This is a genomic window from Chryseobacterium sp. FR048, from assembly GCF_056844665.1.
In genome coordinates this window covers 865,070-922,740 of sequence record NZ_JBXDSE010000002.1, presented here as the reverse complement: position 1 = coordinate 922,740, position 57,671 = coordinate 865,070, and the positions used below count along the sequence as shown (strand labels likewise).

Sequence of the window (57,671 nt, the reverse complement as noted above, 5' to 3'; positions counted from 1 at the left end):
TTTCATAAGTTTTTTTAAATTTTCAGCATGAAAAGAGAGGGAATAATACACCCATGAAACAAAATAAAACAATTCCTCTTCTTTTAAAGACTCATTTTATAAATTGGCATGAAATTTTAATAATAATTAATTTAAAAATAAGAAAACAGATTCTTAAATTATCATAAAATTGGATCGATAAATAAAAAAACATATGAAAAACGTAAAAAAATTGATTACAGCAATGGCTGTTGTTGTGTTTGCTTCAGGAGTATCAGCACAACTTGTTCCCAAAGGAGGAGCAGATAAAGATAAACATGGATGCAAAGGATCTGCAGGCTATACCTTTTCTGTACTAAAAAATGACTGTGTAAGGGTTTTTGAGCAGAAAATACAGCTGAAAGAAGTAGACAACAAGAAAACCTATACTTCTAATGCAGCCGTGATAATGAGTGAAGACGGGGCAAAAGCAGAATTGTTCATGCCTTCATCCGATGGAAGTCTTGTCCTTGATAAAGTGGCTTCTAAAAAAGCTATTGTTTATAAAAAAGGGAAATACACTTTAACAAAAGTAAAAAATGCCTATACTTTGAAGCTTGCCAATAAATTAGTGTTCAAAAGCTAAAAGGTACTGCATAAACTTATTATACATGAAATCCGGCTCAAAATGAGCCGGATTTTGTATTGTGAATGATCAATACTGTTAGATGATCATACAGTCTTTTATATGTCAAAAATCCATGTATCTGTAGTGAAGATAAAAACCACATAGATGCAAAACTATAAATTTTTAAAGGCAATTAACGGCTTGAATATTTCAATAATAAAGACTATCCAATCTTAAAAAATTCGTGCATTCGTGGCAAAAAAACCGTTTATCTGGCCTGCCCAATATCAAGCCTGTCAAATTTCCCTTCCGCATTTTTATGGAACTTAAAAAATACAGGAAACGTTCCCCATTGTCCTGCCTTAAAGTTACCATAGATGTTTTGACCGTTATTCTCAACACGGTCTATACTGAGAAAAGATTCTTTTCCCAATGCATTCGAGAAAAAAGACTTAAAGTCTACGGGATTGCCGTCATCAGTCATTGCAGGGTTTTCGGTAAAATAGCTGTACCATTTTTTGTCGCCAGCTTGAAGTGCTTCTATGGCCTGTTTTACAGAAGAATCTGTAATGGTTGATAAATCCATATTTTGATGTTTTGAATGTTGCGTTTGAGTATTGTGTTTTTCCTGATCTGTTTTTTGTCCGTAGGCCATGCAGGAAAGTAATATTGCCAGTATCAGAATCGTCTGATATTTTTTCCTCATGATTTTAATTTTTAAGCGGGTGCTGAAGGTAGATAATAAGCAGATTCAGGCATAGAAACGGGAGTTCTATAACGACTCCTTTTAAATCCCTCTGCATAAGATGGAAACAGATGATCAGTAATATACCGGCAGCCATCAAAAAATTTCCCCAGACAAATGTTTTGGGAAATAAGATCATGACAGATGCGATGACAGTAACAGCCCCGTTGATCATGAGCTCTGTTTTGTCAAATCCCCATTTTCCAAACATTGCCATCATTTCAGGCTTTCCCGAGATCATTGCTGTTCCCTGTTTGAAGCCCATAAAGACAGCGGTAAGAATGAGTATGGAATTAATAACTTTTAAAATCATTTCAAGTGCTTTTTATTTGGTAAGAATAGAACTCTGATACAAATATGCATGAAATGAATGATTTACATATGGTGAATTTTTCGGAAAATTACTTTTCCTCATGATGACTATCATAAAAGAAAACCACAGTAATGATCAACTGTGGTTTCCGATAATTAAGAACTATTAAACTATGATTCTGCTTTCAGGTAGCCTCTATGTAAGGCTGCTTCTTTTCCGAATAAACAGGAGAAAATATTCTGAAATTCGTGAATATATTTACACTTTATAGCGTTACCATATATCTTGAGTCCTTCCAGTATTTTTTTTGAACTCAGGTCTATATCGTATTTAATGAATGTTTCCGGTCTTTCGTACCGGATCCGCTGATCTGATGCATACGTTCTTGAAAACCCAAATTTCTGAAGCCATTCTTCCGTTATCTTAATAGGTTTTATAGAATCAGCAGGAACCGAAACACTGTGAATGTCATTTTCTATTTTAACAAAATACGCCTGCCCCGCACGCTGGAAAATTTCAGTGATCGTATAAATCTGATTTTTGTACTCGACTAAGTTTTTGATTTTTAGATCTGCTACGTTCATAATATTTTGAATTTTAGTGATGGAAATGTTCTGTATAAATTGCAAATATTATGCCCTGCATTGTATTGCTGCGCCTTGTTTCTGTGAATCTTAGGTTAAATTTTTAGTATAAATAATTAATAAAGTGTTAAAATGACTATTGGGTGGGCGATAAAGAGAATTTCATCCGAAATAAATATGGTATCTATGTGGTACCTGTACTTTTTCTTTCTCTGGATACATTGGCTGTTGACAGTAGCAATGCGATGATAACAGCAATCATCAGAATGGCAATGAAGACATTCCAGGAGTAGGCGTGAAGAAGGTAGCCGGTACCACTTCCCAGAATACTTGAACCAAAATAATAAAACAACCAGTAAATAGAGGTGGCTGACGATTTTCCACGTCTGGCGTAAAGCGCTGCCATCTGGCTGGCCATGGTATGTGCTGCGAAGAATGAAAGGGTAAAAAGTCCAAGCCCAAAAATAAGAATATAGATGTTTTCCGATAAAAGTAAAAGAGCTCCCAAAAGCATAGAAAGAATAGAAGCTTTCAGAATCGTATTCATCAGGAATCTTTTAGAAAGGCGTCCCACAATCATCGTTCCAAAAACCCCGAAAATATACATTAAAAAGATAAAGGCAATAATAAAATGGTTCAGAAAGAATGGTTTTCCTTCGAGTCTGAAGCTTAAATAATTGTAAACACTCACGAAAACACCCATCAGCAATGCGGCAATGAAGTACAGCCGGAGCATATAAGGGCTGGTAAGGAAAAACTTCATCTGTTTTACCTTCAGGTGATAGTCCGTTTTCTGAGGGTTGAAAAACCGGGATTCCGGAAACAGTTTCCAGAATATTATCCCCAGAATCAGACTTTCTATACCGATGACCAGAATAGCATTGCGCCATCCCAATTCTCCGGCTATGAGAGTCGCCAGGATTCTTCCGCTCATCCCACCTATTGTATTACCGCTGAGGTACATACTGATGGCCATAGGAATAGCTAAGGTACTCACTTCCTCAGTAAGATAGGCCAAAGCCACTGCCGAAACTCCTGAAACAACAAAACCTTTCAACATTCCGATGACAATCAGAAGGCTGAGACTGGGAATCCATGTTGAAATAAGGGTCAGTAAGGCTGACGAGATCAGAGAAAATACCATCAGCCCCTTTCTGGAGTAGCTGTCTGCCTTAAAAGCAAAAAACAGGAGTCCCAGAGCCATCCCGATTGTAGATGAGGAAACAAGCAGTGAGGTATCACCTGCTGATACTTTAAAGTGTTCCGCAGCCATCGGTAATATAGGCTGAAAAAGGTAAAGCTGTGCAAATACGGAAAGCCCGGAAAAGAAAATACAAAGCTTTATGTATCGGAAACGCTGGCTTCCCTGATCTGCTTTTTCAGATAAATTCATGCTTTTTTGCCATTAAAATCCACTGGTTCATAGAGAATATGATCCTGTAAATTTCCTGATTATTTTTTGAATCTAAAAATCATTATTTCAATCATGACAATAGGTGTCGGTTATAAATATCATACTTCTTAGTATTTCCTATCTTAAGATTAGAAATTAATGCATCATTTCATATACCTTGATCAGCTCAGCGATATTGGTGACATCAAGTTTCTGAAAAATCCTTTTCTTATAAGTACTTACCGTAGACATTTGGATATTGAGCTTGTTAGCGATTTCGAGATTACCGTTTCCATCTGCCAGAAGTTTGAAAATTTCATATTCCCGGGTTGACAGTTTTTCTGCCGGATTATCCCTTTTATTCTGAATAATGAGCCCTATAAGTTCTGCCGGATAAAAATAGCCCTTTTCAATCACGGTTCTTACGGCGTTTTTGATCTCTTCTTCGCTGCTTTGTTTATTCAGGTAGCCTTCAGCCCCTTCTCTGATGTACTGTATGGCTACGTCTTTATCATACCCTGAAAAAACAAGGATTTTTATATCTTTCTGTATGCTTTTCAGCTCAGAAATCATCTTTTTATATTGGGTCCCCGGCATATCAATATCTAAGATTAGAAGCCCATACTGCTGCGTACCCAGCATTTTTCTGACCTGTTCATAGTCTTCGGCAAAATCTATGGTAAGACCGGGATAAGCAGATTCAAGTACCAGAGCCGTTCCAGCCCTTACTACGTAATGATCATCAGCGATTAATATTCTTTCGTTCATATAAGTAAGTTAGTTTTTATTGAGAATAATATCCACAACAGTTCCTTTAGGGTGATGATGCCTGAAACTTATTTCGGCGTTAATTTTTTTGACCAGATGAATCACCATATGAAGGCCCAGTCCTTTTCCTTTAAAACTGGGAGTTTCCAGCTGGGGATTTCTGAATAGGCTGATATAAATGTTGATCTGCTCTTCAGACATTCCGGCTCCTGTGTCCGTGATGGTTATTATTGAATTTTGATTGTTTTCTGTAATATTCAGAATGATTTCTCCTTCAAATGTGTTTTTTACCGCATTATCAAGGATATTGTGAATGATAGCCGTTAAAATACTTTCATTTACCCTGGAGTATACGATGCTTTCCGTCATATTGGTAATAGACGTTCCTTTTTCCTTTGCAATTTCATGAAACAATCTCTTTTTGATTTCAAGGAGCCTGTTAATAGGGTATTCCAATTCTTCAAAAATATTTTCTGCTTTGTAAAGCTCTGTATATTCCTTTAAATTTAAAGTGAACTGATAAAGCTGCTCAGAAGACTTGTAAATACTGTCAAAATATTTTTTCTGAAGTTCCACATCATCTGATTCATGAAGCTTTTGAGAGAGCATGGCAATAAACCTGATGGGCGTGGTAATATCATGGCTGATGGTTTCTACCAGCTTTTTCTGATATTCCGTTTCCTTCCGTAAATCACTTTTTACCCCTTCAAGCGTAAGAGACGTTTCCTTGAGCTCAGAATTTTTATTATGAACAATCTGCTTGAGCGCTTTGTTTTTTATCCGTAAAAAATTTGTGGTCAGCTGAACAATGACAATAATAATGATCAGAATGACAATGGAGAGAGATACCCGGAACAGCAAGGTCTGGTAAAAGAACGGCTGAATTTTGAACTGGATGCTTTTCTCTTCAAACTTTCCATCAGGAGAAATCAGCATTCTTACACTGAGGGTATAGTCTCCCGGAGAAAGGTTGCTGATGGTATATTTCAATTCTTTTCCTGTAACGATCGGTTCCCAACCTGTACTTTCATTGCCTGAGATTTTAGCTTCTAAATAAAGATTTTCCAGATTAGAATAATAAGGAATATCGATAAAAACATCCGCTGTTTTATAATCGTTTTTCAGATCAAGAGCCTTATGAAAATATTGCGTTTCGGCGTTTCCGATCCTTATTCTTTCAAGATAAAATTTCGTTTTTTCAGGATAATAAGTCCTCACGCTGTCCGGATTGAAGAATACAAAACCATCCATTGACGGAAACACAAAATCTCCGTTCTCCAGGGCATAGGCATTAGGCTGTGAACTGCCGTTGAATTCATTGGTCAGAAAACCGTCCCGTTTGGTGAACCGATAATAATAAACCGGAGCTTTTCCATCTGCAGCATGCTGCAACAATTGTTTTTTAGGAACCTTAAACAGTCCGTTGTTGGAAGAGATCCAGTAATATCCTTTTCTGTCTTCAAGGAGGTAATGGGCAGACTGCAGATAATTGTTCCTGTCATTAGGCATTTTGATCAGCTTACTGTTTTTTAAGAGATAAAATCCGTTTTTATCAGTAGTGATCCAGATCAGATTATCCTTTGTTCTGATAATGTTTTTGACACTGATATTCCCGTGAATCTGGACTACCGTATTCTTTCCAAGAGTCACAGCATAAAGACCGTCATCATTACCTGTTAAAATTTCATTTTCAGCATATTGAAAAACAGTGTTGATGGAACTTTTAAAATGATAGATAAAATCGGGCCGGGCAAAAATGTCCTTTCTGGAAATCCGTAATTGATAACCTGAAGAATTTAAAAACGTAGAGGCATAAAGATTTCCGCTTTGAAAAAAGGCCTCAAATCCCTGTTTTATAAAAGTAGAATCTTTCTTTTGGTATCCGGAATTTTTATGAAACCTGATGATACTGCCTCTCTTTCGGATCAGAATATTTCCGGAGCGGTCATACATCATGAGGTAATTGTCATTATTTCCGAACGAATATTGATTGACAATGCCGTCTTTTCCAAACTCTGTTCCGTCCTCAGCAATGATTGTATTCTTACTGAAAGGGAGAGAGGCATAATAAATATTGCTGGAAAAAGCAGCTTTCTTTTTTGCTACATTAAAGTCAGAAAGTTTGAGAATATTAAGTCCGTTATTCAGAGTCCCCAGATAAAGTCTGTTAAAAGCTTTGCCATAATACATAGAACAGTAAGAATGGCTCCCTATTTCATCATATTTTACCAGAAATTTCAATGCCAGATCGGTCCCGTTGCACTCTGCAATATAGATGTTATTATGATTGATAACGAAGGTCTGGTTGGTAACCTGTTGCCAATAGATTCTGGTATCAGGATCATTAAAGAGAGTAGGTTTTTCAGAAACAGAAAGCTTGCCTTCATCTATAGAATACGTTTTTCGGGATTTCATATCATTGATGAAAAGAACCTTATTGAATACAAAAACATTGCTCAGGTCCCTGTTAGAAAAGGGAAGAACGATTTTAGTTTCTTTTCCTTTTTCATTCCTGTAAATGATTGCATTCTTTTCCTTAAAAAGATAGGCCGAGTTTTTTAGCTGGATGAAATACTGAATATCATTATAAAAACTGGATGTTATAATGTTGTTGGCAATCCGCTGCATAGAACCATTGTTCTTTGGGATAGCTGCTTTGTTATTGTTGTAGAGCTTGGTCAGTCTGGGAAACCTGTTTCTGATAATGATTTTATTTTTCTGGAAATTATTGAGAATCGTAATACTGTCCAGAAGAGGTTCCCCGGCAAATTCTCCAAAATGGATATTATTGACCTTAAAATTATTAAAGGTAATAAAAGAACTTCCGTCATACCGTACAATACCGTTTTCTGTAGAGATCCAGATAAAGCCATATTTATCCTTGACAATGGCCTTGGCGCTGCTTTGCGGAAGTCCGTTGTCAATATTGTACCATGTGGAAGTATGGCGCTGTCCGTAGAAATTTATATATAAGCAAGCAAAAGCTAATGCCCAAACTCTCATATGTGCAAAACTGATCTATGCTTTCTGCATCAAGGCAAAAAACGGTTAATAATAGTTTTTGTACAAGTCCAAGTTTTTTTAGTAGGTGGGAACGATTGAGAATAAATTTTTATCATTAAGTTTTCTTGGTCTTCTGTGTTTTATATTTTTTTAACGGTGTAAAAATAGTGAAATTATAGACATAAACAGATATGTTTTGAACTGTTTTCATATGAATTTTGTCTTTATTTATAAGGGAAGGAGAGTGTTTTGCGGGAGTTTTTGTAGAAATAATTCTACAGAATGTGAAAATTTATTCTACAATATAGAGTTTTTATCACCATGGCTATTTCATTTTTGAGACTCTTTGACGAACAGGTATATAGTAGTTCTATGTGTGGTGAATAAATGAGAATGTAGATATGGTGTTGGTTTTTAAATGTTTAATGTGTTTAAATGGATTTTTTTCAGCCGGTGAGAATAAATAGTTTTAACGGGAATGGATAGAGACGGCCTGCGAATTTTTTGTAGTAAAAGTTTTACAAGAGAATTGTGATAATTCTACATCTATTTTTTGAAGGGATTCTCCGGTATTCCTACTTTTGCAAAAAAGTTTCCATAGCTGATCAATACAGGCTTTTTTATGGAAATGATTCTAAAGACACAAACGGTTAGTCCTAAAATAAAGGGTCTCTTTTTTAGAGATCTTTTTTTATTATATACAAACAGACAGTCGTAAATCTAATCCTTGCAAAGATGAGCGAAAGGATATTCTGATGGGATGTTCAGGATATAAACGGATACTTGCATGAAGCTTAAAAGTGCCCAAGTAGGCTTGTAAAGGCAGTTTTTAATGGAGAATAAGTCTTAAATATCCGAAAAATTCACCATATTGTTTTATTTCTTATGATTAATTTTATAAATCTAAATTGACCGTAAATAACAAACAAGATGAAAAGAAGTGAAGAAATTACCAGCCAATATTTTGCCTTTTTAGAAAAGCATATTCAGGATGTCATTACAGGCACTGTTCCTGAATTTATGGAAGTGAATCAAATTGCCGGCGAACTTGCAGTCTCCCATAAACACCTTACAGATACCATTAAAAAAGAAACCGGGCAGCATCCCTGTTATTTTTATGACGAAAAAATTATTGCAGAAGCCAAAGAAATGCTGAATACTTCAGATAAGTCTGTGGCAGAAATTGCACGTATTTTTACCTATGATCCTTCCAATTTCTCAAAATTCTTTAAAAAAATGACCGGATTTACTCCCGGAGAATTCAGGCATTCCAAAACAATCTGATTTTTCTTTGATAAAATAGCTCCAGGTCCTCTCTAATAGAGCTTGTTTTTGAAGCGATTTTCTCTATTGGGGGACTTAATTAATCTTGATTTAGAATTTCTAATGAATTAAAATGAGAAAATAAATAAAAATAATCTTTTATAAATGAGTATGTTGTGAAAAATAATCGCATTTTTTTAATATTTGTTTATTTATATTACTTTATTGTATGCTTTTTTTGTTAAATTTAGGTGAGAAAAAACTAATTAATTCAACAAAGAAAGGCGTTTAAAGTTGCGGATATAAAATGAAGCAGTTTGGTTTACAGAGGAAAAGAATAAAATATTGTGTCTTTAATAATATTTAATTCATAATGCAAGCTAAAGCCCTTTAAATAGTCATATATTTGTTTCTTCGAACCACAACAAACAAGATTAAGGATGAGCATCAATTTCACAACAGCAACCATTAAAGACTTTGAGAATATAGCAGATAATGATATGGCTCAGAGGGCTGAAATATTTTATGAATATTTGGACTATGTAAAGTCTAATGGACATATGAATTACAGACTGAAGAACACTTCAGGAACCAATGCAATATTAAATGTAAATATTGCCAATCAGAACAGAGAATTTGTTAGCTTTGTGTCAAGTGACTATTTAGGATTTACACAGCACCCGAAAGTAAAACAGGCAGCGATTGAAGGGATAGAGAAATATGGCACAGGAACGGGAGCCACACCTCTTATAGGAGGATATTTTGATTATCATAATGCATTGGAGAAAAAAATTTCAGGTTTTTTCAGACGTAATGAAGACGAGGCGGTTGTATTTACAACAGGATATACAGCCAACAGTGCCACTTTACAATGTCTGATGCTGAAGGAAGATCTCGCCATTTTAGATATGGCTGTGCATGCCAGTGTGCATGAAGGATGTGCTTTTACCAATAAAAAAACATTTCCGCACAATAATTTGGAATCTTTGGAACACATTTTGAAGGTATCTGAAAATCTGTACCGTACGAAACTCGTTATTGTAGATGGAGTTTACTCCCAGGATGGTGATACGTCACGCATCAATGAGATCTATAATCTGGTGAAGAAGTACAATGCCTTTCTTATGGTAGACGACGTACATGGCGTCGGTATCCTTGGAGAAACGGGAAGAGGTACTCTGGAAGAAGCAGACCTGCTGGATAAAGTAGATATCATGACAGGAACATTCAGTAAAACGTTTGGAAACCTTGGCGGATATGTAATTACCAATAAAAAAATAGCAGCCTTTATCAAATTCCAGTCCCGTCAGCAGATCTTCTCTGCAACAGCTCCACCATCATCCGCAGGAATCGTTAAAGCTATTGATCTTATTGATGAAGAACCCATCTGGAGAGAAAAGCTCTGGGAGAATATTAATTATTTCAAAAAAGGGCTTGATGATTTGGGATTAGATACGGGAATTACCCGCTCAGCCATCGTTCCCGTAAAAATTGGAGATCCATTTGTGACAGGAGAAGCCGGAAAATTATTAATAGAAAAAGGGATTTATACGAATCCTATTCTTTATCCGGCAGTGCCGAGAAAAGATGCGCGTATCAGAATGAGTGTAACAGCGAGACATGAGAAGGAACATCTTGACAAAACACTGAATGCGTTTGAAGATATTAATAAAAAATTGCATATTGCGAAAAAATAATAAATTATGCCTAGAAAAGTAGTGCAGGGCCCCATTAGGGACAAAGAAAAAACTAAACAAAAACTGCTCGCTGCAGTTGGTAAAATTTTAAGAGTAAAAGGTTATTCAGGCCTAAAAGTAAGTAAAATTGCGGCAGTAGCCGGTTTTGATAAAAAATTGATCTATGAGTACTTTGGAAGTACTGATAAACTGATCGATGAATATATCAAATCTCAGGATTATTGGAGTCAGGTTAATCAGGATGTAGCCATGGATTTTTCTGATGGTGGACATGAGCTTACCAAAATGGTTGTACTGAACCAGTTTGAGAACCTGAAAAAAAATAAGGAGTTGCAGAAGATCATCCTTTGGGAACTTTCAGAAAGCAAACCTATCCTTAAAAAGCTGGTAGAGCAGCGTGAAGAGGTAGGAGAAGTTCTGTTTGGAAATATTTCCGATCCTTATTTTGGAGAAGGTATGGCTACAAGACACAGAGCCATTATGGCACTCATTGTTTCCGGAGCTTATTATCTTAACCTTTATACAGGATATAACGCCAATAAATTCTGTGGTATCGACCTGAAAACAGAAGAAGGTAGAAAAGAGATAGAACAGGCTGTTGTAGAGCTGATCGATTTTGCATACAGTAAAAAGAAATAATCATTAAAAGTTTTCCAATTTGAGCAGAAATAAGTTTTTGTTGATAATTTGAAAACTTTTAATTTTCAAATTAAAACTATATTTCTTATTTTTGACCAATGGAAAATTTTATAGTATCTGCAAGAAAATATCGTCCTCAGGAGTTTGATACAGTTGTAGGACAATCCCATATTACGGATACTTTAGAACATGCAATTGAAGAAAGCCAATTAGCTCAGGCATTACTTTTTTGCGGACCTCGTGGTGTGGGTAAAACTACTTGTGCCAGAATTCTGGCAAGAAAGATCAATGAGAAAGATGGCTCGGTTTCAGAAGATGGCTTTGCCTATAATATCTATGAGTTGGATGCCGCATCCAATAACTCTGTAGATGATATTAGGGAACTTATAGATCAGGTACGTTTTGCCCCTCAGGTTGGTAAATACAAAGTATATATCATAGACGAGGTGCACATGCTGTCTTCTGCAGCTTTCAATGCTTTCCTTAAAACACTTGAGGAACCGCCGGCTCATGCCATTTTCATTTTGGCAACTACGGAAAAACATAAGATCATTCCTACCATCTTATCCCGTTGTCAGATCTATGACTTCAAGAGAATTACCATTGAAGACATCCAGGCACACCTCAGAAATATTGCTCAGAAAGAAAATATTCAATACGAAGACGATGCACTGTATCTGATCGCTCAAAAAGCGGATGGAGCATTAAGAGATGCGCTTTCTATTTTCGACAGGCTTTCTACATTTTCCCAAAAGAATATCACCCTGGCAAAAGCTGCCGAAGTACTGAATATCCTGGACTACGATCAGTACCTGAATATTGTGGATCTTGCTAAGGAAAATAAAATTCCTGAAGTACTTTCTGCTTTCAATGATATTGTAAAGAAAGGTTTTGATCCTCATATTTTCATTGCCGGATTAGGAAATCATTTCCGGGATCTGATGATGGCCCAGAATGCTTCCACAATCGATCTTATTGAAGTGGGAGAGAAGACCAAGTCTAAATTTATAGAACAGGGACAGAAATGGGTCGCCCAGCAACTGATTGATGGTATTGAGATCTGTAATCATGCGGATATTAATTACAAAAACTCCAAAAACCCTAGACTTACGGTTGAAATTGCACTGATGCAGCTGGCTTCTCTGACGGCTAATTCAGGTGATACTAAAAAAAAAAGTTCCTGATACTGGCTCCGTTTCTCAGTGAGAAGCAGGAGGTGAAAATGCCTGAAAAAGTTCAGGAGAAAAAAGAAGTTAGAGTAGAACAACCTGTAGCTGCTGAAAATGCTCAGGAAGTAGCTGTAACGAAAACCAACAAGCCATTATCAAGATCGGGAATTTCTTCCGGATTCAGCATCAATTCATTTTTGACCAAAGAAGAGAAGGTAGAAACAACAGAAGATATTGTTGTAAGAACTGAAAACCTTCCTCAGAACCATTTTACAGATACCGATCTGCAGATGGAATGGAAAATTATGCTTAAACAGCTGCAGATAAAAAATAATTTTGTTTTTAATGCAGTCAAAACCTTTAAGCTGGTCAAAGCAGACGAACATAAAATCAAAGTTTTGTTTCCTTCTGATTCTGCCAAAGTGGAATTTGATAAAATAAGTGGTGAATTTTTCAATCATTTCAGAAGAAAAGTTCAGAACCATACCATTGAGGTAGAATACGAGCGGGACGTTGAAAATCTGAAGATTGAGGTAGTCACCAAAAGAAAGATTTTCGAAAAATTTATCGAAAAAAATCCAATTTTGAAAGATCTTGATGATTTAATGAAGTTTGATTTGACATAATTTTCATATATTTGTCACAGATTTTTGTAGAAAATACATTTTCAACAAGAACAAATTGCAACCAGAAACGCTAAAACAAAGACATTTCCAGAAGAAAAATGGAAACATTATCTAAAACATATCAGTCTTTTTTTGCACCCGCTAATTACTTTTTTAGTGGTTATTTTAGTTTTTCTGCTTCTTATTATAGAAATTTCAGAACGTATTACCGATTTTATTGGTATTGTTAACTGAATTTCTTTCCAAAAAATACAGGAGAAGTAGAGCCCTTTTATTACCCTGATTTCCTTTAAACAATTTTTTTAACGGCATTTTTTGAAAAGAATTATAAATTAAATTTTATAATCAAAGGGCTATTGCTGTGAACTTATTTAAAAATATAAAACAATAAAATTTAAAATAATGAATTTAAAAGATTTAAAAAACGAGTGGATCAATGAGCTTACACAGCCATTAATGATTGCAGGACCATGTAGCGCAGAAAGTGAAGCTCAGATGCTTGAAACCGCAAGAAGAATTAAAGAATCCAATGCACAGGTATCTGTATTCCGTGCAGGAATCTGGAAGCCCCGTACAAAACCTAACGGATTTGAGGGAGTAGGCGTAATCGGTCTTAACTGGCTGAAGAAAGTAAAAGAAGAATACGGTTTCAAAACGGCTACGGAAGTTGCTAATGCTCACCACGTTTTTGCTGCTCTGGAAGCTGATGTAGATGTTCTTTGGATCGGTGCCCGTTCTACAGTAAACCCTTTCACCGTACAGGAAATTGCAATGGCTTTAAGAGGTACTGATAAACCTGTATTCGTTAAAAACCCTGTCAATCCGGATCTTGCATTATGGATTGGAGCTTTGGAAAGGCTTTTGGGACAGGATATTAAAAACCTGGGGGTCATTCACAGAGGATTCTCAACATACCAGAAAACAAAATACAGAAACAACCCGAACTGGCAGATTGCCCTTGATTTCAAAAGTCAGTTCCCTAATATTCCAATGCTGATCGACCCTTCTCACATTTGCGGAAACAGAACCGGTCTTGCAGATATTACCCAGGAAGCGCTTAACGTAGGTTACCAAGGGGCAATCATCGAAACGCACTCTAATCCTGACGAAGCATGGAGTGATGCATCTCAGCAGATTACTCCGGAAGTTTTAGCAGAATTGATCGGAAATCTGAAAGTAAGAAATCCTAATTTAACAGGATTCGAAGGGGAGATGGGAAGACACAGAACTTTAATTTCAGATCTTGATTTCCAGTTGATCGAACTGCTTTCTCAAAGAATGAAAATTTCTGAGAAGATCGGTAAACTGAAGAAAGAAAATGATATTGCGATCTTCCAGCCTGAACGTTGGAAAGTGATTACAGAATATGCTAATCAGAAAGCAATAGAAACAGGAATGTCTCAGGAGTTTATAGAAAAAGTATTCAAGGCAATCCATGAGGAGTCTATTGAAGTTCAGAATAATATTATGATCAACAGATAATAATACATACCAGAAATCGGAACTTAAAGAAGAAGAAAATTCCTGATTCTTTGGGAGAAACTTTCCGAATTCAATAAAAATTGGGGCTTAGCTTCCGGATGTTAGGAGAACTCACACATTTGTTTTTAACCTAATTCCTGATTCTAAGCCCTAATTGCTTATATTTGCACCATATTATCTATGAAAGGAAAAATCATTAAATCTACGGGCAGCTGGTATCAGGTTTTGGAATTGGAAACTAATAAAATTTTCGAGGCCAGGATCAGGGGGAAATTTAAATTAATTAAAACCAGGCTTACCAATCCGCTTGCTGTAGGAGATTTTGTTGAGTTCCAATTGGAACAGGATGATATTGCATGGATCACTAAAATAGAACCACGTACCAATTATCTGATCAGAAAATCAGTTAACCTTTCAAAAGAGGCACATATTATTGCTTCCAATATCGATTTGGCTTGTTTTATTTTTACCTTAAAACATCCTGAAACCTCATTAGGATTCCTGGATCGTTTTCTGGCATGCTGCGAAGCCTACAATATCACCCCATTGATCCTGTTCAATAAAATTGACGTTTTACACGAAGAAGAAATTGAAATTGTAAAGGATGTAGAATTCCTTTATCAGGAAATAGGGTATGACACTTTAGAAATATCGTCTTATTCTAAGCTGAATCTCGATCAGCTTCAGGAAATACTGAAAGACAAAACTTCTGTATTCTTTGGTCATTCCGGTTGCGGGAAATCAACATTGGTGAATGCTTTGCAGCCAGGATTAAACTTAAAGACTTCTGAAATTTCTGATACCCATTTGAAAGGAAAGCACACTACGACCTTTGCACAGATGCATTTCTGGGATTTTGGTGGTAATGTCATCGATACTCCGGGGGTTCGTGAATTTGCCATGATTGATATTGAAAAAGAAGAAGTACAGCATTATTTTCCTGAAATCTTTAAAAAGAGAGAAGAGTGCAAGTTTCACAACTGCCTTCACGTCAACGAACCCAAATGTGCCGTTCTTGATGCTCTTGAAACAGGAGAAATTCAGCATTCCCGTTATGCGACTTACATCAAACTGATGGACGAGGCGGAAGAAGCTGCTCAAAAATAATCAAATGACTACATAGAGAATAGAGGTCTGCTGTAAGGTGGTCACCTCAATCCTGAAACCAATTTAGATTAAATTGGCATGTTTTTTATATATATTAGGTTAAGATAAGTATGAATCTATAAAACCTATAATGTAGTATTTTCTTTTATATAAAATAAATTCTGACATATTACCGGGTATAAATTTGAATTCTATTTCAATACTATTCTTCCGATTTATTCCCGATTCGTTATTGTGACTTTCTGTCACTAAGACAAAATGTGCATTATTGGCAGAGAAAAATGTGCCATTTGGATCCGTTTTCTTTTTAAATGACTCATATATTGATCAATCTTATCCCGAATGAAGCATTTCCTCCTTTCTTTTTCTCGGTTTTATATCTGATTCCGGCATGTTTCAAATGGAACGGCTGAAAATTTTATAAAAAATGATTTTTTTTATTTTTTTTGACGGAAAATATTTAGCCTTTTTAAATAAGTCCACTTTTCTGACCTATTTTTTCTGACAATAACTCTACTTTTTTAAGTTTTCTGTCTACTGCCAAAATAAGCCTGTCACAGAAACTAGGAAAGTGGTATTTGTTTCATTGTTTGAAATGGAAGCAATAATGTGATGATTAGGTTTTATAATGTTTTTTATGTTACGACATTGTTAAGAAACAATTTGATTTATTACAAATAAAAAACCCAGCCGAAGCTGGGTAAAAACTAATAACCATGAAAACTCAAATTAAACATGAGAATCGGAATAAAATAAACAATTACTGTGCCAAAGTTTGGTTCACGATTTCTTAATAAAAGTTATTTTTATGTTAAAAAAAAATTAAAATAAAAATCAAAGATATTTTTTGTAATTTTGCGGCATTAAAAAAATATACATTTATGTCTAACATTACATTCACTATGATTAAGCCTGATGCAGTAGCAGACGGACATATCGGTGCAATATTGGGTAAGATTGCTGAAGGAGGTTTTAAAATCAAAGCTTTAAAATTAACTCAGCTTACAGTTGCTGATGCAAAAAAATTCTATGAAGTACATGCTGAAAGACCATTTTATGGTGAGTTGGTAGAATTCATGAGCTCTGGTCCTATCGTAGCTGCTGTTTTAGAAAAAGACAACGCTGTAGAGGATTTCAGAACATTAATCGGTTCTACTAACCCTGCAGAAGCTGCAGAAGGTACTATCAGAAAAATGTTTGCAAGAAGCATCGGAGAAAATGCAGTACACGGTTCAGATTCTGACGAAAATGCATTGATCGAAGCTCAGTTCCATTTTTCAGGAAGAGAGATTTTCTAAGAAAATCATCTTACAAAATAAAAATCCGGAGAAATTTTCTCCGGATTTTGTTTTTATGAGGAGTTTAAAGATTATTTTCAATCGCTCCCATGTTTTCTCTGTATAATTCCAGAGGTTTATCAAGCAAAACAGCGATGACGGTCATTTGCTTATCAAGCTTTTCCTTGGGAATATCGATATAAATGATTCCCGGCCGATCACTCCAGTAAAGTTTATTGTAGATCGTATGTGAGAGCATGGTGCCTTCACCTACCACTCTTATTCTTGCAATTCCATTTTTTATTCCTTTTAAAGCAATAGGACCTGTAGGAGCTCCTTCCACAAAGAGATAAAGTGTCAGTTTATCTTTGGACAATGCACTCATTCCCGAGTAATGTCCATTCGGGAGTCCTTTTTCGGTCTCAAAAAGCGCTTCCGCATGTTTGCTTATCCATTGTAGCGTTTCCGGATTGGTTTTGGGCGTTTTCCTGATTTTCATATCAAGGCCATCACTGGTCAATCCTGAAGAAGTTAGCAGATTATTGCCATTATAAAGCATATTGGCGATATTATATACCGCTTCCTGAGTATTCTTGTTTTCTGATATTTCAGGAATAGAGTATTTTTGCGCTTTAAAATCTTTTAAAAACAGAGGTGGAGTATCAAAAGTAAGTTCCACAACAGTGACGTCTTTGTCGAATTTTACATTGGGGAAGTGAAGAGTCAGTGTTGTGTCAGCATTATGGTCAATTGTAACAACAGCTGAAGGATCTCCTACAATTTTTGCTGAAAGAGGTTTTGTTGCTAATCCATAGATTTTGGTAAAGTTTTTGGCTTCCTCCAGATAAAGGAAAAGAGATTTTTTAGAAGAAGACAAAGAAGATTTCCCTTTATAATTTTCAAAAGGAATTCCACGGGTGGTTTCATAGATGGCATGCTTATTTTTAGAGGTCCATCTGCCAAGATTTTTCAGAATCTCGATCTGCTCTTCCGGAATAGTTCCGTCTGATTTCGGACCAATATCCAACAAAAGATTTCCGCCCATACTGATTACATCCGCCAGGGTTCTGACAATCATATTGGGTGTTTTGTAGGCCTTATCATAGGGCTGGTATCCCCAGGAATCATTCATCGTATAACAAAGCTCCCAGTATGGATTTTGTGGAGCAATTACAGGGATTCCCTGCTCAGGAGTGTCATAATCTCCGTGATTGTTTAGCCTTGAATTGATGATAATATCGGAGTTGTATTTTTTGAGTAAATCTAGTGTTTGGGACGCTTTCCATTCTTCAGAGGTATGCTCCCAATCTCCATCAAACCAAAGGAGGTCCGGAGAGTATTGAGAAGACAGTTCATTAAGTTGGGTCTGATAGTAGTTGATGAAGTTTTGCCAGCGTTTCGGATCATTTTTGATTTCGTAACGTTTTTTTGTCCGGGTATTGTTGTCGTAATAGGGATGGCTCCAATCAGGCAGTGAGAAATAAAGCCCTGCTTTCAGTCCTGATTTTTTAAGGCTGGATACAAAGGGACTTAGAACATCTTTCTTAGCCAAAGTATTTTTGGGAACTGTAATGGCATTTTCTGCCCCTGAATTCCAAAGAGAAACACCGTCGTGATGCTTGGTCGTGATGACTGCATATTTTGCCCCCGATTCTTTGATCAGATTTACCCATTGATCAGGCTGATAGCCGGAAGCTGAAAACCCATTCAACTGCTTCATATAATTGTCATGGTTGATATAGTTGTTGTAGAAAGACCATGATTCGGAAATTCCGTTTACAGAATAGATTCCCCAATGTATAAAAATACCGAGTTTGGCATTTTTAAACCATTCCATTTTTTTGTTATCAACAGATTGAGCCTGCACACTGATGCTGTGTACGGATAATGCCAATCCAAGGAAAACCGCTTTTAACAGCCTGTTTCTCATGCTTAAATTTTGAGGTTAAATATAAATAAAAACGCTCATTTTGTTCTTATCAATTCAGGCTTTAGTCATAAGATATAAACTGTTGAAAAAAGATGATATCGTGAAAAATTGACGAAATCTGATAAAAAATACTGCTGTTAAGATCTTCAATAATAAATTGTTGTATTTTAGGTTCAGAATAAATGGAACGTTTATTGCAAATTTATATCAAAAAGCGATTATGAAAATTCCAGCATTATTAATGGCAAGTTTATTAGCAGTAGGAGTGTCTGCCCAGACAACAAAACCGGCTGCAAAGACTAAAAAGCCTGTAAAGAAAGTAAAAAAAGTAACAGCAACCTCTGATACGGCTGAAAAGCCAAAACCGGGAAAGCCTAAAGTTATAGTAAGAAAAGATACCATGGTACTGAACGGACATGGCTGTCCGGCTTGTGGAATGGGATAAAATATGGAAAAGCCACTCTTAGGATTATCAATGATGGCAGAAGCAGAATTTGTTTCTGCTATTTTGCCGTTATTGCAGAACAATTCTGTAGAAGTTTTGGAGTGGTCGTTCGATACTTTTTATAATGCGGAAGAACCGGATTGGATTAATGGGCTTCTGCAGTTTTATTCAGAAAATAGCCGTCTGATAGGACATGGAGTCTATTACTCATTATTTGATGCCAGATGGACGGAAAGACAGGAGATTTGGCTTAAAAAGTTAAAAGAAGAAGTCCGCAAAAGGAAATACAACCATATTACGGAGCATTTCGGATTTATGAATACGGAGAACTTCCATCAGGGAGTGCCGCTGCCCGTATCTTTGCATCCCAAAACATTACAGATCGGAAGAGACAGACTTTACAGATTGCAGGACGCTGTGGATGTTCCTGTGGGAATAGAAAATCTGGCTTTTTCGTTCTCCATAGATGATGTGAAAGAGCAGGGAATGTTTCTGGATCAGCTGGTTGAAGATACAAATGGTTTTCTTATTCTTGATCTTCATAATATCTATTGCCAGTCGTGCAACTTTGAAGTGGAGATACAGGATATTATCAGCCTGTACCCATTAGACAGGGTCAGAGAAATTCATCTTTCGGGAGGAAGCTGGCAGGAGAGTGTTTACGGGAAAAAGCTGATTCGTAGAGATACTCATGATGACCGTATCCCCGAAGAACTGTTGACGATATTACCCTCCGTGCTTTCTCAATGTCAAAATCTGGAATATGTGATCATTGAAAGGTTGGGGCATACTATCAAAACAGAAGAACAAAAGAAATATTTCTTTGATGATTTTAATAAGGTTAAATCCATTATAGAAGCTTCAGATACCAGAAGTAGGAAGGTGAATAAATGGACTGGAAAAGAAGCTGTACATCCTGATCATCCGGTGGAAGACCTTGCTTTGTATGAAGAACAGTCGAGACTCACCAGGCTGCTTTTTGATCAAGCCGGAGCAGAAGGAATTAAAGAGGAGAAGTTTCATTATTTTAATACGGAAAGCTGGTATCCGGAAATGATCCTTACAGCGCAAAATATCATTAAAAAATGGAATCCTTATTAACACCAGACTCGTCATCACAAATCAAATTATATGAAAATGACCATGTTCGTATTAATCATTACTGCCGTCCTTACCGCTTTGATAGGAGGGCTTTTTTATGCCTACTCATGTTCTGTGGTGCTGGGGCTTGGAAAGCTTCCGGATGCGGAATATCTGAAAGCGATGCAGAGTATCAATCGGGAAATTCTTAATCCCGTATTTTTTATGAGTTTTATGGGAACTCTGGTTCTTCTGCCGGTATCAACTTTTCTGTTTCGGGGGCAGGCACCGTTTATTTTTCTTTTGCTGGCATCACTGGCTTACATTATCGGGGTTTTTGGAGTGACTGTTGCAGGGAATGTTCCGATGAATGATGCTTTGGATAAGTTTGATATTTCCAGCGCTTCTGTAGAGGCGATCAGGCAGATGCGGGATAGTTTTGAAAACCGCTGGAATTTTCTGAACAATATCAGGACGGCTTTTTCCGTCATCAGTATCATTCTGGTGATCTGCGCCTGTATATGGAATAAAGATGTATGAAAATTGAAAAGAATACGTAGAAATACTTAAATAAAAAAATCAGTATTTCTACGGATGCGTCGTAGTATTTTTTATTCAGATCTTTGTGTAGAGAGCAAATGCAAATAGATACAATATACATTTTGAAAAAAAATTCATAACCAAAACGACTCAAATTCAAGCAAAGGAAAGGCAGCTGATCAGCTGTCTTTTTTTGATAGCTATTAAATTAAAGGGGAATGACCTTTCAGAAACCGTGTTTTTCCTCTGAAATAGCCATTGGTTTATCTTGATCTTTGTTTCATCAAAATTAAAATTAAAACCAATGAAACATTTAGAAGAACCTTTCGGTCTGAGATCCTTATCTCTAAAGAAACTGTATGCCATACTTGCTTTTGCTGCTATATTTTTCATAGCAAGCTGTAGTAATAGTAATGATGACGATCCCGTTGTTCAGCCTGTAACCTATCCGGTAGAAAACCCTTTGAGCAAATATCATGAAGTAGCAGGGTTTACAATGACTACCAATTTTATCAATTCAGGAGATTATGAGTTTGGTCTTGCTTTTTCACCTAATGTAAAAGGAAAGATCACCGGAATAACTATAAAGTTACCTGATATTAATTCAAATTTAAGAGTGACAGTATGGGATTATACAACAAAAGCAATATTGAGATCAGAAACACTCAATGTAGCATCAGCCAATACTTTGGTCACTAAGGAGATTGCTGAGCTGGCTTTGGAAAAAGATAAAAAATACCTGATTACCATGAATTCCAATGACTGGTATAAGAGAGCTAAGCCAGACAACAGCAACGCAACATATCCCATTACAGCAGGAAACATTAAGATGCTTGAATACAGATGGGGAAGCGGGACCACTCAGACATTTCCATCGAATGTCTCACTGGATTATAACGGTGGAGATTTAAGCTTTAATTTTCAACAAGTAGATTGATAACTTTATTTTTTAAGCATAAAAGGCAGCTCCGAAGGAGCTGCCTTTTGCTTTACTATCTAGATTTTTTTAAATCTTTAAAAGCTCAATTGTTCTTTCCGGGCTTTCTGTAGAAAATACAGCATTTCCAGCGACTAAAACGTCTGCTCCGGCTTCAAATAGTTTAGACGCATTGTCCAGGTTTACCCCTCCGTCTACTTCAATAAGAGCTGTAGAGTTATTGCTCAGGATCAGATCTTTGGTTTCAGCAATTTTCTTGTAGGTGTTTTCAATGAATTTCTGACCTCCAAATCCTGGATTTACACTCATTAACAATACAAGATCTACATCAGCAATAATGTCTTCAAGCATTAAAACCGGAGTAGAGGGATTCAGAACAACTCCTGCTTTAGCGCCTTTACTCTGAATGTGGTGAATCGTTCTGTGAAGGTGTGTACATGCTTCATAATGTACAGAAATAAGATCAGCACCATGATTGATGAATTCATCAACGTATTTTTCAGGTTCCACAATCATCAGGTGAACATCCACGAATTTTTTAGCATGCTGCTGAACCGTTTTCATCACAGGAAAACCAAATGAAATGTTTGGGACAAATCTTCCGTCCATGACGTCAATATGAAACCAGTCGGCCTGAGATCTGTTCAACATTTCAATATCTCTTTGCAGATTCCCAAAGTCTGCAGATAAAAGGGATGGAGCAATAAGCTTCGTTTTCATTTTTACTTTTTATACTTTTACTTAGATTTCTATCTTTTAAAATGGGTTATCAACCAAAATATGATACAGAAATATACTTCCGAATATCAGTGTTTCTATGATGGTTAATTTGATATGATTAATTTTAATAACCAATAATCGATCAATTATAAATAATACCAAAGGCACGAAACTGACAATCAGCAGCATTTCAAGAATCATATTGTATGCTGACCCCACTTTGGGCGGGTAAAACAGTTTGTATACCGTTAAAAATGCTATATAAATAAAAAAAAGAGCAGTTAAAACAGATATAAAAGTCGGCTTTCGGATTAAATGATAAAAGATATTTTTCATTTTAATGATACTTCAGCTTCATGTCCGGCTTGATCTTCAGAACCGTTTCGTAGATCAGTTTAATGACATTTCCTACATCTTCTTTAGATACCATCTCTACCGTTGTATGCATATAGCGCAAAGGTAAGGAAATTAATGCACTTGGTACGCCCCCGTTTGAATGGGCAAAAGCATCGGTGTCTGTTCCTGTAGCTCTGCTTGCTGCAGCCCTTTGGTAAGGGATTTTTTTCGTTTTTGCGGTGTCAATAATAAGTTCTCTGATCGTATGGTGAACACTAGGAGCGAAGAATACTACCGGCCCGGCACCACATTTCTGATCCCCTTCTTTTTTCTTCTCGATCATCGGGGTAGTGGTGTCATGAGTAACGTCTGTTACAATTGCAATATTCGGTTTGATGGTATCGGCAATCATGTCAGCACCGTATAAACCTACTTCTTCCTGTACGGAATTGGTAATATAAAGTCCGAAAGGAATTGATTTTTTATTTTCTTTTAAAAGCCTGGCTACTTCAGCGATCATAAAACCTCCGATTCTGTTATCCAAAGCTCTGCACACAAAATATCTGTCATTCATTTCGAAGAATTCATCAGGGTAAGTGATCATACATCCTACGAAGATTCCCATTTCTTCCACTTCTTTTTTGGTGGTGGCTCCACAATCGATGAAGATGTTTTCAATTTTGGGGGTAGGTTCATTCTGATTGGTTCTGGTATGAATAGCCGGCCATCCGAAGACTCCTTTTACGATGCCATTTTCTCCATGGATGTGTACTACTTTTGAAGGAGCGATCGTCTGGTCTGAACCTCCGTTTCTGATTACATAGATCAATCCGTCATCTGTGATATAATTAACGTACCACGAGATTTCATCCGCATGAGCTTCTATTACTACTTTGAATTCTGCCTCAGGGTTGATGATTCCGTAACATGTTCCATAATGGTCTACTTCAATTTTGTCTACATAGGGTCTGATGTAATCCATCCATACTTCCTGTCCCTTATGTTCATAACCTGTTGGCGAAGATGTGTTTAGATATTTTTCTAAAAATTTCAAAGATTTCTTTTCAAATTTCATAAAAAGGAATGATTTTTGCGTTTAATTTTTGTTCTTATAAGTGTAAAAATAATGAATTTTAGTAAGATTATCTGTCTTTTTATTTTCTTTTTTGGAGTCAGTGTTTTTGGTCAGAAAGATGGTATCGTGGCAAAACCACTCAATCAGTACCCACCTGAATCCTTGAAAGTAGATGAATTTGGTAATAAATATTATTACGACGAGCAACAGAAAATTAAGGTCTATGAGATCAACGGAGAGCCTGTAGTGGTGCTGGATGAATTGATTTTAGTCAATAAACCTCGATTCAACAATCAGCTGGATAAGAATTACTATTATTTTCTGAATAAAAAGCTGTACAGAGTCTATCCTTTATTTGTAACTGCTTTGCAGCAGTACAGAGATATTCAGAAGGATATGAATGATATGGACAATAAGGCTAAAAGAAAATTTGTCCGAGAAAGACAGAATATGCTGGCCGATCAGTATGAAAAACAACTGAGGGATCTTACCACTACAGAAGGACAGGTTTTTGCAAAGCTGATGAACAGAGCTACCGGTAAAAACGTTTATGAGATCATCAGAGAACTGAGAGGCGGCTGGAGTGCTTTCTGGTGGAATGTAAAAGGTAAAATGGCTGATATAGATCTGAAAGACCGATATGATCCCCATAAAAACAGAACAGATGAGTTTGTGGAGTCATTACTTCAGTCCAACTGGAACTCAGGTTACCTGCAACCTTATCCGGGAGCCAATGATTTTAAAGTAAAGAAATAAGAAATAAAAAATACCTGTAAGATTCTTACAGGTATTTTTCTTTTAATTTATCAAATACAATTTTGTCTACTGGAAGAGGGAAAGGGTTATCCGCTCTGTTTATATCAACCCATTCTGTTTTTTCGATGCATGGATCCAGGATCAGGAAATCTTCTTCATTGATGATGTTGACTATATAATATATGGTAAGAAGCTGTTCGTTTTCTCTGAAGCGGGAAACCAGAAAATTTTCCTGAGTATAAAAGTGCTCTACAACATCTACCTTCACATTAAGCTCTTCATCAAATTCACGATGCAGACATTCCAGTACTCCTTCACCAAATTCCAAACCGCCTCCCGGAAATTTCATTAAAGGTTCACCGGCATATTCTTCAAACAGAGTCAGTACTTTTTTATCTTTTACCGCACAGGCATACACTCTAATGTTGATCTTATCTATCATATATATAATGTATAATATTTGTATAGCTAAGGTAAGGATTTTTTGTGAGGGGAGTGGTAAAAAGGCAAAGAAAGCTGAGAGGCTGAGAAAGCAAAGATAAATGTTCATATGAATAGTCATAGTAGCCTATGATAGCTAGTAATGGAACAGGTTAAAGAGTTTATTATTTAATTTCGCTACCCTTATCACTTTAACTCTTTTCGCCTCTCTGCTTTCTCAATCCCTCGGCCTTCTTAGCCATCTTCGCTTTCTCAGCTTCCTTCGCTTTACCCTTTCACCGCATTAATCATCTCCCTTTTCCCTGGAGGGCCCTGCTTTTTCTCTACCTGGAAGTTCAGCTCCTGCAGGATTCTTCTTACACTACCCTTAGAAGAGTAGGTCGTTAATAGTCCGTTAATGGCCATTTTGTCAGAAACCAGTTCAAATAATGGCTTTTCCCAAAGATCTGGCTGTACTCTGGCGCCAAAACAGTCGAAGTAGACAAGGTTGATTTTCGGCAGATCGATGTTCTTTAGGTCAAAAAAGTCACATTCTATCTTTTTTAAATTGAATCCACTAACGATTTCAACTGACTTTTCCCAATCTGCCAGATGAATTTTCTGATAAATATTTTTAAACTCAGGGTTATCAAAAAGCTCAAAGTAGGCCAAATCGTTCACTTCGGATTCATTTATGGGGTATTTTTCGAGCGAAAAATAATTGATGACATGATTTTTGTCAGTTTTTAAATATTCATTAATTGTCACCAAAACATTCAAACCTGTTCCAAAACCGAGTTCTAAAATATTAATTTCGTAATCATTTATTAGATTTAATCCATTTTTGATAAACACATGTTCGGCTTCCTGAAGTGCTCCGTGATGGGAATGGTAGTTTTCGTTTAAATCATTGATAAACAATGTTTTACTTCCGTCGTTCGTGGTCTTTATTTCTCTTTTCAAGCTATTTTTTTGTCAAATTTACTCTAAAATTTTTATATTTAGAAAATTATGTTAAATTTGTAGAACATCGTAAAAATTTTAAAAAATGATAATTCAAAAAACTGAAAACTCCAGAATTTCTACATTTGACCCAAACAATTTTTCATTTGGTGGTACTTTCATTGATCATATGATTATATGTGAGTATGAGGATGGAAAATGGGGTGATGTAAAATTAGTTCCTTACGGTCCGATACCCTTTACACCTGCCATGATGGGAGTAAACTATGGACAAGCTTGTTTTGAAGGTATGAAAGCCTATAAAGACAAAGACGGGCAGGTTTTCCTTTTCAGGCCTGAAAAGAATTTTGAACGTATCAACAAGTCAGCGAAGCGTCTTGCTATGCCTGAGGTGACTGAGGAAATGTTTTTAGACGGATTAAAAGCATTGGTAGATATTGATAGAGAATGGATTCCACAGGGAGAAGGAATGTCATTGTATATCAGACCATTGATCTTCGCTACAGAAGAAGCCTTGAAAGCAAGAGTTTCTAATAAATATATGTTTGCTATCGTGGCAACACCAGCGAAAAGCTATTATTCAGAGCCGGTTTCTGTAAAAATTTCTGACCACTATTCAAGAGCTGCCAACGGAGGGGTGGGTTCTGCTAAAGCGGCTGGAAACTATGCAGCTTCTTTCTACCCAACACAATTGGCTATCGAAGAAGGGTATGAGCAGATCATCTGGACTGACGACGCTACTCACGAATATTTCGAAGAAAGTGGTACTATGAACGTGTTTGTAAGAATCAATGATACAATCTACACGCCACCAACTTCTGAGAAAATCCTTGACGGAGTTACGAGAGACAGTTTCATCCAATTGGCCAAGAAAAGAGGTATTGAGGTAAAAGTAGAGCCAATTCCTGTGAAATCAGTGATTGAAGCTTTAAAGAACGGAGAGCTTAAAGAAGTATGGGGAGTAGGTACAGCTGTTGTTACCACTCAGTTCCAGGCTTTAGGATACCAGGGGGAAAAGCTGGAGCTTCCAAGACTATCTGATGAAGAAAGCTATGCAGCTATCCTGAAGAAAGATCTGGTAGATTTACAAAACAACCTTTCTGAAGATCCATTCGGATGGAGAGTTGTGGTAGATCACGCTTTGGAAACAGTTTAATCTTAACTGAACATTATTAATATAGAGCCGGGAATTTCCCGGCTTTTTTTGTGCTAAAGATGTTGAGTGCAGACACATTCGTATATTTCTTCTTCAAGTTTTGTTATTCATTCACGAAATGTGTATTTTCGCAAAAGTTTATGAAAAAAATACTCTTCATATCAGTCATAAGTCTGTTGAGCTGCAGCAGAAATACACAGGTGGCACATCCTCCGGTAGGCGGTGTTCTGAGTCAGAAAGATTTGGATGTTTCTAAAAACAGAATGAGAAGTCTGAACGAAATAGAAAGAGGCCAGATTCAGGATTGGATCAGCGGGCAACCGGTGAAGTATTATCCTACACAGCTTAATTATTGGGTAACGGTAGAAGGCTATGATAGGAGAGAAGGAAGACCGGATGACAGCCCGATTTCTTATTCTTATGAGCTGTATGACTTTGATCAGACCAGGATTTATGATGAGCCTTTTGAGAGAAGAGAAGCCAGATTTGGCCATTTTGATGAACTGAAAGCGGTGGAAAATGCTTTGCGTTTTATACATGATGGAGAGGAAGTAACGCTTTTGGTGCCGTCTTCTTTGGCTTATGGAACTTTCGGAGACGAAAAGAAAATAGATAACGACATCCCATTAATCATAAAATTAAAAGCTTTATAATACATGAAATTGTTTAACAAGAATATAATTCTGGCAGCGGCAAGTGTTTCGCTGATGAGTTGTACCCCAATTTATAAAAAAATGAACGTAGACAAAGAAACTTACGAAGGTCTTAATGACGGACTTTATGCCAATCTTCAAACCACAAAAGGTAACATGATTGTGAAGTTTGAAGACAAGAAAGCACCAGTAACTGTAGCCAACTTTATCGGTCTTGCAGAAGGGAAAATCGACAACAAAGCTAAGGCTAAGGGAGTTCCTTACTATGATGGAACTATTTTCCACAGAGTGATCAAAGATTTCATGATTCAGGGAGGTGATCCTCAGGGAACAGGAATGGGAGATCCGGGATATAAATTCGAGGATGAAAGAAACGACCTTAAACACACAGGAAAAGGGATTCTTTCTATGGCAAACTCAGGACCAAACACCAACGGTTCTCAGTTCTTCATCACTGAAGTGGCTACTCCTTGGTTAGACGGAAGACACACTATCTTCGGAAAAGTGGTAAAAGGTAACGATGTGATCGATGCTATTGCTAATGTTGAAAAAGGAGCTCAGGATAAGCCTAAAACAGACATCGTTCTGGAGAAAGTTTCTATTTTCGGTAAAGGTGACGAGTATAAAAACTACGATGCTGCTAAAACTTTCAACGAAGGAAAAGCTAAAATCGCAGAAAACAATAAAGCTTTCATCGCTAAAGAAGAAGCTGAAAAGAAGAAAAAAGAAGAAGAATTCAAAGCGAACCAGGAAAAATTAGTTGAAGGACTAAAAGCGGGTATGCAAAAAACAGAATCAGGTCTTTACTACAAAATCACAAAAACAGCTGACGGTAAAGCTCCAAAAGCTGGTGACAACGTTTCTGTACACTATGCAGGAAAATTAGTAGACGGAACTGAGTTTGATTCTTCATTCAAAAGAAACGAACCGATCGAAATTCCAATCGGAATGGGAAGAGTAATCAAAGGATGGGATGAAGGAATCCTATTGTTGAAAGAAGGTGAAACTGCTACATTATTGATCCCACCAGCAATGGCTTACGGAGAAAGAGGAGCAGGAGGAGTTATTCCACCAAACTCTTGGTTAGTTTTCGATGTTGAGCTTGTAAAAGTAAAATAATTGAATCTTTAAGATATGAAAGCCGTCCTGAAAAGGGCGGCTTTTTGTTTTTATAGATACCGTATAAATCCGGATTTTCGTAAATGAAAATTATTTTTATCTTTATTCATCACCTATAAAACAAAATAAAGATATGTTTGACCTGAATTACGACTTAATAAAACAGGAAATTGAATCCGAAGTATGTGAAGAACACAACCTGCATCCCGAATTTGTGAAGACAGACGACGGATTTGGAATAAAAGCGTGTTGTGAGCCTTTCCATAAGGAATTAGTGGCAAAATCTGAGAAAATGGTCGAGGAGGAGACGACAAAGTTTCTTGAAAAGATGATGAAAGATATTTTTAAAGAATAAAACATAAAAAACCGCCCTTTCAAAAAGGGCGGTTTTTCAGTAAAAGAAAGATTAAAAAGTTATATGTTTCTGCCTGATCCTTTCTTCATCCCGGTTCCCGCTAAAGAACTGATGAATACAAGACCAAAGCCGATATAAGCAGCAAATGCTGTCAGATATATAATTAAGCTGTTTAAGCTTGGGTTTGAGGTGTATACCAATACAGAAAAGGCAGCAAAACTCAATACCAAAAGCAAGCTCCAGATATGCATTTTCGCAGCATCTTCATTTCTCTTAAAAATCATTTCAAAAAAGGCTCTCATCATTACTAACATTTTAAGGGTTATACATTAATTAAGGTAGAATAAAGCAAGCGTAGTGTTATCACGGTAAAAAGAAAGGCATATTTCTTTACTGGGCTAAGGTTCGTGATAACTTTGCCGTTTATTCAATATTATGATACCGGGCTTAAAGTCCGGAATTTATAATCAATCGTTTTTGAATCAATAAATGACTCGTGGTTTATTAGTGATACCAGTTAGATACGGGGCGCAAACTTGCTGTGAAAAATCAACGGAGGGTTAATCAATCACGTACCCGTATCTTTTACGGCATCGTAGAAAAAAAAGGATTCATATACATCAATATGAACTTGAATCAGTGGAAAACTGAAAATCCACAGAAAACCTCTTTTCTCATCCTTAGTGCTTTTTTAATTTTTTCTCAATACAATGCATGCTAATATCATGCCAAAGTGATTATTTCACCATTGACGTTTTATTTTAAACTGATGTATATTGTTGTTTTATAGGTTTTTGAAGCGATTATTTCCTTAAACAAAGAAAAAAACTTATTTTTAATATATTTGATTGAACTTCTTCAGTTTACAAACCAGAAATTTCGGATTGCAATTTCGATTTAAGTAAGGAGAGAAAAATAATGAACATTGGCAGGTTGATTTTAAAAGAACAAAATAGATTTTATAATGATCAGGGAAAATTTAAAAGAGTATATCAAAACTTCTGTTGACGATCTTCTGCGATTGGCAGAAATACATTGCTGGAATACCATTTCTTCCAATTTTTCTTTTATTCTGTCGGATTATAGTGAATTTGAAACAGGAAATGAATTGACGCTTAGAGCTTCCAGAAACAAGGTGAATCGTTCAAAAATAGGGGATACATTTGAAACGGTTGTTGAGAGGTTAAATAAGGAGTATGATGATCTTTATGATATTAACCTTTATATTTTTAAAGCGCTTAAAAGAGAAACAATTATAGAAATTCAATACTACAGAAAATCAGATCTGGAATCTGGCTATTTTACACTTGTAAAAGATCATCCACCTATGTTGCATTCTAAAATGACAATTCCGGTTTATGCTTGGGAAGGTGGAAAGTTTGATGTAAATTGGGAATCGGGTGGTGGATTGGGACATCTATGGAAAAATTTTGTATTCAGATCTTTCTTGTTTAAATCTAAGATCAAAGGGAAAAATTTTAAAAGATCATTTTAAATTTTGGCTAAAGCCGTTGATGATGGCAGATGTGATAAACGAGCTAAAGCCTGTTCCTATTGAATCCATTAGCGTTATTTGTGAAAATATTCGTGCTATTCGTGTTTTAAAAAGCATCATTAGATTAATAGCTAACACAAATTTCACAAAAAGACTAGTGTTCAAATGAGTATTTGCCTCAGTCTTAATTAAAAAAGCCCATAAAAACTCTGATTTGCCAGAACTTCTATGGACTCTTTTTATGAACAGGTAGGTGTTACCAGTTTTTATCAATCATATAAATAATCTGCGTCATGGCGGTAGCTCCTAGTAAAAGCTCTCTGCGGTTCACTTTTTCGAAAGTATCTTCTTCCGTGTGGTGAATGTCAAAATAACGTTGAGAATCCGGCATCAACTCTGCTGCAGGAACGCCCATATCATGTAACGGATAAAGATCTGTTCCGGAAAACTTTTCTTCAAAGTTATAGACGCCATAAGGAAGGAATAATTTTGACCAGCCTTGAATCTGTTTTCTTTTCGCTTCATCCATATCCAGAGCAATCCCTCTTGGAGCAAAACCTCCGGCATCGGATTCTATCGCAAAAAGATGTTTTTCATTCTTTTCTTTTACGGTTTTTCCATATTGTATCCCACCTTTCACACCGTTTTCTTCATTGGCAAAGCAGACAACCCTGATGGTGTGGTTGTTTTGAATTCCCAGTTTTTTGAAGGTTCTTAATACTTCAATACTCTGTACAATTCCGGCACCGTCGTCATGAGCACCTTCTCCAACGTCCCAGGAATCAAGATGACCGCCCACAACGATGACGCTCTGGTCTTTTTTTCCGGTGATCTCACCAATGACGGAGTGGGAGAGCTTTTCGCCTTTCATTCCACAATTGGAATTCAGCTTTGCTGTTATTTTCTGATTTTTTAATAAAGCTTCAAGTTCATCTGCTGTAGTGCTTCCTATAGCAACGGCAGGAATTTTTGGAACTTTGTCCTCGTAACGCATAGCTCCAGTGTGCGGAACATCATCAAAGGCTGAAGAAAGTGAGCGGATGATGGCAAATTTACCTCCTTTTTTGGCGGTTAAAGAAGCGGCTGTTGTTCTGTATTTGGCTGCATCACCATAACCTTTGAATGTTTCTATGAAAGACTGGCTGAAAGGATAGTTGAAAAACAGAATTTTATCTTTCACCTTTTCAGCGGGAAGTTGATTATATTCTTCCATCGATTTTACCATAATAATTTCCCCGGAAACATCTTTTCCAGCTGTTCCTTCAGAGTTTCCTAAAGAAAGCATTTTAAGGCTTTTCCAGTTTCCGTTACCTGTTTTGATATGTAGAGATTCTTTGCCTCTTTCCCAGACAGGGATCATGACGTCCTGAAGCCATACTTTATCAGCTCCGGCATCCCGAAGTTTCTGGGCAGCCCATTGTACGGATTTTTCGTAAGCCTCGGAACCACTCAGACGGTGGCCGATGGTTTTTGTAAGTTCTCTCAGTTCGGTGTATCCTTTTCCGTTATTTAAAATTTCATTGGAAATCTTTTTGAATTGAAGAGAGTCTTCCTGGGTCTGGCCGAAAGCAAACATCCCAAAAAGCAATAATGAGGTTCCTAATATCTTTTTCATTGTTACCAATTTTTATCGATCATATAAATAAGTTGTGTCATGACTACGGAGCCGAGGAGAAGTTCTCTGCGGTTCACTTTTTCAAAAGTATCTTCTGCCGTATGGTGAATATCAAAATAACGTTGCGGGTCAGGGACTAGTTCTGCTGTGGGAACGCCCATTTCATGAAGGGGTGCAATATCCGATCCTGAATATTTCCCATCAAAGTTATAAACCCCATAAGGTAAGAACAGATTTACCCAGCCCTTGATCTGATTTCTTTGTGCATCATCCATTTCCAGAGAAATTCCTCTTGGAGAGAAACCTCCGGCATCGGATTCGATGGCAAAAAGATGTTTTTCGTTATGTTCTTTGGCGGTCTTACCGTATTGCTTGCCACCTTTGGTTCCGTTTTCTTCGTTGGCAAAACAAACGGCTCTGATGGTATGATTGTTTTGTATTCCTAAATTTTTAAATGTTCTTAAAACTTCAATGCTTTGCACGATTCCGGCACCGTCGTCATGAGCGCCTTCACCTACATCCCAGGAATCAAGGTGGCCGCCCACAACGATAACGCTCTGGTCTTTTTTACCGGTGATCTCACCAATGACAGAGTGGGAGAGCTTTTCACCCTTCATTCCACAATTGGAATTGAGTTTAGCGGTTACATTCTGAGTTTTTAACAAGGTTTCAAGTTCATCTGCCGAAGTATTTCCGATGGTAATAGCCGGGATTTTAGAAATATTGTCCTCATAGCGCATATTGCCTGTATGAGGAACATCGTCAAAAGCCGACGAAAGTGAGCGGATGATGGCAAATTTACCTCCTTTTTTCGCGGTGAAAGAAGCTGCGGTCCGTCTATAGGCACCTGCTTCCCGGTAGGCAATAAAAGTCTGTACATGTTCCTGATTAAAAGGATAATTGAAGAATACGATTTTGTTCTTTACCTGTTCAGCAGGAAGCCGGTCATATTCTTCGAGTGATTTAACCATAATGATCTCTCCTGAAATATCTTTTCCGCCCGTTCCTTCAGAATTTCCCAAAGAAAGCATTTTTATATTTTTCCAGTTACCACCGGAAGTTTTGATATGTAAAGATTCTTTACCTCTTACCCAGACAGGGATCATGACGTCCTGAAGCCATACTTTATCAGCTCCGGCATCCCGAAGTTTCTGAGCAGCCCATTGTACGGATTTTTCGTAAGCTTCCGACCCGCTTAAGCGATGACCAATGGTTTTTGTAAGTTCTCTCAGTTCGTTGTATCCTTTTCCGTGGTTCAGAATTTGTGTGGAGATCCTCCTGAACTGTATAGAATCTTCTTTGGTCTGACCGGATAAAGTGGCGATTCCCAGTATGAATAGTGATAAGCTGACTATTTTTTTCATATTACCAGTTTTTATCAACCATAAAAATCATCTGTGTGATGGCAACTGCTCCGAGAAGGAGTTCTCTTTTGTTTACTTTATCGAAAGTATCCTGTTCAGAGTGATGATAATCGAAATATCTTTGGGTGTCTACAACAAGCTCTGCCAGGGGAATATCTAGCTTTTTTAAAGGTGAAATATCCTGAATGGCATCCGTTTGATCGAAGTCATAGACCCCATAAGGAAGAAAATATTCTTTCCATGGAAAAATTAATCTTCTTCTCTGAGGAGACATATCCAAAGAAAATCCTCGTGGAGAATAACCTCCTGCATCTGTTCCCAGTGCGAATATGTGTTTTTCATCTTTCTTTTTCACAAAGGCAGCATACATTTCACGGCCTTGTCCTCCGTTTTCACTGTTGGCATACAATACAACCCGTATGGTATGGTTATTTTCATAGCCAAGGGCTTTCAGAGTTCTTAAAACTTCGATGCACTGGGCAACTCCTGTTCCGTCATCGATGGCTCCTTCACCAATATCCCACGAATCAAGCTGAGCGCCCAAAACGATCACTTTGGAATCTTTTTTACCCTGAATTTCAGCAATGATATTAGGGTTGGTGGTGTCACCCTTCGACTCAGCGGTCATGTTGATTTTAGCGGTGACTTTTTGCTTTTTTAATGTTTTTTCCAGTTCATCAGCAGATCTTACTCCTATTGATAAAGCAGGAATTTTAATTTTATCATCAGGCTCATAATAAATCATTTTGGCATGAGGAGTATCGTCATTAGCTGTTGTTAATGATCTTATGATTAATGCTTTTGCTCCTGTTTTGGCAATTACAGAAGCGGAAATTAGTTTTGATTTTGCTGTCTGTAAATAGGAATCACTGGTATTAATGATTTTGGGGTCCATAGGTACATTCACAAAAACGATTTTGTCCTTTAACTGGCCTATTGACATCGCATTAAGTTCTGAAGTGGAATTGATTAAAACAATTTCACCGGTCAGGTCTTTTCCGCCTGTTCCTTCAGAATTCCCGAAAGAAAGCATTCTGATATTCTTCCAGTCTCCGTTTCCTGTTTTTATTTGTAAAGATTCTTTTCCTCTGATCCATACAGGTGCTTTGGCTTCCTGCCTCCAGATCATATCGATGCCAATTTCCTTGAACTTTTTTTCAGCCCATTCTACTGCTCTTGCATAGCCGGGAGTGGCACTGAAACGTGGCCCGATGCCCTTTGTGAGTTCTCCAAGATTTTCATAAGCTCTGCCATTGGTCATGATCTCGTCTGAAATCTTTCTGAATTCATCATGGTAATTTAATTTTACAGGAATTACTGTTTTACCGGCAGGCTTTTTCTGGACTTTTTTTTGAGAAAATAAAAATCCACTCAAAAAGAGTGGAAGTATAATGAATATTTTTTTCATTTTTTATTTACCTTTCTTTTACCGATGATAAAATTAGGGAAAAAATAGGAATTTATCAGTTTGCTGTTACTTCTTTCATATCATAAAAATCTATTGCCTTTTGCTTCAGCGGGTTTTTGCTCCAGTCTTCCCATTCTCCGGTATAGGGATCATAGCCGCACTTCAAAGGTTTTGAAGTATCAAGGCCTTTTTTGTCAGTATGACTATGCTCGGTATAAGCCCTGCAATCTGTACATATATAGCGGAATTCGCAGTCTTTACAGACCTGTATTTTATCTTTGGTGAGATTCCAGTATTTTTTGAAATCTTTATGTTGTAGAGCTTCTTTTAATGTAACCTCTTTTATGTTTCCGAAATTTTGTGACATAGACGGACAGTTTTTTATATTGCCATCTGTGTCTATGGATATTTTTTTGTGAAGACAGGAGTTATGTTGAAGAGATTCTGTGAAAAGTTTAATATTTGAGGTGAAATATTCCGGAGAGATTACGCCACAGCATTTCTGATTTTCAATAGCGGTTTTGGCATAAATGATATGTCCCATGGCTTGTCTTACAGGCGGGATAAATTCATTTTCCTGACTATTGCTTATGATGAAATATGAAATTCTGGGATGTTCTGCCATTAGTTTTTCTAAATTCTCTTTGGTAGTTTCTTCAGAATAAGGTAGAATACATCCTATAGAATAGGTAATGGATTGTTTTTCTTCAACATAATTAAGGTGTTTTTCCAGTTCCTGTAAAGAAATCTCATCATAAAAACGCATTTCTAAAAACTTACAGTGTAAATCTTCCAGTTCATCAAAAACTTTATCCATATCATAATCTGAAGCAAGATTACGGTCTAATATTGTATTGGATATTTCAAAGGGATATTCATATTTTAACTTCATTTTCGGATACCATTCCGGTTGGTCTGTTAAGAAAACGTATTCCTTTTCAAGTAAGAATTCAAAATATTCATCGATAATTTCATCGTACTTGTTTTTGTAATGCTTTTTTATTCCCTCAATGCTTTTCTTACCGTCAAACTGTATCAGAATTTGGTACAGATCATCGGTAATCATATCAAATGTATTTCTGTGCAGATCACAGATAATGCTTTGCGATGCGCCTTGTACTGGAATACAGTTGGTGAATAATTTTATAACTTCTTTACTCATTAAAGCTTATTATTTTTGAGATAGGGCGGTGGAATTGTCCTGTTTTAAGGGTTGCATTAATGCTTTTTACTTTGATCGCTAAAGTCTTGCCAGATGTACCTGTGGGTCTCTCTTCTAAATTTTGATAGATTATGGGTAAATATTTTTTGTTTTTGATTAAAGGTTTCATTTTATGAGATATGGTTAGCAATTTTTTTTTCTATATGATAATTACAATAATAAGAAATCCATTCAAACTGTCCCTGTGGATTGATTTCTAAGAAAACAAACTCATTCTCAGGGGTGACAATTAAGTCTATGGAACAGGAGTCCAGTTGTTTTATTTTTATAATTTTTTTCAGCTTTTTTTCAATTTTTTTTGGCAATTTGAAGGGGATATTTCTATTGGGATTTTCATTGTTATAATTCCTGAAATCAATTTGAGTCTTAGGATCATTCTGTGAAAAAATAGCCATAGAAAAAAAACGGCCTTCAAAATAAAAAATTCTGATCTCTATTTTTTTTTCTGTGTATTCCTGGAACAGTGAGATTGCAAACGTTTCATCCAAATGATCAATGTGTTCCTGTGTTACGATAATTGTTTTATTTGAGCTGTAGACATGGTTGTCATAGAACAGCATGGGATAAACCGTGAGCGACTTGGTGATAATGCGTTTATGTTGCCCAAAAAAGGATAATAAATCTTTTTTGATATTGGTGACCATCGAATCGGGAGTCTTAAGTCTTACTTTTTGTGCCAGGAATAAATCATAAATTTTGTTGGATTGGTCCTCTTCTTCATAATCTCCAATATATTTTGATTCTATTTTATGGATTCTCTCATAAGCTTTCGAGATACTTCCCCGGTCTTTTTCTAAAAAAATAAGAAGTTGGTCATCATCAATACGATTCGGAATTGTATTGATGCTTCCTCTTCTGTTCCACGTCTTCTGGTCTTTATTGATGGATTTAATATTAAATGTGATAGGATAGAAATCGTTACTGTTGATTCTGTTGAAAGGTATTTTTTTCCCTAAAAGATATTCCGATACTGTATTGGAAACCGTATCATCGGCTCTGGTAATAATATTAATCATATTTTCTTTCATAACCTGTAGGCTGTTTCTGTGTCATTCAGTATCACTTATTGGCTTATAAAGATAAGAGCCGAAATGGATAAACACACCATCCTCTTTTACAATTTTATTCTGAATATTAACTGGTAAAAGAATAGTCTTGTCATTTGTAATGGCAAGACTATTCTAATTTATATCAATTGATAAGAGTTTTTATTAACCACAAACTGATGCTACATCTTTTTCAAAAGTTTGTTGTCCGCTGTTATTGTGGTATACAATATCCGTAATTACACAGTTTCCTTCTGATCTTTCCGTAGCACTTGGCCAATCTGCAGCTCTGGCACCCATTAATTTTGATAAATCTTTAATTTCTTTGTTTTTTAATTCGTTTAATGTTTTCATACCTTCTCTCGAAAGTTTTTTTAGATTTTTCATGAATAAAGTTTTAAATTATTTCGTGTCATTATTGACGTTTTAAAAATATCAAAGAGTATTGAAATAAAAAAATCCTTTGTATAATTTTATGAAATTTTATAATTTTTATGAATGATTTTAATGCTTTTTAAGATAAAATTGCAATAATAACAATGGTGATGGGGTGGAGGAAAGCATCGATAAAGAAATTTTATTCCAGAAAACAGCGTGTTTATAGGCTTTAGGGAATACAATTTATAGCAGAGAAGAAGCAAAATTTAAAAATTGCTCCGGAAAACATGGGTGATTATTGAAGGAAGAGGGGAAATCAGTAATTGAATGTTATAAAGTATCAAACAATAATAATAGTAGAATTTTATTATTGAAGGTCGGGATTTGAAGAACTTTTGCTGCCTTTAACCAAACTATGGACCTGAAGCCCATAGTGAGGTTTTTACAGTTTTGTACTACAGATTTAAGTACTTATTCTTCAGTTTTTATCTGCGAAGATCGTTTTGAAAACGAACTGAGAGGGCAGTATAATCGTATAAGAAGCTTACTGCTCTTATATTTCTTTTGTTTATAAAAAGATAAAACCGTTTTAAGGTTTCATATCGTACATTAGCAGGGCCGTAATCAATTTGGGCTCAATAAATGTACATTTAGGGGGCATACTCAGCTTCAGATCTGAAATTTTAATCATATCATTAAAGCTTACCGGATAGATTCCGAAACCTATTTTTCCTTCTCCGTTATCGATCTTTTCTTTTAAAATGTTGATCCCATTGATATTGGATGTTCCTTTTATATAGGAAATTTGCTCAGAGCTATCAGGATCTTCAATCTTTAAAATATTTTTGAATATATATTTATCCAAAAGGTGGTGGTCAAGATTATCCAGAGACATTTCTTTGGAACGAAGGTCATGTTTTACGTGAAGAGAGTAAAACTTACCATCCATATACATAGAGATATGGAATTTCTGAGAAGGGTAGTATGGGGTTTCTCCTTTTTCGTGGATCAGGAAATACTGATCAAGCTGTTTAAGGAAATCTTCAGTGGAAATGCCGTTCAGGTCGTGTAAGATCCTGTTGTAATCGTGGATTTTGATCGACTGGTTGGAAACGATGAAACTGTATACAAAGTTGTAAAGCTCCGTACCGTTGTGTCTCTTATTTTTCTCCTTATGACGTTTTGCATTTAATGCTGTAGACCCAATTCTGTGGTGTCCGTCAGCAATATAAAATGAATCGATCTGATCGATCACTTCCTTGAACTGCTGAAGCTTCAGACGGTTGTCTATTCTCCAGATTTTATGTCTGATTCCGATAGAATCTACATGGTTGAAAATCGGGACGTTTTTTTCTTCATGGTTCATCAGCAACTCAATTTTTGAGTTGGCAGGGTAGGTAAGCAATACAGGTTCTGCCTGCAGGCTTACTTTATCAAGGTAATGCGCCAGTTTTTCTTTTTTCTGGGGAATGGTACTTTCGTGTCTTTTTATTTTTCCATTCCAAAAATCCTCAATACTTGCTAGTCCGAGAAGGCCTCTGAAGATCTGCTTGTTTGGGTAGATCTGTTCATAAAGATAATACGCAGAATTGTCCTGGACCAATTTCTTTTCTTCCAGAAGTTCTTCAAAAGTGGAACGTATTTTTCTCAGGTTCCGGTCAATATCTTTAGATTTACTCACAACATATGGCTTGATCATATTGATGTAAGTATTTTCAACTTGAGCCTTCTCTGCAATCTCTTCCTGGGTAAAATTATCCAGAGGGTGGGTAGGGAAAGTGCTCTCGATGTCTCTATGAGGTCTTATTCCACGGAAAGGTTTAAAAACAGGCATATTTATCTTATAGTTTCTTTTTGTAGCTTAATAATTTGTTCTGCAAGTTCGATACCGATTTTCTCTTGCGCGTCTATCGTATTTCCGCCTACATGAGGAGAAAGTGACAGAGCCGGATTCATTAATAAAGGCAGTTCCGGGCTTGGTTCGTTTTCAAAAACATCCAATGCCGCTCCTGCGATCTTCCCTGAGTCTATAAAATCAATCAGTGTCACTTCATTGATCACACCACCTCTTGCAGTATTGACAATATAAACACCGTCTTTCATTTTTTCAAACTGAGGGGTGTCTATAATGTACTCGTTCGTTTTCGGAGTATTGATACTGATGAAATCTGCATCTTTAAGGAAAGCATCCATATCATTGGTGGAAGTGATTTCAAAGTTCACAGACTGCCCGTCGAAGAAGTTCAGTGTCAAAACTTCTGTTTTGGGACTTCTGGTCAGAACCTGTACTTTCATTCCTAAAGCGATTCCTATTTTCACAACTTCCTGGCCTATGCTTCCAAAGCCTATTACTCCTAATGTTTTTCCTGAAAGTTCATAGGCATTGCTGAATGACTTTTTCATGGCATTGAAGTGTGTTTCTCCTTCCAAAGGCATCAGTCTGTTCGCTTCATGAAGGAACCTTGCCAATGAAATAAAATGCCCGAATACCAGTTCAGCTACTGATTTTGAAGATGCTGTAGGCGTGTTGATAATTTTGATCCCTTTGCTTTTTGCATATTCTACATCAATATTATCCATTCCGATACCGCCTCTTCCTATGATTTTAAGGCTTGGGCATGCATCAATCAGATCCTGTCTTACTTTCGTTGCACTTCTTACGAGAAGAACATCCACATTATTATCGTTGATAAAGTTAATAACGTGATCCTGGGCCACTCTATTGTCCAGAATTTCAATTCCGGCTTCTTTTAAAGCAAGTGCTCCTGCTTTTGAGATTCCATCGTTTGCTAAAACTTTCATGTGTTATTTTGATTTAAAGATTGAAAAATTTAAAATATTTCAAAAATTTAAAACTGGGGCGCAAATTAATAAATTTAAATTAACTGCTTTTAAATCTTTCAATCTTTGACTTTTTATGCTTAAATTATTTGATCGATTTCATTACATCCACCAAAACCTGCACGCTTTCAATCGGCAAGGCATTGTATAAGCTGGCTCTGTATCCACCTAAACTTCTGTGTCCGTTTAAGCCGCTGATGCCTGCTGCTTTCCATGCATTGTCGAATTCTTCCTTCTTGCTTTCGTCTGTGATTTTGAAAGAAACATTCATCAATGAACGGTCTTCTTTTACACAGAACGTTTCGAATAGTGGATTGCTGTCGATCTCATCATACAAGAGTTTTGCTTTCGCTTCATTTCTTTGCTCTGCTGCTGCAATTCCGCCATTGTTTTCCAGGTGCTGCAGCGTCAGTAGAGAAGCATAGATCGGGAATACCGGTGGAGTATTGTACATCGATTCTTTAGAGATGTGCTGTGAATAATCCAGCATAGACAGCATATTTTCTCTTCCTGTTTTACCAAGAATTTCTTTTTTGATCACAACCAGAGTAACCCCTGCAGGTCCCATATTCTTTTGAGCACCGGCATAGATCAGGTCAAATTTAGAAAAATCAAGCTGTCTGGAGAAAATATCAGAACTCATATCGCACACCATCAGGGTATCTACTTCAGGAAAGCTTTTCATCTGAGTTCCATAAATGGTGTTGTTGGAAGTGCAGTGGAAATAATCGTATTCTGATCCCACTGTATAACCTTTAGGAATAAAAGAATAGTTTTCTTCTTTTGAAGAACCTACTACGTCTACTGTTCCCAGTTTCTTAGCCTCTTTGATGGCTCCTGCAGCCCATGTTCCCGTATCAAGATAAGCAGCTTTTCCGCCTACTTTCATCAGGTTGTAAGGAACCATTGCAAACTGCATGCTGGCACCACTTCCTAAATAAAGTACTTCATAATCATCACCAAGATTCATCAGCCTTTTTACAATGGCACGAGCTTCGTCCATTACAGCAACAAAATCCTTACTTCTGTGAGAAATTTCAAGAAGGGAAAGTCCGATCCCGTTAAAATCCAGGATAGCCTGTGCTGATTTTTCAAATACTTCCTGTGGTAGAATACAGGGGCCCGCGCTGAAGTTGTGCTTTTTGTTCATATTTTTATTTTTTGGTTGCTGCCAGAATTTTTTTCATTCCTTAAGCTTTATTTGTGGTTTCCTTTAGGTTTTCTTAGGTTTTTGATTAAAAAAAGCCGTCTCAAACACATGAGACGGAGTTCTTTTTATTCGCCGTGTAAGAATGCTTTTTTATTAAGCAGGGCTTCTTCTGATTCTACATGATCCTCGTCAGGAACACAGCAGTCTACCGGACATACGGCAGCACATTGTGGCTCCTCATGGAATCCTTTACATTCCGTACACTTGTCTGTTACAATGAAATAAACATCATCACTTACAGGTTCCTGAGGTGCATTGGCATCCACAGTAAGCCCTGAAGGCAGTGTTATTGTACCTTGAAGACTTGTTCCTTCAGAAGCTTTCCAGTCTACGGCTCCTTCATATATTGCATTATTTGGACATTCAGGTTCACAAGCCCCACAGTTAATGCATTCATCAGTTATTTTAATAGCCATCGCTAATTTTTTTTAAATTTGCACAAAATTACAAAATATTCCCCAATTTTAAAGTAATTATGAATACCGAAAATCAAGTTTTAGGACTTATTAAATTAAGTGATTATATAAAAGCGTTTTTAGCTAAGAAACCGGAAGATCACAATGAAGATGATGTAGATATTGAATTATTATTGAAAAGATCTGAAATAGAAAACCCGTGGTTTACCGTTGATAATCAGAAATTTGCTTTACAGCAATGGGCAGATCTTCTTACCGAAGAGCACATCAAAAACTGGCTTCAGCATTATTCAATCTCAAAAATTTCAAAGAAAGTGGGATTGATTCTGGCAGGAAATATTCCTTTGGTGGGCTTTCACGATGTGATTTCCGTTGTCTTAAGCAATCATATCCCGATGATCAAGCTGTCTTCAAAAGATAAATATCTGATTCCCTTTTTGTTAAGAAAGTGGAACGAATTTTCTGATGGCCAGGTTCAGGTTGAATTTGTAGAAAAATTAGAGAATTTTGATGCAGTGATTGCTACGGGAAGTAATAATACAGCGAGATATTTAGAGTATTATTTTAAAGATTATTTACATATCATCCGTAAAAACAGGACTTCGGTTGCTATACTGAAAGGCGATGAAACCGATGAAGAACTGCAGTTGCTGGCAAAAGATATTTTTCAGTATTTCGGGCTGGGATGCAGAAATGTGACGAGAATTTTTATTCCAAAAGATTTTGTGATCGATAGGTTGTTTGAGAGTTTCTTAGGATTCCAGGATATTATTAACCATAACAAATATGCCAACAATTATGATTATAACAGAGCTGTTTATCTGCTGAATCAGGATAAGTTCTGGGATAATAATTTTGTCATGCTGAAAGAAGACGATAAGCTGTTCAGTCCACTTTCTGTGATCAATTTCAGCCGATATGAATCTTTGGAAGAGGTAAAAGGCTTTATTACTGAAAATGAAGAAAATATCCAGTGTGTGGTGGCTAAGAATGAATTGGGACTGGATTCGATTTCGTTCGGTGAGGCACAAAATCCGGGACTTGATACGTATGCGGATAATGTGGATACGATGAAGTTTTTAGAAATGGTTTAATGTATTGATAAAAAAGATAAATGCTGATGAAAAAGTTAGGCTTAATGCTTTTACTTGTAGCAAGTCAGGCGCTATTCTCTCAAAAAGTGGGGATGGCTTCTAATATAGATCCTGATTTATGGTATTTTAATACTAAAAAGCTGGGTAAAATTATTCCTCAGAAAGAAGTAAAAACGCAGTATAATATATTTAATGATGTTGTTGATCCTCTTTTTAAGGAAAAGAATATTGATTACAGAATGCTTCCGCTGGATTTCTGGAAAATAGCAAAGCTTGGACCTTCGAAAAATGTTAATGACGGTGTGATTGCCACTCTGGATAAATTCTGTGAAGAGAATGGAGTAGATGTTTTGTATTTATTCAGAAAGGTTGATCTGTATGATTCTTTTTATTCTCAGGATTTATTTGACAATCTTAGTTTCAATTATGGTGTTTTTTCTATAGATTCTTATTCGCCTAAAAGAGGTTTGTTTTTTAGTAATTTCCATATTTACAAATATGACAGAAATACAAAAGATCTTACGTTTTCTGTGCAGCGAAAAGATATTGATATAAAGCTGAATACGTTTCATGAGCAGAGATTTGATCAGCCTATATATGATGTTCAGACGAAGGATCTGATTAACCCTGATTTTCCGAAATTTTATTACGATAAATTTAAGAAAACCATTAAAACAGAGCTTTTGAACCTGATGAATAATGAGAATTTAGGAAAGCTGTACCGTTCTTCTTAAGGCTCGAATTTTATAGAGTCATCGGTTTAATACTCTCACAAGATGTAAAATTTTTAGAAGTGGCCTGATTTTCGTATCTTCCATCACTTATTTCACCTAATAACAAAATGGAAATTATGAAAAAAATATTTCTGGGCCTTGCTGTCATAGGCGGACAACTAATGTTTGCCCAAAAAGTAGTTGACCTGAAAGTAGAGAACGGTCAGAAAAAAGAGCAACCGGCTACCATCAGTAAAGAGAAAGTGAAGCTCTATAATGATAATTTTCTTACCTTTATCAGTGCACTGCAGTCCTCGGACCGTAAAACAATTGATGGAGTGCTTTCCGATAAAGTAAAAGAAATTGTTACAGATGATGTCCTTAAAAAAGTAAAAGAAGGCATTGACTCCAATAAAAAACTTGAAGTATTGAAGGTAGGATATTATGTAACCATGGATGGCACCAGTCATCCCAATATCAAATATAAATATGCGGGAGATAAGTCTTCAAAAGAAGTGATCAGTGCGGTTTTTGAAGATGACGGGAAAATTCTCGGTGTTTTGCCTGCCAGAAATGATAAATAAAATTGAATTTCGATCTAACAAAAAATATTAACTATGATGACAGATGTTTTAGTCGCTCATTCTACAGAAGTGGAAAAAGCGAATTTTTACAAGAAGACCTATTTACATGTTGCGTTGTCTATTCTTGCATTTATTGGTGTTGAAACCATTTTGCTGAAGACAGTGCCTGTAGAGGTTATTGCGATGATGTTTCAGGGAAGACTTACCTGGTTGTTGATCATTGGGGTGTTCTGGTTAGCTTCTATTCTGGCTTCCAAATGGTCTCTTTCGCAGAGTAAATCTACTCAGTATCTTGGGCTGGGATTTTATATTTTGCTTGAAGCAGTTATTTTTATGCCTCTGCTTTTTATTGCGACCAATATGGCAGGCGGTGGTAATGTGATCTTCCAGGCTGCAACTTTAACGATTGCTATGTTTGCTGGAGTTTCAGCGGTAGCTTTTAGTTCTAAAAGAGATTTTTCTTTTTTAAGAAATATCATTATCATCGGAGGGTTTATCTCAATAGGACTTATTGTTGGAGGAATGATCTTCGGTTTTAACCTGGGGCTTTGGTTCTCTGTTGGAATGGTGATCCTTGCTTCAGCTACGATTCTTTATCAGACAAGTAAATTAAAAGATTCTTTTGGAACAGAGCAGTATGTGGGAGCGGCATTACAGCTTTTTGCTTCTATTATGCTTTTATTCTGGTACGTTTTAAGTATTTTAATGAGCAGAAGAAGCTAATTGAAATACTTTGATAAAATAGAGGTCCCGGTGAAGTTTTCATCGGGATTTTTTTATGGGTATAATGGTTTTAAACACAAGTGGCATTAATGGTTTCGCAAATAACACGATTTGTTACATATGCTTGCAATGATTCCATGCCATGGCTAGTCCTTAAATTGTATAGATACTACGGATTTCAAAGATTGATCCGGAGGATTATATTTGTTTTTTTTGATGAATTGAGGATCAAACGCTAAAGTTGGAGAGAATTTGAACTTTAGATTTAGATACAAAAAAAACGACGATAAAAAACGAATGGACTTGAATGGGTAATGTTTAATTGACCTAGGAATCAGGAGCGTTAAAAAAATTGAGATTGAATCCGTTAAAAAATTTCCACTGTCTGAGCATGGCTGGGATTTTGAGTCGAAGAAGAAGGTTTTGATTTCATGCGAGTTTGGAAACTTTAGGAGTCAATCTCAATTTTTAGCGGATGATTCCAGTCTTGAATTTTTGGATACTTTTGTTTCAAGACAAAAGTATTAATAAGATAAATAATTTTCAATTTCGTTTCATCTGTTTTATGTTTGTTCCTCAATTTTTGTGCTTAATTCTGAATTGACTAGTATTGTTGTATTGGTGAAATCGGTGCGAAAAAATAATGTTATTTATGCTTACAGGCACGTTGAACCCAAAAAATCCTGATGACATTTCATCGGGATTTTAATTGGATATTCTTTACTGTTTTTCAATACAATGACACCTTCATACTTGCTTTGATTCGCTTTTTGAAGTTCTGTTTGCGTGGAAACCGAATGATGTATTAAAGAATAGGGAAGTATAGGGGTGAAGAAAACTTCAGTAATTTTGTGTTTTTGCAATCTTTCAATGATTTAGTTTTTAAATCATTCAATCATTAAAAAATTACTTGTCAATAGATCCTAGAACCTTTTGTGCGAAAGAGTTTAAAGCATCTTTTTCGCTCATTCCGTTCTGTACGTTGGCATGAACCTCTAAAGCTCCGCAAATGTTGGTAATAAGCTCTCCTGCTACATTTAGATCTTCTTCAGTTGTTCCTCTGAATTCGCTGAAACTTTCCAGAACTTCTAATGTTTTTTCAAGATTTTCAGGAGTCTGAGTCTGATAAAATTGTCTGATTACGGGTAATTTCATTATGCTAATTCGTTAAAAAGGTTAATTAAACTTTCTGCCTGGTTAGATTGAACCTGGTTTACCAATTCGCCGTTTTTGAAGATCGCGAAAGTAGGTAAGTTGTCTACTTTTGCTAATTTTCTACTTTCAGGAAGTTTCTCAGCGTCAACATATAAGAATGGAATGCTTTCGTTTTCAGAAGCTAATTTTTTGAATTTAGGCTTCATGATTCTGCAGTTTCCACACCATGTTGCTCCATATTGTACAACTACTTTTTCGTTGTCGTTTACTATATTTTGTAATGTATCTTCGGTTAATTCTGTGTACATAGGTTAAATTTTAAGAATTAAAATTTAACAATGTAACAATTTAATAGTGTATCAGTGTACCAATAAAGAATAGCTATTGCTACAAAGATGCATTGTTACATTGTTAAATTACTTGATTGTTAAATTGAATTAGTTCTTCGCTAAGTATTCTGCAGTAGAAGTTCTGTCAGCTTTCATAGCGTCTTTTCCTTCTTCCCAGTTTGCAGGACATACTTCACCGTGTTTTTGAACGTGAGTGTAAGCGTCAATTAATCTTAAGAATTCTTTTACGTTTCTACCTAGAGGCATATCGTTTACCGCTTCGTGGAAGATTTTTCCAGTTTCGTCGATAAGGTAAGTTGCTCTGTAAGTTACGTTAGAACCTGTGAAAACTTCTTCTCCTTCTTCGTTGTATTCGAAATCCTGATCTACGATTCCTAGTGTATTAGCCAATTGTCTGTGCGTATCAGCTAAAAGTGGATAAGTAACTCCTTCGATACCTCCGTTATCTTTTGGTGTGTTCAACCATGCGAAGTGTACTTCGTTAGTATCACAAGATGCACCGATTACTTTAGTGTTTCTTTTTTCGAATTCACCTAAAGCCTCCTGGAAAGCGTGAAGCTCAGTAGGACATACGAAAGTGAAATCTTTAGGGTACCAGAACAAAAGAACTTTTTGTTGGTTGTTTACTGCTTCATCAAGGATGTTGATTCTAAGATCGTCACCCATTTCAGACATTGCATCGATTGTTAAATTCGGGAATTTTTTTCCTACTAAAGACATAATTTTCTGTTTTTATATTTAAATTTCTTATGCAAATATAGAAAAGATTTGTCTATCGAACAAATGATTTTCGATAAATAAAATCTATAATTGTTTTTGATATTGTGTTGAAAAAAAGCCCTGAAACCAGGGCTTTTGCTTATTTAATATCCGAAAATTTCATTTAAATTGAGTTTTTTGATTTCGCCCAATTTTTTCATATCGGTCTCATTTACTTTGTCTTGCGCTGCTACCACACAATACGTGTAGTTTTTGTTTTTCATTTCCTTATCATGGAAGGTGTTGATGTCTGCGAAAGAGAGTTTGGGAGCCTGGTCATAGACGTTCTTTCTCATATCAAAGCTGTTTCCAAGTTTTTGGGATTTTAAATAAGAGAAGATAATACCATCCTGCGTGATTCTTTCAGATGCAATTGATTTTTTCAATCCGCTTTTTGCTGTTTCAAACAATTGTTCAGACTTTGGTAAAGTGGTCAGAAGTTCATTCATCGCTGTAGTGGATTCATTGAATTTGTCTGCCTGAGTACCTACGTAAGCCATGATCATATCCTTATCTGTTTTTTTGGACGGAAGTGAAAAATAAGAATAGGTAGAATAGGCTAATGCTTTGGATTCTCTGATGGTCTGAAATACAATAGACCCCATTCCGCCTCCGAAGTAATTATTGAATAAACTTACGGTAGGAGTGATGGAAGGATTGTACTGGTCAGAATTTCTTACCCAGAAAATTTCAGCCTGCACCATATCATAATGAGCAAATAATACCTTATTCTTATCCGTAGAAACCTGAGTAAAAGTCTTCGTTTTCGGAAGCTCTTTCAAACTTGCCGGAAGCTTGTGAATCTCTTTCAGAGAAGCTACCGTTTCATTTCCGGATTTTGGACCATAATAAAGAACCTTATGCTTGAAGTTAAACAGATCATGAAGAACATTAATGAGGTCTTCTGCCTTTAATGCATCAAGTTCAGCATCACTTAAGACATTATTGAAAGGATTCTGTGCACCGTATTGTGCATAGCTTCTAAGTCCCGCCATAATGCTTGCCTTGTTTTGCTTTGCATTGGTTCTGCTTTTTTTCAGTCTTGCTTTGTAAGCATCTAATGCTGCCTGGTCTGCCTGGCAGTTTTTGATCAGATCTTCAAATAAAGCAATGGTCTTGTCGAAGTTTTCATTCAGGCCTTCCAGAGATACATAGGTTTCTTCATTACCTGCACTTACATTGAAGCTGGAAGCCAGTTTGTAAAACTCCTTACTGATTAGTTCAGAAGATTTGTTTTTAGTTCCAAGATACTGAAGGTATTCTGCTGCCAATGGAAGCATCTTATTATTCCATTTTCCTGAATCAAAATAATAATACATTCTGAACAGAGCGTTGTCTGTATTTTTTACAGAAAGTACTTCTACTTCTCCCAGTTTATTTTTAGCAATATCTTTATCATAGTTTAGCCAGATCGGGGAAATTGCATTTTCCGGCATCTCATCAATCTTTTTAAGGAAAGGAGACTGGTCTTCTCTGTTTACGGAAACAGGAGTGATCGTAGGTTTGTCTACTTTTACAATCGTCTTATCTTCTCCTTTTTTCTTGTAAACTGCTACATAATTATTATTCTGAAGATATTTCGCAGCAAAATCCATGATGTCTTTTTTCGTAAGTCTGGAAATTTCATCTACATATTCCAGGGTTACCTTATGATCAACGTCCGAAGTGAATTCGTCCATCAGGATACTGGCTCTCGTAGAGTATTTTTCATCCTTCTGAATGATGTTTTTCTTTTCATTATTCACGATAGACTGGATCAGATCATCAGAAAATTCTCCTTTTCTGAGCTTTTCTATTTCCTGAAGAAGAAGGTTTTTTACTTCATCCAAAGACTGGCCTTCCGTTGGCTTTCCCTGTAAAAGTAAAACGGAATAATCTTTTAAAGCATAAGGGAATGCAGCGGCTCCAAGTAGTTTCTGTTTTTTTACCAGATCAAGATCAATCAGACCGGCTTGCCCGTTGGTCAGCATACTTCCCACAAGATTCAATAATCTGGCGTCTTTTGTGGAGGCTCCTGGAAATCTGAAACCAAGCATTACACTCTCGGGATTAGGCCCTACAACTTCTTTAGTCACAGGGGAGGTGATGGCTTTTTCCTGTCCTACTTTATATTCCGGAACAGGTTTCGACTTCATATAAGAGAAAGCTTTGTCTATCTTGGCAATTACTTCATCCGGGTTGAAGTCTCCGGACATGATGATTCCCATATTGTTGGGAACATAATAATTGTTATAATAATCTCTGATCGCATGCAGAGAAGGGTTTTTCAGGTGCTCAATGGTTCCGATGGTGGTTTGCTTCCCGTAATTGTTATTAGGGAAAAGACTGGCAAACATGGTATCAAAAACCTTATCTCCGTCATCATCAAGGGATCTGTTCTTCTCTTCATACACCGCTTCAAGCTCTGTATGGAAAAGTCTTAGAACAGGTTCTCTGAATCTTTCTGACTGTACAGCAAGAAACTTATCGATCACATTGGCAGGAACATCTTCCGTATATACCGTTTGCTCAAAAGAAGTGAAAGCATTACTTCCATCAGCTCCCATCCCGGCCATCATTTTATCATATTCATTGGCGATGGCGTATTTGGCTGCTTCTCCCGAAACTTTATCGATTTCTTTATAAATCTCTTTTCTTTTTGCTTCGTCTTTGGTTTGATTGTACTTCTCATAAAGAGCATCAATCTGGTCTAAAAGAGGTTTCTCTTTCGCCCAATCTTTAGAACCAAACTGATTGGTTCCTTTGAAAAGCATGTGTTCCAGATAATGGGCCAGACCTGTGTGATCTGCCGGATCGGTTTTACTTCCTGCTTTTGTAGCAATATAAGTCTGAATTCTTGGTTCCTTATTGGTGGGGCTCAGAATAACAGTCAAACCGTTCTTTAAAGTATAATACCTTGCCGAAGTAGGGTCGTTGGTGACGTATTTGTATTGATAACCATTAGAAGTAGCTTCTTTCCATTGGAAATCCTGCCCGTATGCATAGCCCATAAAACTTGCTGCTGCAATACTGGTAGCGATCGTTAGTTTTTTAAAAAGATTCATTGCTGTATAATGTGTTTTATGTTTTTCAATTCTTAGTTGAATTGTACTAATAAATCTTTTATACGCTTCATCGCTTCTCTCAGGTCTTCCTCAGAAGCAGCGTAAGAGAATCTGATGCATTCCGGGCTTCCGAAAGAATAACCGCCTACACATCCTACATGAGCGTTTTCAAGAAGGAACATGGCGAAATCGTCTGAATTGTTGATTTCAGTTCCATTCAGTGTTTTTCCGATATAATGGGAAATGTCCGGGAAGAAATAGAATGCAGCTTTTGGAAGCAATACTTTGAATCCTGGGATCTCTTTGATCAGTTCGTATACAAGGTCTCTTCTCTTTTTGAAAGCATCGATCATATATCTGTATTCAGACGGATCTGTTTTTAAAGCGGTAATAGATGCTCTCTGAGCTACCGTATTGGCACCACTGGTCATCTGGCCCTGAACCTTTTCACAAGCCTTTGCCAGCCATTCCGGGCATGCAGAATACCCAATTCTCCATCCGGTCATTGCAAAAGCCTTAGACATTCCGTTGATTACGGCAGTCTGTTCATATACTTCCGGAAACTGAGCGATGGAAGTTGTTTTTGTTTCATAATTGATGAATTCATAGATCTCATCAGAGATGATGGTCACATGAGGGTATTTTGCAACTACTTTCGCGATGGATTTCAATTCATCATAAGTATAATATCCTCCTGACGGGTTACATGGAGAACTGAAAAGGATCGCTTTTGTTTTATCGGTGATGGCTTCTTCAAGCTGTTCAGCAGTTACTTTAAAATCTGTTACGTAAGAGGTAGGAAGCATTACAGAATGTCCGCCCATCATTTTTACCATTTCATCATAGCTTACCCAGTATGGAGCAGGAAGCAGAACTTCATCTCCATCATTGATGATGGCTGCCAATACATTTAAAATAGCTTGTTTGGCACCATTGGAAACACAGATTTGAGTTGGTTTGTATTCCAGATTGTTATCTCTCTTTAGTTTATATGCAATGGCCTCACGAAGTTCAAGGAATCCCGGAACAGGAGAGTAGTGGCTGTAATTTTGGTTGATGGCGTCGAAAGCAGCCTGTTTGATATTGTCCGGAACATCAAAATCCGGTTCACCAAGAGTTAAGCTGATCACGTCTATTCCGCTGGCTTTCATTTCTCTGGCTTTATTTGACATTACAAAAGTCTGTGAGTATCCTAATCTTTTTACTCTATCTGAAAGTTTATCCATGTATTTTTTTTTGAATTTTAACAAATATATAATAAAAACGTGGCGTGAGAAGTATAAAAACGGGTTCAGTTTAAAGATTTTTGTCAGGTTTTGATCAAATCACCATTTTTAGAAATAATAATACTTCTCTTGGCTGGTTTTGTTTGATTTTAATTCTATTTTAGCAAAAACTTATTCCATGAAGAAAATACTGAATGTTCTTTTTTTACTGTCTTTATCATTTTTTTCTGCCCAGAATTATCGCTTTGTGTATGAATATAAAATGAAAAATGAGATCTATAGCGACTCATTGGTTACAGATTATATGGCCCTCGATACAGACGGAAAGAAGTCTTATTTTTATAATTTGGCTAAATATGAACGGGATTCCGCTTACGCCGTCAATAAAAATTTCGGAACGTTATTTAAAAAAGGCTATGACAGAAACCTCAGTTATCTTATTGAGAAAGATTTTTCTAAAAAAACGATCAGCTTTTATGATAAATTTAAAAGTGTAGATCTAGTAACCACGGATAATGAAGTGCCTGTATGGAAGATTGAAAAAGAATTTGCAAAGATCAATAATATGAATTGTCAAAAAGCTGTGGCGGATTATAAAGGCCGAATCTGGGAAGCATGGTTTTCTAAAGATTACCCGATCAGTGACGGACCCTATAAATTCAGTGGTCTTCCGGGACTTGTTGTGAAGGTAAGAGATAAAGAAAATCAGCACCAGTTTAATCTCATTCAAATCAAAAAAATGAAAACGATGTTTGGTCTTGTACCGAAAAAAGGCAAAACAATGACTGATGCAGAATATAAAAAGCTTATGAAAAACTATACTTTCATCCCTGCAGAAGACTTTGAAGCATTCAATGTAGATAAAAAAACAGGTACAATAGGAGTGCAGCTAAAGGATGGATATGCTGTACAGTACAATATCAAAGAGCTGGAAATGAGTAAAAGGGATGGTGAAATTATTGATGATGAAATCATCAGAAGGCTCAAAAGAACAGATAACCCCATCGAAAGAGATTGAAAAACAGCAAAAAGACTGCAAAATGAGCAGTGTTTTTTTATATATGGTCTTTAAAGTTTGAATAAAGCCAATAAAAACTTATTTTTGCAGACTATAATAATTCACATGTCTACATCGTTACTATTAAAATACTTTCCGGATCTTACAGAAACACAATTGGAACAGTTTGCCAAACTGGAAACTCTGTACAACGAATGGAATGAAAAGATCAATGTAATTTCCAGAAAAGATATGGAATCGCTGTATGAAAAGCATATTCTGCACTCTCTGGGAATTGCCAAAGTGATGGAATTTGCTCCGGGAACTAAAGTACTGGATATTGGAACCGGAGGAGGATTTCCTGGGATTCCTTTAGCTATTTTATTCCCTGAAACACAGTTTACCCTTATTGATTCTATCGGTAAGAAGATCAGCGTGGTAAATGCTGTGGCAGAAGGAGTGGGGCTTACCAATGTAACGGCCATCCACGGAAGAGCTGAAAAATTAAAAGATAAATTCCACTTTGTAGTCAGCAGAGCGGTGACCCAGATGCCGGAATTTTTAAGATGGCTGAAAGGAAAGTTTGAAAAAGAACAGTTTAATTCCAAGCACAACGGAATCTTATATTTAAAAGGCGGTGATCTTGCAGAAGAACTTGCCGGACTTAAATGCGAGATTTTCAACCTTAAACACTATTTTGATGAAGAGTTTTTTGATACTAAAAAAGTAGTTTATGTATCAAAAGGTAATTTTAACTCCTGATTTGTTATGATTAGGGAATAATTTTTGCTGAATATTTGTTAATAATCACAAAATTGAAGGTTATGAAAAATTTTTTAACTCTTGGATTTTCCGCATTGCTGCTGGGCCTTTTTCTGGTCTCGTGTAATGATGATGATTATGATACGGTAGAATCGGTTGATAAAATCAAAATAGACAGTGTAAAGATTGCAAAAGACACCATGAATGTTTTTGCGATACAAAGTATAAAGACTTATTCCACCTATCCGTCTCAATGTGAGGGCTTTTATGGGTATGATTATATCTACAACAATAATCTTGAAAGAACAGTAATTGCTTATAAATACAGAACCAGTGGGCCTTGTGCTCAAGGGAGCTATGTAGCGGGCAGCAAGATCAACTTCAATCCGCAGAAGAAAGGAACTTATACTTTTAAATTCTGGAACGGTGGGAATAACTGGATTAGCAAAACAATTGTAGTGGAATAATGAAACTGATTTCTGTATTTTGTCTGTTTACGGCTTCAATAGTATTCGGGCAAAAGATTACTTGGCAGGAAGGGCAAAAGCTTGTGTGGGATAATTTTAAAAGCCCTGTCAACAGGAAAAACAATCCGGATGTTGCAGCCTATACAAACTGTGGCTGGGAATTTTCTGTAGTGAAATCCAGTAATCCGAAATCTCCTGTTACCATTCATATCAGCACGATATTCAATGAAGAAAAATCCTGGAAAGATGTAAAAAAGATCAATGATTATATCCTTTTGCATGAGCAGAAACATTTTGATATTGCAGAGCTGTTTGTAAGAAAATTCAGAAAAGCGGTTGCTGAAAATATCAGAACTTCAGGGGATTATAATAAATATTTTAAAACGATTTATAACGGAGTCTCCATCGAATATAAAAACTTCCAGACCGCCTATGACAAAGATACCCGTCATGGGATGAATAAGGAAAAACAGGCAGAATATAATGCTACTATTTCCGAAGAATTAGACAACTTAAAAAGCTATCGATCCCTTTGAAATTCCTCAATAAGATTATCCACGAACTTTTAGCGCAAAACACGGATCTTTCTGCGTTTAATATTGTTCTGCCGGGGAAGCGTCCTATCGTTTTTATCAGACAGATTCTGGAAGAAAACAATTATTCGGGATTTCTCCCCAATTTTTTTACCGTAGAGGATCTTATCAATACAATTGCAGATAAACAGGTTATACAGGGAATTCCGCTCTGGCTCTTTTCATTTGATGTCTACAGAAGCCTGAATCTTATCCCGAGAGATGATTTTTCTGACTTTTTGAAGTGGTTTCCAACCCTGCAGAAAGATTGGGATGATATTTTGAAATTCTCAGACAGTGACCAGGCGGTGCTTCAGTATATGTTTGACGAGGAAAGGATCAAAGAATGGGCCCAAAACCTTGGAGAGGATGATGATGTCCCGAGAAAGAAATTCCTGAACTTCTGGCAGAATATGAACGTTTTCCTTCCGGAGCTGAAAAGCAGGCTGCAGGAAAAAAACTGGGCAACATCCGGAATGATCCATGAAACGGCTAAGGCTCGGATCACCGATTTTGCAAAAGATACTTCAGAGCAATTCGTATTCTGCGGCTTTAATGCCTTTACACCGGTGGAAGAGAAGCTTGTGAGAAGTCTTTTGCAGTGGAATAAGGCTCAATGTTTCTTTCAGGCAGACCGGTATTATTTTTACGATGAAAAGCAGGAAGCTGGAAAATTCCTCCGAAATCATAAAACATGGAAAGAATTTGATGATAACAGAGCTTTTCAGTGGATAGAGGATGACTTTAGCCAGCCTAAAAATATCAAAGTATATGAAGTATCCGGAAATGTAACCCAAACGAAGGTGTTGCCGGAGATCTTTAAAGAAATTAGTAATAAAACCTATTCCAATACGGCAGTTGTTCTTTTGGATGAAAATCTTCTTCCTGCGAGCCTTGATGTAATGCATGGTGTGGAAAACCTGAACATTACCATGGGATTCCCGTTGAAGAACTTATCTTTTTCCAATGCTGTAAAAAGACTTTTCTATTTACAGAAACAACTGGAAAAAAATAAATCCTCTTACTATTACCGGGATATTTTTCCTATTCTGGAAGAACTTCCGAAGTCGTTGGAAGACGAGCAGATCATCAATGATTTCAAAGCGAAAGTGGAAGAGAGGAATATTGTGTATATCTCCAGAAATCTTTTACAGGAGCTTTTGGGCGGACTTTCCTATGCGGGACTTCTTCAAAAGGCAGTCAGTACGAATGTCTACCTCGATATGCTGATTTCATTCTGTCAGCAGGTAAAATGGCTGGATATAGACGATATTCAGTATGAAAATGTCTCCCACTTTGAGAATGCTTTCAGGATCATCAAAAATCAGCTGACTCCATACAATATCGAGATCAAAATGGAGACCCTTGAAATTCTGATCAACCAGCATATTAATTCCGAGAGTATCGACTTTCAGGGAGAACCTCTGAGAGGGCTACAGATCATGGGATTGCTGGAAACCCGTCTCCTGAATTTTGAAAACGTGATTATGCTTTCTGTGAATGAAGGTAAATTACCGCTCGGAAACTCACAGAATACCTATATTCCCTTCGATATTCGCAGATTCTTTGATCTTCATACCTTTCTCGAAAATGACAGCATCTATGCCTATCACTTTTACAGACTGATCCAGGATGCGAAAAATGTACATTTGCTGTATAACGCTTTAAGTTCCGGTGTAAATACCGGAGAGAAGAGCCGCTTCATTACTCAGATCGAAATGGAAAGTTCCCATCAGATCGAGCACCTGATCATTGAGAATTCTTCTGAACCGATTAAGACAAAACCTGTAGAAATTTCAAAGACCCCTATTGTACAGGAACGTCTTCAGAAATGGAAAGAAAAAGTATCAGCATCCCACCTTACAAGTTATCTCTACAATCCTATAGATTTCTACCTGTCTAAGATTTTAAATACTTCGGAAACGGATGAGATTGAAGAAGAGCTGTCAGTGAAGAATTATGGAAATTTGGTTCATTATTCACTTCAAGAAGTGTATGAGGTGTTAAAGGGTAAGGTTTTAAAAGAAAGTGATTTAAAGAATTCAGTTAAAGCGATAGATCAATACATAAATGTAGCTATTGAAAAGCTTAAACATCAACCTGAATTCTATGAAAAAGGAATGAACTACATCCATAAAGCGATTGCTAAAAAGGTTATCGAAAATGTTCTCAACCACGATCTCGAGCTGATAAAACAAGGGAATAAACTGGAGATTGTTGACATTGAAAGAAGGTTTGAAAATGTAGAATTCTACCTTGATGGGAACGATAAAATTTCCTTTTTCGGATTTATTGACAGGATTGATAAACTGAACGGAACGTTAAGAATTATTGATTATAAAACCGCAAAAATCAAGAACCTTAGTGTGAAGATCGATGAAGAGAATGTAGAGAAATATTTTCATAACAGCGACAGAAAGCAGGCCCTGCAGCTTTGTATCTATCATTACGTGGTGCAGCATCTTCCTGAATTCTGGGGTTTCCCGATAGAAACTGGTATTTGGAGCTTTGCCGATGCTAAAAAAGGGATGGTATCCCTGCAGTTTGACAAAGGAAATATAGATGACGCCATGAAATCGGTCAAGAGTCTTATTCTTGAAATTCTGAATCCGGATATTAATTTTGTGGAGACAATAAAGGCTTATTAAAAATATTTATCATTTTTTTTATTTGATAATCAATATTTTGTATTGCTATGGCTTTTCATTAAAATACATCTTCCTATTTAACAAAACGGTAAATAGATCAGTACGTTTTTTATGTATCTTTACTCCTTCGTAACGTTTTTTAAAGTTGACAGGAATAAACTAAGGTGAACTCATGAAAAAAAGCCTGATTTTTTTAGCGATCATTGTCTCTCTTATCATCAAATCCCAGCAAAAAAATGATTCTCTGAATCTTGCACTTCAAAATGTAACCAAAGATACCAAATTTGGTCTGGCACTGAGTGGTGGCGGGGCAAAAGGATTTGCTCATATCGGTATTCTGAAGATGATCGATTCATTGGGAATTAAGGTCGATTATATTACCGGAACCAGTATGGGAGGGATTTTGGGCGGTCTGTATGCAATGGGATATAATGCCAATCAGCTG

Annotated in this window: 57 protein-coding genes (1 of these 57 cut by a window edge); 29 read left to right on the top strand and 28 right to left on the bottom strand. The window is 36.5% G+C overall.

Features of this window, described 5'->3' with window-relative positions:
- The first annotated feature begins 193 nt into the window (after positions 1–193).
- Positions 194–604: a hypothetical protein gene (locus AC106K_RS09110; RefSeq protein ID WP_482444681.1), complete on the top strand. Its 411-nt coding sequence runs from the start codon at positions 194–196 to the stop codon at positions 602–604.
- Positions 605–854: 250 nt separating this feature from the next.
- Here AC106K_RS09110 and AC106K_RS09105 read toward each other — a convergent pair whose 3' ends face one another.
- The 6 genes from AC106K_RS09105 to AC106K_RS09080 all read right to left on the bottom strand — a co-directional run bounded on the left by AC106K_RS09105 (position 855) and on the right by AC106K_RS09080 (position 7,392).
- Positions 855–1,292 (bottom strand): hypothetical protein, encoded by a 438-nt coding sequence (locus AC106K_RS09105; RefSeq protein WP_482444680.1) that lies wholly within the window; start codon positions 1,290–1,292, stop codon positions 855–857.
- A 4-nt stretch (positions 1,293–1,296) separates the two neighbouring features.
- Entirely contained in the window at positions 1,297–1,644 is a 348-nt protein-coding gene (locus tag AC106K_RS09100; protein ID WP_482444679.1) for a DoxX family protein, read from the bottom strand.
- A 170-nt stretch (positions 1,645–1,814) separates the two neighbouring features.
- A complete protein-coding gene (locus tag AC106K_RS09095) occupies positions 1,815–2,228 on the bottom strand; it encodes a hypothetical protein (RefSeq protein WP_482444677.1) in 414 nt (137 codons plus the stop codon).
- Positions 2,229–2,412: 184 nt separating this feature from the next.
- On the bottom strand, positions 2,413–3,621 hold the full coding sequence (locus AC106K_RS09090) for an MFS transporter (RefSeq protein WP_482444676.1): 1,209 nt from the start codon (positions 3,619–3,621) through the stop codon (positions 2,413–2,415).
- A gap of 156 nt (positions 3,622–3,777) precedes the next feature.
- Positions 3,778–4,389, bottom strand: a complete 612-nt coding sequence (locus AC106K_RS09085) for a response regulator (protein WP_482444674.1) — start codon at positions 4,387–4,389, stop codon at positions 3,778–3,780.
- 9 nt (positions 4,390–4,398) lie between these two features.
- Positions 4,399–7,392: a sensor histidine kinase gene (locus AC106K_RS09080; protein WP_482444672.1), complete on the bottom strand. Its 2,994-nt coding sequence runs from the start codon at positions 7,390–7,392 to the stop codon at positions 4,399–4,401.
- Between the two features lie 930 nt (positions 7,393–8,322).
- Between AC106K_RS09080 and AC106K_RS09075 the strand changes: the two genes are divergently transcribed.
- The 8 genes from AC106K_RS09075 (at position 8,323) to AC106K_RS09040 (ending at position 16,673) form a co-directional block, all read left to right on the top strand.
- Positions 8,323–8,676 carry a helix-turn-helix domain-containing protein gene (locus AC106K_RS09075; protein WP_482444671.1) on the top strand — a complete coding sequence of 118 codons (354 nt, stop codon included), beginning with the start codon at positions 8,323–8,325 and terminating at the stop codon, positions 8,674–8,676.
- Positions 8,677–9,095: 419 nt separating this feature from the next.
- The gene (locus AC106K_RS09070) at positions 9,096–10,352 is read left to right on the top strand and encodes an aminotransferase class I/II-fold pyridoxal phosphate-dependent enzyme (RefSeq protein WP_482444669.1); all 1,257 of its coding nucleotides are present in this window, start codon (positions 9,096–9,098) and stop codon (positions 10,350–10,352) included.
- Between the two features lie 6 nt (positions 10,353–10,358).
- Positions 10,359–10,991, top strand: coding sequence for a TetR/AcrR family transcriptional regulator (locus AC106K_RS09065; RefSeq protein WP_482444667.1), 633 nt, complete (start codon positions 10,359–10,361; stop codon positions 10,989–10,991).
- Between the two features lie 98 nt (positions 10,992–11,089).
- Positions 11,090–12,175, top strand: a complete 1,086-nt coding sequence (dnaX, locus tag AC106K_RS09060; RefSeq protein ID WP_482444665.1) for a DNA polymerase III subunit gamma/tau — start codon at positions 11,090–11,092, stop codon at positions 12,173–12,175.
- Between the two features lie 38 nt (positions 12,176–12,213).
- The gene (locus AC106K_RS09055) at positions 12,214–12,786 is read left to right on the top strand and encodes a hypothetical protein (RefSeq protein WP_482444664.1); all 573 of its coding nucleotides are present in this window, start codon (positions 12,214–12,216) and stop codon (positions 12,784–12,786) included.
- Positions 12,787–13,188: 402 nt separating this feature from the next.
- Positions 13,189–14,268, top strand: a complete 1,080-nt coding sequence (locus AC106K_RS09050; RefSeq protein WP_047098906.1) for a chorismate mutase — start codon at positions 13,189–13,191, stop codon at positions 14,266–14,268.
- Positions 14,269–14,448: 180 nt separating this feature from the next.
- Positions 14,449–15,375, top strand: coding sequence for a ribosome small subunit-dependent GTPase A (gene rsgA / locus AC106K_RS09045; protein WP_482444662.1), 927 nt, complete (start codon positions 14,449–14,451; stop codon positions 15,373–15,375).
- Positions 15,376–16,256: 881 nt separating this feature from the next.
- Positions 16,257–16,673, top strand: a complete 417-nt coding sequence (locus AC106K_RS09040) for a nucleoside-diphosphate kinase (RefSeq protein WP_034722935.1) — start codon at positions 16,257–16,259, stop codon at positions 16,671–16,673.
- A 64-nt stretch (positions 16,674–16,737) separates the two neighbouring features.
- Here AC106K_RS09040 and AC106K_RS09035 read toward each other — a convergent pair whose 3' ends face one another.
- A complete protein-coding gene (locus AC106K_RS09035) occupies positions 16,738–18,582 on the bottom strand; it encodes an alpha-L-fucosidase (protein ID WP_482444660.1) in 1,845 nt (614 codons plus the stop codon).
- A 220-nt stretch (positions 18,583–18,802) separates the two neighbouring features.
- Between AC106K_RS09035 and chrA the strand changes: the two genes are divergently transcribed.
- The 4 genes from chrA (at position 18,803) to AC106K_RS09015 (ending at position 21,584) form a co-directional block, all read left to right on the top strand.
- On the top strand, positions 18,803–19,027 hold the full coding sequence (gene chrA / locus AC106K_RS09030) for an MNIO class RiPP chryseobasin precursor ChrA (RefSeq protein WP_482444658.1): 225 nt from the start codon (positions 18,803–18,805) through the stop codon (positions 19,025–19,027).
- Between the two features lie 3 nt (positions 19,028–19,030).
- Positions 19,031–20,128 (top strand): MNIO family chryseobactin maturase, encoded by a 1,098-nt coding sequence (gene chrH / locus AC106K_RS09025; RefSeq protein ID WP_482444657.1) that lies wholly within the window; start codon positions 19,031–19,033, stop codon positions 20,126–20,128.
- A 30-nt stretch (positions 20,129–20,158) separates the two neighbouring features.
- The gene (chrI, locus tag AC106K_RS09020) at positions 20,159–20,647 is read left to right on the top strand and encodes a chryseobasin maturation helper ChrI (RefSeq protein ID WP_482444655.1); all 489 of its coding nucleotides are present in this window, start codon (positions 20,159–20,161) and stop codon (positions 20,645–20,647) included.
- 304 nt (positions 20,648–20,951) lie between these two features.
- Positions 20,952–21,584 carry a hypothetical protein gene (locus tag AC106K_RS09015; RefSeq protein ID WP_482444654.1) on the top strand — a complete coding sequence of 211 codons (633 nt, stop codon included), beginning with the start codon at positions 20,952–20,954 and terminating at the stop codon, positions 21,582–21,584.
- 69 nt (positions 21,585–21,653) lie between these two features.
- On the opposite strand, the gene rpe is transcribed toward AC106K_RS09015, so the two are convergent.
- Together rpe and chrP are read right to left on the bottom strand one after the other, a co-directional pair.
- Complete coding sequence (rpe, locus tag AC106K_RS09010) at positions 21,654–22,304, bottom strand: ribulose-phosphate 3-epimerase (RefSeq protein WP_047098404.1); 651 nt, start codon at positions 22,302–22,304, stop codon at positions 21,654–21,656.
- A gap of 337 nt (positions 22,305–22,641) precedes the next feature.
- Entirely contained in the window at positions 22,642–23,715 is a 1,074-nt protein-coding gene (chrP, locus tag AC106K_RS09005) for a chryseobasin maturation metalloprotease ChrP (protein WP_047098402.1), read from the bottom strand.
- Positions 23,716–23,766: 51 nt separating this feature from the next.
- Between chrP and AC106K_RS09000 the strand changes: the two genes are divergently transcribed.
- Entirely contained in the window at positions 23,767–24,471 is a 705-nt protein-coding gene (locus tag AC106K_RS09000; RefSeq protein WP_047098401.1) for a DUF4294 domain-containing protein, read from the top strand.
- A gap of 25 nt (positions 24,472–24,496) precedes the next feature.
- Here AC106K_RS09000 and AC106K_RS08995 read toward each other — a convergent pair whose 3' ends face one another.
- The gene (locus AC106K_RS08995) at positions 24,497–24,913 is read right to left on the bottom strand and encodes an NUDIX domain-containing protein (protein WP_047098400.1); all 417 of its coding nucleotides are present in this window, start codon (positions 24,911–24,913) and stop codon (positions 24,497–24,499) included.
- A 266-nt stretch (positions 24,914–25,179) separates the two neighbouring features.
- Positions 25,180–25,854, bottom strand: a complete 675-nt coding sequence (mnmC2, locus tag AC106K_RS08990) for a tRNA (5-methylaminomethyl-2-thiouridine)(34)-methyltransferase MnmC2 (protein WP_482444652.1) — start codon at positions 25,852–25,854, stop codon at positions 25,180–25,182.
- Positions 25,855–25,939: 85 nt separating this feature from the next.
- On the opposite strand from mnmC2, the gene AC106K_RS08985 reads away from it, so the two are divergent.
- The 4 genes from AC106K_RS08985 to AC106K_RS08970 all read left to right on the top strand — a co-directional run bounded on the left by AC106K_RS08985 (position 25,940) and on the right by AC106K_RS08970 (position 29,137).
- Positions 25,940–27,010: a branched-chain amino acid aminotransferase gene (locus AC106K_RS08985; RefSeq protein WP_482444651.1), complete on the top strand. Its 1,071-nt coding sequence runs from the start codon at positions 25,940–25,942 to the stop codon at positions 27,008–27,010.
- 140 nt (positions 27,011–27,150) lie between these two features.
- A complete protein-coding gene (locus AC106K_RS08980; RefSeq protein WP_482444649.1) occupies positions 27,151–27,663 on the top strand; it encodes an FKBP-type peptidyl-prolyl cis-trans isomerase in 513 nt (170 codons plus the stop codon).
- 81 nt (positions 27,664–27,744) lie between these two features.
- Positions 27,745–28,782 (top strand): peptidylprolyl isomerase, encoded by a 1,038-nt coding sequence (locus tag AC106K_RS08975; RefSeq protein WP_260446465.1) that lies wholly within the window; start codon positions 27,745–27,747, stop codon positions 28,780–28,782.
- Positions 28,783–28,915: 133 nt separating this feature from the next.
- Positions 28,916–29,137, top strand: a complete 222-nt coding sequence (locus AC106K_RS08970; protein WP_482444648.1) for a hypothetical protein — start codon at positions 28,916–28,918, stop codon at positions 29,135–29,137.
- Between the two features lie 59 nt (positions 29,138–29,196).
- Here the strand turns inward: AC106K_RS08970 and AC106K_RS08965 are convergent, their stop codons facing one another.
- Positions 29,197–29,442, bottom strand: a complete 246-nt coding sequence (locus AC106K_RS08965; protein WP_482444646.1) for a hypothetical protein — start codon at positions 29,440–29,442, stop codon at positions 29,197–29,199.
- Positions 29,443–30,101: 659 nt separating this feature from the next.
- Here AC106K_RS08965 and AC106K_RS08960 point away from each other — a divergent pair.
- Positions 30,102–30,632, top strand: coding sequence for a hypothetical protein (locus tag AC106K_RS08960; protein ID WP_482444644.1), 531 nt, complete (start codon positions 30,102–30,104; stop codon positions 30,630–30,632).
- Between the two features lie 256 nt (positions 30,633–30,888).
- Here AC106K_RS08960 and AC106K_RS08955 read toward each other — a convergent pair whose 3' ends face one another.
- From AC106K_RS08955 to AC106K_RS08905, 11 genes are all read right to left on the bottom strand, one after another.
- Positions 30,889–32,247, bottom strand: a complete 1,359-nt coding sequence (locus AC106K_RS08955) for a M20/M25/M40 family metallo-hydrolase (protein WP_482444642.1) — start codon at positions 32,245–32,247, stop codon at positions 30,889–30,891.
- A 2-nt stretch (positions 32,248–32,249) separates the two neighbouring features.
- Entirely contained in the window at positions 32,250–33,611 is a 1,362-nt protein-coding gene (locus AC106K_RS08950; protein WP_482444641.1) for a M20/M25/M40 family metallo-hydrolase, read from the bottom strand.
- A gap of 1 nt (position 33,612) precedes the next feature.
- Positions 33,613–35,019, bottom strand: coding sequence for a M28 family peptidase (locus AC106K_RS08945; RefSeq protein WP_482444639.1), 1,407 nt, complete (start codon positions 35,017–35,019; stop codon positions 33,613–33,615).
- Between the two features lie 55 nt (positions 35,020–35,074).
- Complete coding sequence (gwsS, locus tag AC106K_RS08940) at positions 35,075–36,181, bottom strand: grasp-with-spasm system SPASM domain peptide maturase (protein ID WP_482444637.1); 1,107 nt, start codon at positions 36,179–36,181, stop codon at positions 35,075–35,077.
- Positions 36,174–36,350 carry a hypothetical protein gene (locus tag AC106K_RS08935; protein ID WP_482444635.1) on the bottom strand — a complete coding sequence of 59 codons (177 nt, stop codon included), beginning with the start codon at positions 36,348–36,350 and terminating at the stop codon, positions 36,174–36,176. The genes gwsS and AC106K_RS08935 overlap by 8 nt, the downstream gene beginning before the upstream one ends.
- A gap of 1 nt (position 36,351) precedes the next feature.
- A complete protein-coding gene (locus tag AC106K_RS08930) occupies positions 36,352–37,257 on the bottom strand; it encodes an ATP-grasp domain-containing protein (protein WP_482444633.1) in 906 nt (301 codons plus the stop codon).
- A gap of 195 nt (positions 37,258–37,452) precedes the next feature.
- The gene (locus AC106K_RS08925; protein WP_047098994.1) at positions 37,453–37,674 is read right to left on the bottom strand and encodes a bacteriocin-like protein; all 222 of its coding nucleotides are present in this window, start codon (positions 37,672–37,674) and stop codon (positions 37,453–37,455) included.
- A 580-nt stretch (positions 37,675–38,254) separates the two neighbouring features.
- Positions 38,255–39,499: a DUF1015 domain-containing protein gene (locus AC106K_RS08920; RefSeq protein ID WP_482444631.1), complete on the bottom strand. Its 1,245-nt coding sequence runs from the start codon at positions 39,497–39,499 to the stop codon at positions 38,255–38,257.
- Between the two features lie 2 nt (positions 39,500–39,501).
- Complete coding sequence (locus tag AC106K_RS08915) at positions 39,502–40,467, bottom strand: D-2-hydroxyacid dehydrogenase (protein WP_482444629.1); 966 nt, start codon at positions 40,465–40,467, stop codon at positions 39,502–39,504.
- Positions 40,468–40,591: 124 nt separating this feature from the next.
- Positions 40,592–41,656, bottom strand: a complete 1,065-nt coding sequence (gene serC, locus AC106K_RS08910; protein ID WP_482444627.1) for a 3-phosphoserine/phosphohydroxythreonine transaminase — start codon at positions 41,654–41,656, stop codon at positions 40,592–40,594.
- 125 nt (positions 41,657–41,781) lie between these two features.
- Positions 41,782–42,132 carry a 4Fe-4S binding protein gene (locus tag AC106K_RS08905; protein ID WP_482444625.1) on the bottom strand — a complete coding sequence of 117 codons (351 nt, stop codon included), beginning with the start codon at positions 42,130–42,132 and terminating at the stop codon, positions 41,782–41,784.
- Between the two features lie 59 nt (positions 42,133–42,191).
- On the opposite strand from AC106K_RS08905, the gene AC106K_RS08900 reads away from it, so the two are divergent.
- The 4 genes from AC106K_RS08900 (at position 42,192) to AC106K_RS08885 (ending at position 45,246) form a co-directional block, all read left to right on the top strand.
- A complete protein-coding gene (locus AC106K_RS08900; protein WP_482444623.1) occupies positions 42,192–43,226 on the top strand; it encodes an acyl-CoA reductase in 1,035 nt (344 codons plus the stop codon).
- 26 nt (positions 43,227–43,252) lie between these two features.
- A complete protein-coding gene (locus AC106K_RS08895; RefSeq protein WP_482444621.1) occupies positions 43,253–43,960 on the top strand; it encodes a hypothetical protein in 708 nt (235 codons plus the stop codon).
- A gap of 116 nt (positions 43,961–44,076) precedes the next feature.
- A complete protein-coding gene (locus AC106K_RS08890; protein ID WP_482444619.1) occupies positions 44,077–44,523 on the top strand; it encodes a peptidylprolyl isomerase in 447 nt (148 codons plus the stop codon).
- Positions 44,524–44,556: 33 nt separating this feature from the next.
- The gene (locus AC106K_RS08885; RefSeq protein ID WP_482444617.1) at positions 44,557–45,246 is read left to right on the top strand and encodes a Bax inhibitor-1/YccA family protein; all 690 of its coding nucleotides are present in this window, start codon (positions 44,557–44,559) and stop codon (positions 45,244–45,246) included.
- A gap of 906 nt (positions 45,247–46,152) precedes the next feature.
- Here the strand turns inward: AC106K_RS08885 and AC106K_RS08880 are convergent.
- From AC106K_RS08880 to AC106K_RS08860, 5 genes are all read right to left on the bottom strand, one after another.
- Positions 46,153–46,401 (bottom strand): DUF6952 family protein, encoded by a 249-nt coding sequence (locus AC106K_RS08880; RefSeq protein ID WP_047098361.1) that lies wholly within the window; start codon positions 46,399–46,401, stop codon positions 46,153–46,155.
- Entirely contained in the window at positions 46,401–46,709 is a 309-nt protein-coding gene (locus tag AC106K_RS08875; protein WP_123274739.1) for a thioredoxin family protein, read from the bottom strand. The genes AC106K_RS08880 and AC106K_RS08875 overlap by 1 nt, the downstream gene beginning before the upstream one ends.
- Before the next feature lie 129 nt (positions 46,710–46,838).
- Complete coding sequence (locus AC106K_RS08870) at positions 46,839–47,471, bottom strand: peroxiredoxin (protein WP_047098363.1); 633 nt, start codon at positions 47,469–47,471, stop codon at positions 46,839–46,841.
- Between the two features lie 143 nt (positions 47,472–47,614).
- Positions 47,615–50,500, bottom strand: a complete 2,886-nt coding sequence (locus AC106K_RS08865; protein ID WP_482444759.1) for a M16 family metallopeptidase — start codon at positions 50,498–50,500, stop codon at positions 47,615–47,617.
- Positions 50,501–50,586: 86 nt separating this feature from the next.
- Positions 50,587–51,780, bottom strand: a complete 1,194-nt coding sequence (locus AC106K_RS08860; protein ID WP_482444614.1) for a pyridoxal phosphate-dependent aminotransferase — start codon at positions 51,778–51,780, stop codon at positions 50,587–50,589.
- Positions 51,781–51,958: 178 nt separating this feature from the next.
- On the opposite strand from AC106K_RS08860, the gene AC106K_RS08855 reads away from it, so the two are divergent.
- The 6 genes from AC106K_RS08855 to AC106K_RS08830 form a co-directional block, all read left to right on the top strand.
- Entirely contained in the window at positions 51,959–52,798 is an 840-nt protein-coding gene (locus tag AC106K_RS08855; RefSeq protein ID WP_482444612.1) for a GLPGLI family protein, read from the top strand.
- Between the two features lie 105 nt (positions 52,799–52,903).
- The gene (gene rsmG / locus AC106K_RS08850) at positions 52,904–53,539 is read left to right on the top strand and encodes a 16S rRNA (guanine(527)-N(7))-methyltransferase RsmG (RefSeq protein ID WP_185288162.1); all 636 of its coding nucleotides are present in this window, start codon (positions 52,904–52,906) and stop codon (positions 53,537–53,539) included.
- Between the two features lie 62 nt (positions 53,540–53,601).
- Positions 53,602–54,006, top strand: coding sequence for a hypothetical protein (locus AC106K_RS08845; protein WP_482444610.1), 405 nt, complete (start codon positions 53,602–53,604; stop codon positions 54,004–54,006).
- Positions 54,006–54,542: a DUF922 domain-containing protein gene (locus tag AC106K_RS08840; RefSeq protein ID WP_482444608.1), complete on the top strand. Its 537-nt coding sequence runs from the start codon at positions 54,006–54,008 to the stop codon at positions 54,540–54,542. Before AC106K_RS08845 ends, AC106K_RS08840 begins: the two co-directional genes overlap by 1 nt.
- Complete coding sequence (locus AC106K_RS08835; RefSeq protein WP_482444606.1) at positions 54,539–57,226, top strand: PD-(D/E)XK nuclease family protein; 2,688 nt, start codon at positions 54,539–54,541, stop codon at positions 57,224–57,226. The genes AC106K_RS08840 and AC106K_RS08835 overlap by 4 nt, the downstream gene beginning before the upstream one ends.
- Before the next feature lie 172 nt (positions 57,227–57,398).
- Positions 57,399–57,671, top strand: partial view of a patatin-like phospholipase family protein gene (locus AC106K_RS08830; protein WP_482444605.1) — the 5' end (the start) only. It continues 2,094 nt past the right edge of the window; the window shows 273 of its 2,367 coding nt (coding positions 1–273); it begins with the start codon at positions 57,399–57,401; the stop codon falls past the right edge of the window.

What these genes read in the sequence shown, in the direction of transcription:
- AC106K_RS09110 (WP_482444681.1), top strand. Translation starts at nt 194, where the DNA reads ATGAAAAACGTAAAAAAATTGATTACAGCAATGGCTGTTGTTGTGTTT.
- AC106K_RS09105 (WP_482444680.1), bottom strand. Translation starts at nt 1,292, where the DNA reads ATGAGGAAAAAATATCAGACGATTCTGATACTGGCAATATTACTTTCC.
- AC106K_RS09100 (WP_482444679.1), bottom strand. Translation starts at nt 1,644, where the DNA reads ATGATTTTAAAAGTTATTAATTCCATACTCATTCTTACCGCTGTCTTT.
- AC106K_RS09095 (WP_482444677.1), bottom strand. Translation starts at nt 2,228, where the DNA reads ATGAACGTAGCAGATCTAAAAATCAAAAACTTAGTCGAGTACAAAAAT.
- AC106K_RS09090 (WP_482444676.1), bottom strand. Translation starts at nt 3,621, where the DNA reads ATGAATTTATCTGAAAAAGCAGATCAGGGAAGCCAGCGTTTCCGATAC.
- AC106K_RS09085 (WP_482444674.1), bottom strand. Translation starts at nt 4,389, where the DNA reads ATGAACGAAAGAATATTAATCGCTGATGATCATTACGTAGTAAGGGCT.
- AC106K_RS09080 (WP_482444672.1), bottom strand. Translation starts at nt 7,392, where the DNA reads ATGAGAGTTTGGGCATTAGCTTTTGCTTGCTTATATATAAATTTCTAC.
- AC106K_RS09075 (WP_482444671.1), top strand. Translation starts at nt 8,323, where the DNA reads ATGAAAAGAAGTGAAGAAATTACCAGCCAATATTTTGCCTTTTTAGAA.
- AC106K_RS09070 (WP_482444669.1), top strand. Translation starts at nt 9,096, where the DNA reads ATGAGCATCAATTTCACAACAGCAACCATTAAAGACTTTGAGAATATA.
- AC106K_RS09065 (WP_482444667.1), top strand. Translation starts at nt 10,359, where the DNA reads ATGCCTAGAAAAGTAGTGCAGGGCCCCATTAGGGACAAAGAAAAAACT.
- dnaX (WP_482444665.1), top strand. Translation starts at nt 11,090, where the DNA reads ATGGAAAATTTTATAGTATCTGCAAGAAAATATCGTCCTCAGGAGTTT.
- AC106K_RS09055 (WP_482444664.1), top strand. Translation starts at nt 12,214, where the DNA reads ATGCCTGAAAAAGTTCAGGAGAAAAAAGAAGTTAGAGTAGAACAACCT.
- AC106K_RS09050 (WP_047098906.1), top strand. Translation starts at nt 13,189, where the DNA reads ATGAATTTAAAAGATTTAAAAAACGAGTGGATCAATGAGCTTACACAG.
- rsgA (WP_482444662.1), top strand. Translation starts at nt 14,449, where the DNA reads ATGAAAGGAAAAATCATTAAATCTACGGGCAGCTGGTATCAGGTTTTG.
- AC106K_RS09040 (WP_034722935.1), top strand. Translation starts at nt 16,257, where the DNA reads ATGTCTAACATTACATTCACTATGATTAAGCCTGATGCAGTAGCAGAC.
- AC106K_RS09035 (WP_482444660.1), bottom strand. Translation starts at nt 18,582, where the DNA reads ATGAGAAACAGGCTGTTAAAAGCGGTTTTCCTTGGATTGGCATTATCC.
- chrA (WP_482444658.1), top strand. Translation starts at nt 18,803, where the DNA reads ATGAAAATTCCAGCATTATTAATGGCAAGTTTATTAGCAGTAGGAGTG.
- chrH (WP_482444657.1), top strand. Translation starts at nt 19,031, where the DNA reads ATGGAAAAGCCACTCTTAGGATTATCAATGATGGCAGAAGCAGAATTT.
- chrI (WP_482444655.1), top strand. Translation starts at nt 20,159, where the DNA reads ATGAAAATGACCATGTTCGTATTAATCATTACTGCCGTCCTTACCGCT.
- AC106K_RS09015 (WP_482444654.1), top strand. Translation starts at nt 20,952, where the DNA reads ATGAAACATTTAGAAGAACCTTTCGGTCTGAGATCCTTATCTCTAAAG.
- rpe (WP_047098404.1), bottom strand. Translation starts at nt 22,304, where the DNA reads ATGAAAACGAAGCTTATTGCTCCATCCCTTTTATCTGCAGACTTTGGG.
- chrP (WP_047098402.1), bottom strand. Translation starts at nt 23,715, where the DNA reads ATGAAATTTGAAAAGAAATCTTTGAAATTTTTAGAAAAATATCTAAAC.
- AC106K_RS09000 (WP_047098401.1), top strand. Translation starts at nt 23,767, where the DNA reads ATGAATTTTAGTAAGATTATCTGTCTTTTTATTTTCTTTTTTGGAGTC.
- AC106K_RS08995 (WP_047098400.1), bottom strand. Translation starts at nt 24,913, where the DNA reads ATGATAGATAAGATCAACATTAGAGTGTATGCCTGTGCGGTAAAAGAT.
- AC106K_RS08985 (WP_482444651.1), top strand. Translation starts at nt 25,940, where the DNA reads ATGATAATTCAAAAAACTGAAAACTCCAGAATTTCTACATTTGACCCA.
- AC106K_RS08980 (WP_482444649.1), top strand. Translation starts at nt 27,151, where the DNA reads ATGAAAAAAATACTCTTCATATCAGTCATAAGTCTGTTGAGCTGCAGC.
- AC106K_RS08975 (WP_260446465.1), top strand. Translation starts at nt 27,745, where the DNA reads ATGAACGTAGACAAAGAAACTTACGAAGGTCTTAATGACGGACTTTAT.
- AC106K_RS08970 (WP_482444648.1), top strand. Translation starts at nt 28,916, where the DNA reads ATGTTTGACCTGAATTACGACTTAATAAAACAGGAAATTGAATCCGAA.
- AC106K_RS08965 (WP_482444646.1), bottom strand. Translation starts at nt 29,442, where the DNA reads ATGATGAGAGCCTTTTTTGAAATGATTTTTAAGAGAAATGAAGATGCT.
- AC106K_RS08960 (WP_482444644.1), top strand. Translation starts at nt 30,102, where the DNA reads ATGATCAGGGAAAATTTAAAAGAGTATATCAAAACTTCTGTTGACGAT.
- AC106K_RS08955 (WP_482444642.1), bottom strand. Translation starts at nt 32,247, where the DNA reads ATGAAAAAGATATTAGGAACCTCATTATTGCTTTTTGGGATGTTTGCT.
- AC106K_RS08950 (WP_482444641.1), bottom strand. Translation starts at nt 33,611, where the DNA reads ATGAAAAAAATAGTCAGCTTATCACTATTCATACTGGGAATCGCCACT.
- AC106K_RS08945 (WP_482444639.1), bottom strand. Translation starts at nt 35,019, where the DNA reads ATGAAAAAAATATTCATTATACTTCCACTCTTTTTGAGTGGATTTTTA.
- gwsS (WP_482444637.1), bottom strand. Translation starts at nt 36,181, where the DNA reads ATGAGTAAAGAAGTTATAAAATTATTCACCAACTGTATTCCAGTACAA.
- AC106K_RS08935 (WP_482444635.1), bottom strand. Translation starts at nt 36,350, where the DNA reads ATGAAACCTTTAATCAAAAACAAAAAATATTTACCCATAATCTATCAA.
- AC106K_RS08930 (WP_482444633.1), bottom strand. Translation starts at nt 37,257, where the DNA reads ATGATTAATATTATTACCAGAGCCGATGATACGGTTTCCAATACAGTA.
- AC106K_RS08925 (WP_047098994.1), bottom strand. Translation starts at nt 37,674, where the DNA reads ATGAAAAATCTAAAAAAACTTTCGAGAGAAGGTATGAAAACATTAAAC.
- AC106K_RS08920 (WP_482444631.1), bottom strand. Translation starts at nt 39,499, where the DNA reads ATGCCTGTTTTTAAACCTTTCCGTGGAATAAGACCTCATAGAGACATC.
- AC106K_RS08915 (WP_482444629.1), bottom strand. Translation starts at nt 40,467, where the DNA reads ATGAAAGTTTTAGCAAACGATGGAATCTCAAAAGCAGGAGCACTTGCT.
- serC (WP_482444627.1), bottom strand. Translation starts at nt 41,656, where the DNA reads ATGAACAAAAAGCACAACTTCAGCGCGGGCCCCTGTATTCTACCACAG.
- AC106K_RS08905 (WP_482444625.1), bottom strand. Translation starts at nt 42,132, where the DNA reads ATGGCTATTAAAATAACTGATGAATGCATTAACTGTGGGGCTTGTGAA.
- AC106K_RS08900 (WP_482444623.1), top strand. Translation starts at nt 42,192, where the DNA reads ATGAATACCGAAAATCAAGTTTTAGGACTTATTAAATTAAGTGATTAT.
- AC106K_RS08895 (WP_482444621.1), top strand. Translation starts at nt 43,253, where the DNA reads ATGAAAAAGTTAGGCTTAATGCTTTTACTTGTAGCAAGTCAGGCGCTA.
- AC106K_RS08890 (WP_482444619.1), top strand. Translation starts at nt 44,077, where the DNA reads ATGAAAAAAATATTTCTGGGCCTTGCTGTCATAGGCGGACAACTAATG.
- AC106K_RS08885 (WP_482444617.1), top strand. Translation starts at nt 44,557, where the DNA reads ATGATGACAGATGTTTTAGTCGCTCATTCTACAGAAGTGGAAAAAGCG.
- AC106K_RS08880 (WP_047098361.1), bottom strand. Translation starts at nt 46,401, where the DNA reads ATGAAATTACCCGTAATCAGACAATTTTATCAGACTCAGACTCCTGAA.
- AC106K_RS08875 (WP_123274739.1), bottom strand. Translation starts at nt 46,709, where the DNA reads ATGTACACAGAATTAACCGAAGATACATTACAAAATATAGTAAACGAC.
- AC106K_RS08870 (WP_047098363.1), bottom strand. Translation starts at nt 47,471, where the DNA reads ATGTCTTTAGTAGGAAAAAAATTCCCGAATTTAACAATCGATGCAATG.
- AC106K_RS08865 (WP_482444759.1), bottom strand. Translation starts at nt 50,500, where the DNA reads ATGGGCTATGCATACGGGCAGGATTTCCAATGGAAAGAAGCTACTTCT.
- AC106K_RS08860 (WP_482444614.1), bottom strand. Translation starts at nt 51,780, where the DNA reads ATGGATAAACTTTCAGATAGAGTAAAAAGATTAGGATACTCACAGACT.
- AC106K_RS08855 (WP_482444612.1), top strand. Translation starts at nt 51,959, where the DNA reads ATGAAGAAAATACTGAATGTTCTTTTTTTACTGTCTTTATCATTTTTT.
- rsmG (WP_185288162.1), top strand. Translation starts at nt 52,904, where the DNA reads ATGTCTACATCGTTACTATTAAAATACTTTCCGGATCTTACAGAAACA.
- AC106K_RS08845 (WP_482444610.1), top strand. Translation starts at nt 53,602, where the DNA reads ATGAAAAATTTTTTAACTCTTGGATTTTCCGCATTGCTGCTGGGCCTT.
- AC106K_RS08840 (WP_482444608.1), top strand. Translation starts at nt 54,006, where the DNA reads ATGAAACTGATTTCTGTATTTTGTCTGTTTACGGCTTCAATAGTATTC.